Consider the following 44,395-nt stretch of genomic DNA (forward strand, 5'->3'; position numbering starts at 1 on the left):
CTCGCTGTTGAAGAACGAGAGATGGAAAACCGTCCAAACAACTTTATCGTTAGCGGTGGTTGGTTGAGCCAGCAGAATTTCCATAGGTGAATACAGCGCGCGAATCGGTTACTCGACAATCGTTCGGAGCGTCTCCTCGGTCAACAGCGTAGTAAATCCGAGCGCCTCAGTTGCCATCCAGCCGAGAAAACCGACGTACATTGCGAGGAGTATGTATCCCTCTTCGGTGCTGAGTTCGAAGTCCGTCGCAGCTAAAACCACAACGACGAGAGTGGTGTAGAACAAGAATAACAGCAACGGCACCGACGTGAGGAAATCGATGGATACACCGCCGGCGAGGATGACGCCGATGGGCAGCGCCGCAACGAGATTGAATGTGTTCGTCCCGAATACATTCGCGATCGCCGCCCGCTGGTCGCCGGCCTCGCCCATCTTCACGCCGACGAGCAGGTCGGGAAACGAACTCATCGCTGACAGCACAGTCACGGATATCAGGAACGGAGGCGCGCTGAGCGCGTCCGAGATCTGCAACGTCATGCTGACCATTGACTCGACACCAACGAGCACGATGACCAACCCGGCCACGAACAGCCCCACCTGCTTTGGAACATTTGTCGACTCCGTCTTCTTTTCCCCCGATGTGCCGCTCTTGCCACCGACCAATAAGACGACGTATACGCCGTACAACACTAGCAGGCCGATACCCATCTGTGGGGTGATCTGCGCGCGTTGCTGTCCGGCGGTTCCGAGGACGCCGAGCGCGATCACGCCGAAAAGGCCGAGAACGGCGACCGTGTAGAAGATGGCGTCGCGGTAGACGATTCCCTGTGTCGTCGTCGTGTCGCCGCTCGTGATCGCGACGGCACTCGGGATAACCAGGATATTGAACACCGCCGTCCCAATGAGTGCTCCGGCGCCGACGCCAAACTCGCCGAGTACAAGCACCGAGATAATGATGATCGCGAGTTCGGGAAAGGATGTCGCGGCCGCGACGATGAGTCCACCCTGGACGGCCTGGGAGACACCGAAGTGGTCGCTGATCTTTGATGTTGTCGACTCGACGATGTTCGCGCCTCTCCAAGTCAGCAGGAACCCAATCGTGCCCAATACGATCCAAACAGCTAGCGACTGATCTCCGATGAGCTCCTGAAATACTGTCACGTTATGCTTCTGTGTTTGTGGGTGATTATTGCTTTCGGAGGGCAAAAGTACATCGCCCCTGATTCAGGAGAACCTGTTTTTTCGCATCGGAAGTGTTCTGGTAAACTCATCCTCTGAATCTTGCACGCTGATCCTGTCGATTCTTAAGCACTTCAACAGAACCAAATCTGGATCTCGATCGCATATAATCCCGTATTTTTGTACCCGGAGACCGATCGATCGCGTATGAAAGACCGCGTTCGTGCGCACGTGTTCGTCTCAGGCACTGTCCAGGGAGTGTTCTACCGCGTGTCAACCCGCGATGCCGCTCGCGACCGCAAAGTCGATGGATGGGTAAAAAACCTTCCTGACGGCCGGGTTGAGGCTGTTTTTGAAGGTACTCGTGAGGCCGTCGAGTCGATGATCGAGTGGTGTCACACCGGCAGCGATCGGGCGATCGTCCAAGATGTCGAGGTATCGTTCGAAGAGCCCGAAAAGATCGACGGATTCGAAATTCGCCGGTGAAACCAGTCCTCGTCCACCACAGGCGAGACCGTCACCCGCCGAGGTACAGCTTCGAAACCTCGGGGTTGTCAAGCAACTCGTCGGCGACGTCCTCATAGCGGACGGTGCCCTGATCGAGCACGTAGCCGCGATCGGAGATTGACAATCCCTCCCGGGCATTCTGTTCGACCATCAGGATTGAGGTCCCGAGATCGTTGACCGTCCTGACGTTTTTAAACACGTCCTCGACGATCGACGGCGCAAGCCCCGCGCTTGGCTCGTCGATTAGAAGCACATCTGGCTCCATCATCAACGCTCGCGAGAACGCGAGTACCTGCCGTTGGCCCCCAGAGAGCGTCCGTGCCTTTGCGGCCTGCTTCTCTTCGAGAATCGGGAACCGATCATATAGTTCCGCGATTCGATCGTCGACGCCGTCCTCGCGAGCGACGCCGCCCATCTGGAGGTTCTCTTCGATCGACAGCGATGGAAACACGTTGTCCGTCTGGGGAACGTAGCCGACACCCATCCGCACGAGGTCTGCAGGTTCAGTCCCGCCAATCTCTTCGCCCCGAAGCGTGACCGAACCGGTCCACGGTTCGAGCAGCCCGAAGGCGGTCTTCAGCACCGTCGATTTGCCCGCGCCGTTCGGGCCGATCAAACAGACGATCTCACCCGCTTCGAGATGGAGGTTCAGATCGTCGAGGACCTGTATCTCTCCGTAGCCGCTGTCGACACCCGACAGCGACAACACCGGCTCTTTGGTCGGTTCTCGGTGAACGATCGTCGCGTCGTCTGCGCTCATGGGCTCCCTCCGAGATACGCCTCGATAACGCGTTCGTCTGATCTGACCGTCTCTGGCGTATCTTCCATCAATACTCGTCCCTGATCCAATACGATGATCGGATCGGCAATGCGCATGATGAAGCTCATGTCGTGTTCGATGATCAGGAAGGTCTGTCCCTCCTCGTTGAGCTCTTCGATGAACCCGGCGAGCTTCTTTGCGAGCGTCGGATTCACCCCTGCAACTGGCTCATCGAGCAGCAGAACGTCTGGCTCGGCCATCATCGCACGAGCCATCTCTACGAGTTTGAGCTGCCCGCCAGACAGCTCCGTCGAGGGTGCGTTTGCGAGATGATCGATCTCGAATCGTTCTAACATTCGCTGGGCATCCTCAAGGTTCGCGGTTTCCTCGGTTCTGACCTTCGAACCGCCGAAAAACAGCGGGAGAATTGACTCGCCTGATTGGCCCTGTGGACCGACCAACATCGCCTCCCGAACGGTCATGCCTTCGAGACGCCGCGGCGTCTGGAACGTCCGCATTAGCCCTGATCGGGCGATTTCATAGGGTTTCATCCCCGAGACCTCGGTGTCGTTGACGTACACCGATCCCGAATCTAGCTCGTAGAAGCCCGAAATGAGGTTGAACAGTGTCGATTTACCTGCACCGTTCGGGCCGATCATTCCGGTGATCGATCCGCGCTCGACGGCGATCGACACGTCATCGGTTGCGGTGAGCCCACCGAAAGACTTCTTGAGCGACTCCGTTCGTAACACAACATCGTCTTTGTCCAGATCTGCGCCGTCGTACGTCAATGAGAGTTCTGCGCTCATTCGTCAACACCTCGCTGTTCACGGGTCGCCTGCCGTTCGCGCGATTGAGTATCATCTGACGCTGCGCCCGGCCAAATCAGTTCCTCTTTCGGCGGCAAGAGCCCCTGCGGTCGGAACCGGATGACGAAGATGATTAATAGCCCGACTAACAGAAGCCTGACAGCCGAGACATTGAGCGTAATTCCCGGGATCGCTTCGAAGAGTGCAACGACGAGATCAATCTCGTTGAGGAACCGCGTCCCCTCCAAGATGGCAACGATCGTCACTGCACCGATAATCGATCCCCGATCGCTGCCGGTCCCGCCGAGGATGAGCGCGACCCAGACGTAGAACGTCTGCAGTGGTTCGAGTTCACCAGGATCGAGATACTGGAAGGCGTACATGTAGAACCAGCCCGCAACGGCCATCAGTACACAGCCGATCACGAACGCCTGCATCTTCATCATGTACGTGTTCTTTCCGAGCGCCTTCGCGAGGTCCTCGTCACCGCGGATCGTTCTGACGACCCGTCCCCACGGCGAGCGGTGAATCCGACGAACGAGCAGATACCCGACGAAGAGCATCCCCAAGATGACGATCGTGTTCCGCGCGGTTCCTATAGACGCCTCCGCTGAGAGCAGGCGGACGACTGGCTCAACCGGGAGCCACCCAAATAGCTCGGGCGCGCCGCTGATCCCTCTGCTGCCGGCGGTCCACTCTCGTTCGTTCAAGAACAACAGCCGGATAACTTCCGCAAATCCGAGACTGGCGATCGCGAGGTAGTCCGCCCGAAGTCGCAGTGTCGGGATACCGATGAGCACCGCGACGATCGCGGCAACGACGATTGCGACGACGAGCGCGATGACAGGCGACAAGAGGATATCGTGTGGCGATCCCGGTGAGGTGAGAAGCGCCGCAGCGTACGCGCCGATCCCCCAGAAGGCGATGACGCTGAAGTTGATGAGCCCGGCATATCCCCACTGGATATTGAGCCCGACGACCATGAAGCCGTACATGCCCACGAGTCCGAGGAGATACATCCCATAGTTGAGGCTCAATACGCCCACGCCCACCAGCAGCAAGAGGAACAAGACGAACACGCCGACTGCGGTGAGATCTAGCACGGAAACCCCGAGGTTGCCCGGTTCGATCCGGAGTCGATCGAGGCGATCTGTCAATCCAATATCGTCTGATTGCTGTTCGCTCATGTTGTATCATCCCCCAAGATACCGGTCGGTCTAACGAGCAAGATCGCGATCATGACAATAAACGCAACCGCAGCGTTGTACTGGGTTCCGACGAACGGGAGCGCAGCAGTCATTTCGAAGGCCATGCCGATCGTGAACCCGCCGAGCATCGCGCCGTAGACGCTGCCGATTCCGCCGAGAATGACCGCAGAGAAGATCAATAACAACAGTTCGAATCCCATTCGCGGACGAATCAGTGTATCCAGGCCGAGGAACACCCCGCCGGCGGCGGCCAGCACCGCACCAATCACCCACATCGCGAGGATAATCTCGCCGGTTCGGATGCCGCTCACCCGTGCAAGATCGGCGTTGTCTGCCGTCGCGCGCATCTTCCGTCCAAGCGTCGTGTACTGTAACAGAAGGTGCAAGCCAACGACGAGGATCGCGGTTATTGCCACTGTCACAACATCTCGCGGCGTGATCGCGACGCCCAGCGACTCGCTGACCCAGTCGATCCGCCCACTTCGCCCGATGTCGTACGTCTGTGGATCCGAGCCGAACCCGAGGATAAGCAGCGCCCGGTATGCGAGCGCGACTCCGATGCTCGTAATGAGGAGTTCGATCGACCCCGTGTCGAGCGGCCGATACACCAGATACTCCGTGATTACGACGAGAATCGCCGCTGCAGCCATACCGACGACTAGTGCGACAAAGAACCAGATCGGAAGGCTAAACAGGGTCGTCTCTAAGATCGCGGCGATCGATGGCGACACAGACACAGCTGTTTCGGGATTGAGCAGGTAGTCATTGACGCCGATCGCAACGACGAGCGCGCCGAATGCGCCCACGGCCATCGTATCACCGTGAGCGAAGTTTGCGAAGTTGCCGATGCTGTACACCAACGAGAGTCCGATCGATCCCAAAACGATCACGCTGCTGTAGACGATCCCGTTGACTACGAGTTGTAGTGTAGACACGTTTTAGCCTCCATATCCTGCATAAATGCCAGCCATCAGCGAATTAGGTCGTGAGGTAGTCACCGAAGACGTACTCGTGGTCCTCAACGGTGTAAATTTGGTAGAATCCCGGCGGATCGCCGTTCTCATCGAGGTCGACCGGTCCGCTGACGCCCTCGTAGTTCAGATCTGATGGGCTCCCACCGTCGTCAAGGATTGCTTTCGCTTCCTCGAATGTAAACACATCTTCGCCATCTGGACGAGTCACATCACGGACAACCTCCGTTAGCGCCTCGGCGGTGAACTCGTCTGCGGCTTCGATCGCGATCGCCGCGATGTGTAACGCATCGTAGGTGTATGCCGACCAGACCGTTGGCTCCTGGTCGAATTCCTCTTCGAATTGATCCTGGTACGACTGGTAGTTCTCCTGATCTTCGGGTGCGCTCTCGGTGATGCCCTTGAAACCGTCTTGGCTGCCGGGTTCGGTGTTTTCGAGGATCGAATCGGCGATCGTCGATTCCGCACCGTAGTATGCAACATCCTCGTTGTAGCCCGCATCGAAGGCCTGGTTGACCATCACCGAGACCTCGTCAGCGTACGTGAAAAACACCCACGCGTCCGCCTCGGTGTCGGCCATCTCTGAAAGCTCTCCGCGATACGAGGAGCCTTCCGGTTCGTGGGGTACGATGTATCGGAGATCGCCCTCGTACTCTTCTTCGAACACCGTCGACAGCGAGTCACGGTAGTCGTTGTTGATCCACGTGACCGCACAGGATTCGTGGCCGTCTTCGTACACCATCTCCGCGATGGCCGCACCTTTTGCCGCACCGCTTGGACTGGTCCGAAGGAGATCTGGCTCGGTACTCAACACCGCGCCGGTACTGTTTTGGCTGATGTGGACAACGCCAGCCTCCTTTGTGACACTGTTGTGAATTGCCATACTCGCTCCGGAGCCAACAGTGCCGATGAGCAGCGGTACCTCGTCTTGATTGACGAGTTTCTGTGCTGCGTTAACCCCGCCTTGATTCGACGTCTCATCGTCCTCGAGAAGCACTTCGAGTTCGTCTCCGTCGCCAGTACCAACCGCGTTGATGTCCGCCAAGGCGAGTGCCATCCCACGTTCGTTCCGTTCGCCGTACGGCGCGAGTGAGCCGGTGCGAGAGTCGATCATTCCGATTTCGTAGGTCGTATCGTCATCACCGTTGCCGTTTCCGCCATTGCCGTTCCCGCCATCATCGTCGCCATTACCGTCGTCACCGCCGTTGCCACCGTTGCCACCGTTTCCGTTGCCACACCTTCGAGACAGCCGGCGATCGACAGCGCAAACGTGGTTCCTGCTGCCGAGAGCATTCGACGGCGGTTCACTGACTTCGTGTCATCATTAGACATGTGTTACGAGCACTCATTATAAATTAGGGTCGATATATGTGCCCCCGTCCATGGGAGGGTTCCGCCGTCTGGTGGTCTCGAGCAACGTACGAGCGCACTAAGGGTCGAGAAGCTTTGCTTCGGCTTTTCGCAGGTGTTCGAGGAGCGTTGTCTTCGAGATATCGAGATCGGCAGCCAGTTCGCGCGTTGATGTCTCTCGGGGCCAGTTGTAATATCCCTCCTCGCGTGCGTGTTCAAATGCCTCCCGCTGGGCTGGCGTGAGCGAGTCGACCCGCTGTTTCCGACTTGACGACGTTGTGGTGTCGGCGGTCATGATCGAAGTGACAGTCACCTCAGCTGGAGCGTGTTCGCGCACCTGATCCAGAGACGGTTCGATCTCGCTGCGATCGCCCATGAAACACACTTGCCATTCTTCGGAGCCATCTTCAATCCGGACGGGTTCGCTGTGGACAAAGCCGTTTTCTAAAAGCGTTGGACACACCATATCGTCGGGATCGTACTGCAAAAAGAACTCCCGGACGATGTTACCCGGAGCGTTTCTCGCCCGACCGAAGCGTTCCTGGAGTTCGTGGACCTCACCAGATCGATCGGAATCACGGATAATATCCAACAGCTGCTCGACCTCCTCGGTCGTCTCACCAAACGCAGTAAACAATCCGTTCACCTTCGTCTCGTTCTTTGGGGCACTCTTTGGGGTATTGTACACCGCGTGGGCCAAAATGCCGCCGTCCACCTGTTCTGTCGCCTCGATCGCCCAGCAGTTTGGGTGCCATAGATCAAGCGTCAATCGTGTCTGGCCCTGTCCATGGAACGGTTCCTGCGCCTTGCTCATGTGTGGTGTGAAGTCGTCCCGCATACAAATCTGTTCCCGTCCATGGTAGGGAATGGGCATTTGTCTCTGACACGAAAACGAATGGGTATGGCAGAAACCTTCACACACTACATCGCAGGAGAATGGGACGACGGCGACGGCACAGAGACATTCGAGAGTGCGAACCCAGCGACGGGCGAGACGCTCGGGACGTTCGAACGTGGAACTGAATCTGACATCGATCGGGCAGTTGCTGCCGCCGAGGATGCGTTCGAGGAGTGGCGATCGCTCTCGTACATCGACCGCGCGGAATACCTGTGGGACATCTACCACGAACTTCGCGATCGGACCGACGAACTCGGTGAGATCGTCACCAAAGAGTGCGGTAAAGAGATCTCGGAGGGTCGGGCCGACGTGATCGAGGCATACCACATGGTCGAGTGGGCCGCCGGCGACGCCCGCCATCCACAGGGCGACGTCGTCCCCTCAGAGATCCCGAGCAAGGACGCATACATGCGCCGAAAGCCTCGCGGCGTCGTCGGCTGTATCACACCGTGGAACTTCCCGGTTGCGATCCCGTTTTGGCACATGGCGGTCACGCTCGTCCACGGCAACACCGTCGTCTGGAAGCCCGCTGAACAGACACCGTGGTGCGGACAGATCATCGCCGAAATGTTCGATGACGCCGGGATCCCTGAGGGCGTGTTCAATATGGTTCAGGGCTTCGGCGACGCGGGCGCGTCGATCGTCGATGATGAGCGCATCGAGACGGTGCTTTTCACCGGTTCCGCAGAAGTCGGCCACGAGGTCGCCGCAAAAGCTGCCCAGCAGGGCAACAAGCTCGCTGCCTGTGAGATGGGCGGCAAAAACGGGATCGTGATCACCGCAGAAGCCGATATGGACACCGCTGTCCACTCGGCGGTGATGTCCTCATTTAAAACGACCGGCCAGCGCTGTGTGTCCTCCGAACGACTCATCGTGCACACGGACGTCTACGACGAGTTCAAAGCGCGGTTCGTCGAGGTCGCCTCAAACGTCGCGGTCGGCGATCCACTCGATGAGAACACGTTCATGGGGCCGCTCATCGAGCCCGAACACAAAGAGAAGGTCCGCTCGTACAACGATCTCGCCCGCGAGGAGGATGTAAACGTCCTCGTCGATCGGACCGACCTCGATCCAGCAGAGATCCCTGACGGCCACGAGGATGGCAACTGGATTGGACCATTCGTTTACGAGGCCGATCCGTACGCAGACCTCCGTTGTACTCACGAGGAGGTATTCGGCCCCCACGTCGCGCTGTTGGAGTACGACGGCGACATCGAGGAGGCTGTCGAGATCCACAACGACACCGAATACGGACTCGCAGGCGCGATTATTTCTGAGGATTACCGAGAGATAAATTACTACCGCGATCGCGCCGAGATTGGTCTTGCCTACGGGAACTTACCGTGCATCGGTGCGGAGGTGCAGTTACCATTCGGCGGCGTCAAAAAGTCCGGCAATGGCTACCCATCCGCGCGTGAGGTGATCGAAGCCGTCACCGAACGAACCGCCTGGACGCTCAACAACTCCTACGAGATCGAGATGGCCCAGGGGCTGTCCGCAGACATCAAAACGAAAGACGAGTAGTACCGATAGCGGCCACTCCAGTCACCACATGACTGCGGAGTGTCGCCACATTATTTTTCTACGTACGGTGAAATCACGACGCGAAGCCCGTCGTCGTACGCCGTGTCGATCGATACGTCCCACCCCTGGGTCCGCGCCAGCGTACGGACGTTCGGCAGGATCATTCCCGCTTCGGCGTTCGGCACCGCGGCGTCGTAATCAAAGTAGCTCTCCGGATTGTTCTCCCCAATCGAGCCCCCGTCATACGTAATCAGTATCTCGTTGTCGTCGATTGTCAGATCTACTGACGAGGCGTTGTTGTACGGCGCGAACTCGAAGACGTACTCGAAGAGATCCTCAACGCGAGGTGGATTTACCGACACGGTTGCAGTGCCGTCGATCGAGAGCGAGACATCGGCGGCGGTTTTTTCGAATGTCGATCGAGCAATTGCTGCCAGATCAACCGGCTGGGTCGAATCGGCACTTTGCCCGTATCGGGCGACCGTCTCGAGATCCTCAACGGTGTGTTCCATCCGACCGGCCGCAGTTGAGACAGTGCCGAGTGCTGTCTGCGCCTGCGGAACGTCGCCGCTGTCGAGTGCGTCACCGGCGACTGACACCCAGCCCTCGATGACCTGCAGACTGTTGAGTAACTCGTGGCGTAACGCGCCGGCGAAGCCCTCCAATTGGTCGTTGTGCCGCTCGAGTTCCCGGCGGTAGCGTTCGGATTCGGTCACATCGCTGAGGACGATGAGTTGGCCGATCGTGCTCTGTCCAAGCGAAAATGTGGTATCGCTGGCAAGGTAGTATCGAGTCTCACTATCGACGGACTTCGAGAGGATCGATCGCTCGGACCGACAGGCAGCGTACACCGCTGGAAGCGCGTCTTCGAGCGGCTCACCGATCGACTCTACGAGCTCCGGAAACAACGACTCAGCCTGGCCATTGTACTCACGGATGCGATCGTCTCTGTCCAGGTAGATAACCGGCTCGTCAACGTCCTTCGTGAGCTGTGCGGCGAAGAACCGATCGCTAAAAAAGTAGACGGTGCCGATCGCGAAGATGGCGACGCCGATCGGTTCGTAGTTGATATCAATAACCATGGGGCTCGCAAAGCCCGAAATGTCGAAGACGACTGGTAGTGCTGTCACGCCGACGAGCGCAGCGAGCGGCCGCGTGTCGTAATCGGCTTCGAGGAACAGCTCGTAGATCATAAAAAACCCGACGCCGGCGAAGACGTACGAGATACCCGTGATGATCCAGTGGAGCAATCCGTGCTGGACCGTCAGGTGCGTGAACGGCATCGTCGTGACCTCGGTCGTAAAGTATAGCCCATGGATTGGGTTTGTCAGCTTGATAGCCACGATGCCAAGATACAGCCCAACAGCAAACCGACGGTACATTGGCGAGGTGTGGAATGATCGGCCCGTATACGCCGAACAGAAGTACAACCACGCGCCGATCGTTGTGAGTCCGACTATTAGACTCAGCGAATATAGTGCATAAGCAACTCCTGAGTCGGAAGCTAATAAGAATCCAGTGAGAAGGCCAGCCCATCCACCACTTCCGACGAGCAGTCCGACAAATCCAATACGCGTATCGCGGTCCTCAATACTGATCGCACGGCGCAGCGTAATCGCACAGGCTACAGTCGTCCCCGCAAATACACCGACATAGACCCAATATGAAATGACTCCTGATACGAGAGACATGTACGGACAGGGTGTCAACCAAATTATTTAGATGTTGTTTTTTCAGCAAATGCGATCGATTCGGCCGATCGATGTGGCGGGGTGTCGACCACATCGAGTTCTGCGAGTGCAAGCCCGATCACGATGGCTTCAACCATGTCTCTCGATTCTGTGTAGGGATCGTCCCGGTTTTCGATTACGCCCAGGCTCCGTTCGAGCAGCTCAGTTTCTTGTTTGGTTTGATCGGGTTCGTCTTTCGTCGCGCTCAAAAGCGCCTCGAAGTCCTCGCGCAGCGAGAACGACGCGTGGGCGACGTTACACCGCGACAACGGATGCATATCCATCTCCAAGGCGAGTTCAGTGACGAGTTCCCAGTCATCCGCACAAAACTGCAGGGTCACTGGGCCAACAATGTCGCGCCACGCGATCGGGCCGCTGTTTTTCATCAACGTGACCGCCCGGGGCGGCACCTCAAATCGGCTGACAGTGTCCTCATTTCCGCACAGACAACACGGCGTCTCAGTCCGCCCAGCGTACATACCAATAGTTGGGATTCGATGAATATGTGCCTTCGGTTTGCTGGACCGGATCGGTCCAAGCGACCCCTCCGTACTCGCTGTATCGGTTCACTCGTGCGCCCAAGCAGGTGCCTTGTCGGGGTGAACAATCTGCATCGGCAGTCCGGCGGCGTCGATCGGGGGATCGGCCGGAACCGATCGCTGCTCGTAGCTTCCAGCGGCAAGCAAACACAGTGAATCGACGATATCGTCGCGAGCGACATCCTTGCGATAGGTGCGGTCGATCGTGCGCTCGTAGGCGGTGTTCGCCTCCGAGAGGTGTGAGTCAACGACAAACAGCCGTGCGCGACGACCCCGATCGGTCGACTTCGAGAGCGCAATTGGAAACCAGCCGTTCAGCGCAGCAAATGCCAGTTCCGGGTGGCACTCGGCGATCGTTTCCCGAGCCCCCGCGATAGTGCGACATAGCGTATCGACCTCCGCGATCTTCGGCGCAATGTTCCACACCTGTTTCTGGAGTCCGGTGTCGGCTTCAGTCTGTGACAGTTCGTTGGCTTCCTCGTAGGAAATCGAGCCGTCAGCGGCTGCCTCGACGACTGGACGGATCGGCGCAGGAAACACCGAAACGCCGCGCGTTCCGAGCAACGATCGCGCCTGCACGTCACACTCTCGCTGGCCGTGCTCTGGGAGGCCAATCGGAATGTCCACGAGTATTCGATCGGCCGATGAATGGGTCTCCCACAGCGCGTCGATTGTTGGATAGACAGCCGTCTCGATCCGCTCTGAATGGGATGGGGAGGTCCAAGCGGCGATCCAGCCGCCAGCGCAGCCGTCGACCCCGACGACGTCGCTCACTGCTCAGGTTGTGGGGCTGCCAGCCACTCATCCGCCCAGCGTTCGATCTCGTCGAATACCGGACAGAGCGATCGGCCCTTTTTTGTGAGGCTGTAGTACGTCGCCACGGGCGCGTCTTCCTCGAGGCGGCGATTGACGAAGTCCATCTCCTGAAGATCATCGAGCACCCGCGAGAGTGTCCGCGAACTCGCATCGGTCGATCGTTTTAGTTCGTTGAATCTTTTTTCACCGTCCTGGAGGTCGTGGAGGACGACCAGTCGCCACTGCGAACCGATTTGTCCGATGGAGTCGACAACCGCACACGGCCCGTCAGATTCTGCCTGCAGTTCCTGTGAAGACATGGGTGTTACCTGGTTACGCTATTGTCCGCAAAGCGATATATAGGTTCTGGTCGTATACCAGATTACACGATGTTACCAGAAGTTGTGGTTACCGATGTATCGACCTCCGTTCACCTGCTCCAAAGCGGCTTCAATGCAGGACTCAGCGGAGAGGCGTTCCTCCTTGCGCGGTTGCTATTCGGTGGTGTCCTCGTGTTCACGGGACTGAACCATTTCATGAACACCGATGCCATGGCTGGCTACGCGGAAATGAAAGGCATTCCCGCGCCGACGCTTTCGGTGGTTTTCACCGGCGGAATGCTCGTCTTTGGCGGGATCGGGATCGCCGTAGGAGCCCTTCCAACGCTCGCAGCAGGGGCTGTTATTGTCTTCCTATTGGTGACGACGCCAGCCATGCACGCCTTTTGGGCAGTGCCCGAAGAACAACAACAAGATGAAATGACGGCATTCCTCAAGAACGTCGCCATGCTCGCGGCGGCGGTCAGCTTCCTCGCAGTCAGCGGGGCTGCGTGGCCGTACGCGATCGGACTCAGCCTGCTCTGAAACGGTATTGAGCCGACTACTGATTTTTACTATTATGACCGAAAGAACCTCCCGTGAAACCCAAACGGCGTAACGTGCGGCAGCCTCGCTCTAGCGAGTTCGGTGAGTGACTCTGCGTCAAACACGAGGAGGATCGATCGCTCTGTCCGGGTGTCGAGCGCTGGTGCAAGCACAACGCCGTCGTCTTCGGCGGTCCCTTCAGGGCGCGGTACCATCCGTGGTTCTTCCACGTAGACGCCCCGCTGCCACCACTCAGTTGCAGTTTCGGCGTTCGCATCGATTTTGACGAGACCATTAGCACCCCGGCGATCGGTGGCCTGTGCGTACGCGTACTGGTACGGTTGTGCTCGGACAGTTTGGGGGACTGTCGGCAGTTCGAGGCCGCCGTCGTAGCGCCGCGATCGGGAGACGCTCACATCGCCGAGGGTGATTCGGAAGCGATCGAACCGGCCCTCTGGTGCCCCGGCGAACGCGTCTTTGGCCAACGACTCGAACGACAACGCCGAGACGATCTCGTCATCTTCGAAGGCAACAAGATCAACGACCAGCTCTTCGCCGTCCTCAAAGGCGTTGATATGGTGGAACACAAAGAACGGGTCAGTCCGGGGCTCGGCGACGACTGACCCGCTGTCGCGATCGACCACGATGAACCGAGTCTGGCGATCCTCGTCATAGTCGAGAAGGTCAAATAGGCCTGCAGAAAACGGCGATAGCGCGCGCCAGATTGCAATCCGAAGCGGTGTCTCAACGAGGATGATATGGTTCTCTGTGACCGCACAGTCGTGGATGTATCCCGGCCCCTCCGCGCGAATCGACGCGATCGGTTCACGGACAGCAGTCCCGTCAGGAACTCCATAAAGGTGATACTGATGTGGACGGCCAAACGTTGTCGAGTAGCCGATCGTTTCCTCACGGAGGGGATTCCGTCGGAAGTGCGCGGTCGTCATGTGTTCGGCAATATCGTCGCGCCAGCGGAACTCCCCGATTGTCTCCAGCGTCTCCGGATCGAAGGCGATCCGCCGCGGCGCTTCCGTCAGCGCGACGTAGTGGTTGCCAAACTGCGCAACGTGGACGTTCGCGTTGTCGGTCGATTCGGGCGGTCCCAGCGATCGGATCCACCGCGCAATCGTCCGGAGAGACCCTCCACTAGTAGCGAACTCGCCCGGTCCATCGGCTCGATCGGCGTTTTTGTAGGCGTCTGTCCGGAGAAATCGGTTCGTGTAGCGGACCGTTCCGTCTTCAAAGCCGTAGCGACGGATCATTGCGAGGCCGTCGAACCAGTGGGTTGCGCGCTCGCCGCCGAACTCGAAGCGCCCGGGACCGTTTCGGATTAACGCACCCGAGAGCCACTCAGGGATCGTTCCCTCAACGGGGAGAGGGCAATCGGTGACCTCCGCGTCTTCGTCGATCGATCGAAACCCGAGTTCGTAGGCGCTGTCCGTCGACTGGTGCATGATGGTTGTTGCTGGCGCCGAGACATGAATACGTCGCCGCAAGAAGCGAATCAGCGGCCGGTCGCTCAAACGAGGGTACCCTTAGTAACATTCGTGTCACTACCAAACTGACAGGTTCCAAAGGGCTAACACCCGCAAGCGACAATATCGGATATGAGTGAGGCGCCACCCACGACCGGGCTGCACCACGTGACGAACATCACCCAGGACATGGACGAGGTCGTCTCGTTTTATGAGGACGTGCTCGGCTGGCACACCGTGAAACGAACTCAAAACTACGATGACCCCGGGACAAAACACTACTACTTCTCGCCAACTCCGGGCGGCGAGCCGGGAACAAACGTGACGTACTTCGAGTATCCAAACTCGCAGGGAACACCCGGCCCTGGTGCGAGTCATCACTTCGCCTTCGGTGTCGAAGACGAAGAGACGCTACAGGAGTGGCAAGACCACCTCCAAGCGCACGGCGTTCGGGTATCAGAAATCAAAGATCGGACCTACTTCAAGAGCATCTACTTCAGCGATCCAGACGGTCTCGTGTTCGAACTCGCGACGATGGGTCCCGGGTTTGGGTACGACGAGGACGAACCGGGCACCGCCGAGATTGACCCCGTTGAGAAAGGCTACGGGAACTAAATGGACGGTCCACCAACCGCGTTCGGCTCGCCGTACCGCCTCCTGTCGACGGCCGTTACACCGCGACCGATCGGCTGGATATCCACGCGGAGTACCGACGGCATCGATAACCTCGCGCCGTATAGCTTCTTCAACGTCGTCGCGGTCGATCCACCAGTCGTCATGTTCGCGCCGGTTGGCAGCGACAAACTGAAAGACACTCCCAGAAACGTCAAACAGACCGAAGAGTTTGCGGTCAATGTCGTAACCGAACGCGTCGTTGAGGCCATGAACGAGACGAGCGCGACGCTGTCGGCCGGCGAGAGCGAGTTCGATCGCACCGGGCTCGATCGCGGCGAGTCGGTCCGCATCGACGCCCCACACGTCGCCGATGCCGCTGTCGTATTCGAGTGCACCCTCTACGAGTGGCTTGAAGTCGGCAGCTCGGTGTTGATTCTCGGCGAGGTCGTACACGCCCACGTCGACGATGATCAGCTAACGGACGGAAAGATAGATATCGACAAACTAGATACGATCGGACGGCTCGCTGGGAGTCTCTACACGAAAACCGGCGATCGGTTTGCTATCGAACGACCACCCTGACTGTATCTCCAACGATCGAAAATATATAAGGGACCTTGGTCGATATCGGTAATTAATATACGATCGCTGAAAGGTTTAAATCCGAGGGATGTGCTACATCGTGACAAGATGGCTGATGATACCCGACCGACGATGAAAGAGGTTCGACACACAGCACCCGACGGCGTCTGCGCAGACAGCGTCTGGCAACGAGGCAAGAGACCGGCCGACGACTAAAACTGATCTTTGCCGCGTGTGTTTTGTTCGACCGCAGAGTGGTTGCTCTTGACCGGGCTAGAGTACGAGGATCTGTACCAAGACGAGCACTGTAAGCATAAGCGATAGGGCTGCAATCCCGTAGGCAAGCGGCCCATATGTGGCCGGATTGTCCGCTTCCAGCGCTGGATTGCGGAGCCGCAGTATCCCCGTCGCGACGATCGCGAGCCCAGTTCCCGCAAGCGCGATCGCTCCGATTGCAGAGCCATCACGGAATCCGATCGCGGCCTGGATGAGTAAGATTGTACCGCTGTACAAGAAACACGCGGTGACAAAGCGAGCGGGTGCTATCACAATGAGTATGTGATACTGGCAAAATACCCAGTAGTGCTTCCCAGATCTGATAGCTGGCACCGCAGGCTTATTTATCCCGACAGTGGATCGGCGTGTAATGATTGCAGTCGATGGACTTCAGAAGGTGTACGGCGATTTTGCTGCCGTCGTTGGGAGCACCTTCTCGGTCGAATCTGGCGAGATTCTGGGTATCGTCGGGCCGAACGGAGCGGGGAAAACCACGACGCTCAAGATGATCGCCGGGCTGATCGAGCCAACTGAAGGAACCGCCACCGTTGCCGGCTACGATGCGAGCGATCCGGAGATGCGCCAGACCCTCGGCTTTTTGCCCGAGGAATCGCCGCTGTACGAGGACATGACGCCGCGATCGTACCTCCGGTTCTTCGCAGATCTCTACGATGTCCCGCGAGAGGCGGCGATCAATCGGGCGATGGACACCCTCGACAGACTGGAACTCGAACACCGCGACCGGCGGATCGGCGATATGTCGAAGGGAATGAAACGAAAGGTGGCGATCGCTCGATCGCTCGTGAACGATCCCGATGTTGTTATTTACGACGAGCCTGCAAGCGGGCTCGATCCGTTGACGACAAACACGGTCCTCAAGTTCACCCGTGAGCTCAAGGCGTCCGGGAAGACGGTGATATTCAGCGCACACAACCTCTATCACGTTGAGAGTGTCTGCGATCGAGTCGTGATTATGAACGAAGGACAAATCATCGCCCGTGGAACCGTCCACGAACTCCGTGAGACCTATGGGAGCCGCGAGTACCAAATTCGAGCGGATGTCAGCCCGTCAGGCATCGAAGCGGCGGACACGACAATCCGTGGCGGCAGCCTCGAGCACCTATTTACTGCCGACACGATAGCCAAAGCAGACCAGATCCGTGAAACGATTGACGCCGCCAACGGAACAGTACTCGATTTCCGAACTGAGGAGTCCACGCTCGAAGCAATCTTCCTCGAACTGACCGGTGAGCCGATGGCCGGCTCCAGACAGATCCAAGACACTGCCGCCGACCTGGAACATCGGGGGGCAGCCGGTGAGGCATCGTGACGGACGTGCTCGATCGTCTCAAAAACGCAATTGGTAGTGCTCGTCGCCGCCTCGCGTCCGTGTGGCGGATCGCCCGCTGGGAGGCAAAACGAAGCGTTGGGACGATCGATCGCCGGACCGCTGCGTTCGGTGCAATTATCATCGTGCTTACCGCCGCAGTCGTCGGCTCAGTTGCAGTCGCCGGCTCAGCCGGACTCGCGATCGACCGAGACATCTACCGGGTCGGCGTCGACGCTGACAATCCCTACTATCCAGTTGTTGCAGAGAGTAGCCAACTGGCGCCCGCAGAGCCGAACCAGGAAGCGCTCGCGACTGGCGATCTTGACGTGCTCATTAATCACCCTGGCGAGGATGTCGTAACGTGGTACGTCGCAGAGACTGAGAAGGGTTCGGCCGCACACAGCACCCTGGTGACTTCGATCGATCGGTACAATGAGCGGCGAATGGCCGACGAGCCGAACGAATCCGCAGCGTATCCGGTTCGCGTCGATCTACAGTACGTCTCGCGACAAAGTGATGCCACGACACCGGGTGGATCAGACGACGGCACACAATCGGATCGCGCAGCCGAGGGCGGTTCTGCCGACACGGCTGAGGGGACGGACACGTCGGACTCGTCCGGTGATGGGACAGCAGGTGCCGCCAGCGACGAGGATCGCTCGACCGATGATTCGACCGGCGGATCGATTCCCTCGATCGGCGGGCAGGCATTCGGCGGCTCTCAAAGCGGGTCGCCTGCGACGATTCAGCCGCCGTTTCCGTTCGGCTCACTGTTATTAGCGTTCATATTTCTCGTTCCGATGAACTTCGTGATTCAGGCATACGGCGGAACGATGCTGAACGAGCGGATCAACCGACGCGGGGAGTTACTATTAGTCGCCCCCTTGGCACGGACGACGATTATTGCGGGCAAGACGCTGCCGTACCTCCTCGCTGCGATCGTCCTGACTGCGATCATTGCCGCAGTTGTCGGTGGCGGATTGTTGTCCGTTCTTGCGGTGATTCCGATCGCGCTTGGGTTTCTCTCGGCGACATTCGTCGCAGCGATGATCGCCCGCTCGTTCAAAGAACTCACATTCGTGACCGTGACGATCGCCGTGCTCGTGACAACGTACGCGTTCGTTCCGGCGATCTTCACGAACGTGACGCCGATCGCGTTGATTTCGCCGCTGTCGATCGTCGTAATGGATCTCCAAGGTGAGGCGGTGTCGATCGGCGAGTACCTCTTTTCGACTGGCCCATTCTACGCTGGCTCGGCTGTCCTGTTCGTACTCGGGTCGGGGATCTACCGCGAGGAGGATATGTTCACCCAAAAGCCGATCCCAGCGAAGGTCATCGATGCGCTCAACGCCCAGCTGTCAGGCTACGCCTCTGTCGGGCTGTGGACTGCGCTTTTCGTACCGTTCGTTTTCACAGCGGAATTGCTCGCAATTGCCATTCTCTACGTCGCGCCGATCGAGCTGTCGATTCCGGTGTTGTTGGTGACGATCGCACTCATCGAAGAACTCGCAAAGAGCGTTCACGTGTACGCCGGCTACGCTCGATCGCGGTTCGAACGCCGACTGCCTGTCACGGTTGGACTCGGAATCGTGTCCGGTGTTGGCTTCTTTTTGGCCGAGAAATTCACGGCGATCGCCCAGGTCGTTGGGCTGCCAGAGCTCGCGATCGGGCAGGCAGCATTTGCGCCAACTGGCCTCACGCCAACGCTCGCGGTTGGATTACTTGCCGCGCCATTGGTATTGCATACGGTTACCGCGACGATCACGGCGGTCGGTGCACGGGACGGTCGGCTCGTCTACGCCAGCGCACTCGTTATTGCGACGATTGTCCACGCGGCGTACAACTACGGCGTGGTGATGCTGTATGCGTAGCGACAGCAATCGCCGGCCGCCTCGACTGACGATTGCCCGCCGGGAGCTCCGGATGTTGACCGCAGAGAAAACGATCGTCCTCGCGCTTGCGATCCAACTGTTCGTCGCGGCATTTTCGTCGTTTCTCGTCGTCGGCCTGGTGTCGTTGTACGATCCAACCGGCGCAGACGGCTACCAGATCGAGGCTGCGGTAACCGGCGACGCCGCAGACGAATTACTTGCGGCCGCGAGCGAGCACGAACGGATTGAACCGACTGCGTACAACGATCTCGCTGCCGCGCAGTCAGCGTTCCGAACAGGGCAGGCAGACGTCTTGTTCGTCGCAACATGGGAGACAGACCCAGATGCGACTGCCGATCGGCTCCGAGTGACAACGTCGGTTCCCGAATCAAACGTCGAAACGACGATCATCGTCGCAGAAACCCGGACGCTGCTGCAGACGGTCGAGCGCGATCTCCGCGACGATCGGGCAGCGTCCCTCGAAAGCCAGCCGCTACAGCCGCTCGGCGAGCGTGAAGGTAACCCGTATTACGACTTTACGTATACGGTGTTGGTCCCGCTATTAGTGCTGTTACCGGCGTTCATTAGCGGCTCGATCACGGTCGACTCACTCACAGAGGAGGTCGAACGTGGGACTCTCGACGTGCTTCGAGTTGCCCCGATCACACTCACACAGATCGTCGATGGCAAGGCCGCGGCGGCGATCGTGATCGCACCGCTCCAGGCGATTACGTGGCTGGTGTTGATCACGCTCAATGGCACGCCGGTCGCAAACCTCGGCTGGCTGTTCGTCCTCGCGAGCGCGCTCGCGATCGGGATCGTCTCCATCGCCGTCGGGACAGCACTGCTGGCAGCCGATCGACGAAGCGCGCAGTTACTCTACGCGGTGAGCGCCATCGCGCTCTTTGCAGGGACGGCAGTACTCGCTGACGGGCCGACAAACGCCATCGCACGGCTGGCGATCGATAGCGCAGACACCACAATTTACGCCTCTGTTGCGGTGGTGGTGGCCGCGGCGATCGTCGCGTACGGTGGGGTTCGGGTGATTGTCTCCAGAGTCGATCCAAACGAACTATGAATTTGCACTGCTGACGCTGTCTGCCAGTTGTCGATGTGTGGGGATTGTCGTCAAATAGTAGCGTCTGACGATCGCTGCAAGCGCCAGTGTGTGAAGTTTGCTGCAAACCGCAGCGTGTTGAGACAGCGGTCAGTCGGCGATCTCGGGCGGCGCAGCCATCTCGACGTCCCCGCTGAGCGTGCGCTGTGGGAACGGAATCTCAATGTCTTCCTCGTCGAACCGCTTTTTCACCGAGGTGACGTACTCCGCACGGATCTTGACGAAATCCGATCGGTTCGGATTGTCAACCCAGATTCGCGACTGGAGGCCGACCGAAGAGTCTGCAAGCTCTGTGAGTCGGACCGAAGGTGCCGGATCTTCGAGGATCTCGGGGTGTGCTTCGGCCTCTTCGACGATAATTTCGCTCGCTTTGTCGATGTCGTCGCCGTAGCCGATGCCAAAGAGGAATTTCAGCCGGAGTGTCTCCTTTGCGACCGGGTTTTTGATGACGCCGTCGGTGAGATTCGAGTTTGGGACAGTGAGCAGTTCGTTGTCGAAGGTTCGAACGCGGCTGACGCGAAAGCTAATGTCCTCGACGATGCCAGAGTGGCCGTCCCATTCGATCCAGTCGCCGATCTTGAACGGCCGATCGGCGAAAATGAAGATACCCGCCACGAAGTTTTTGATCACGTCCTGCAGAGCAAAGCCGATCGCCAGTGTTGCCGCCGCGGCGATCGTCGCCACCGACTGCAAGAGGTTCCCGAAGCCGGCGGCGCCGAAGGCGATTCCGAGTCCAATGAAGACGACAATAACTGTCGTGATCTTCTGGAGCGGACGACGAGCGTGCGGCTCGAGACCGTAGCGGTTGAGGAATCGATCGACGATTGGAATGATAACGATTTTGCCGAAGAGGTAGATCGCAAACAGTACGACGAGGAACGTTACTCCAGCGCCGATAAGATCCCCAAACGGGACACCGAACTCGAGTAACACCTCGCCGAGTGGTGTGCTTGCCGTCGACGGATCGACTTCCGTCGGGTCAACCTGCATCGGACTCCCGGCCATTAGTGCAACACCGCCGTGTTGCCACGGGTTTCGATCAGTTCGGCACTGACTGCGTCGGCGAGCTCACTCGCCAGTTCATCAACAGTCGTTCCACCACGGGCTGCCCGGAGGAACTTGACTTTCACGAGTTTGCGATCGTTCAGCTGGTCTTTCAGTTCGTCTGTAACCGCGTCGATGCCTGCCTTCCCGACCCAAACGGTGACGTCGAGGTCGTGGGCCTCCTTGCGGAGTGCTTCCTTGGTCATACACCACGATACTAGGCCGACGTTGTTGTACTTTCGGGATTTGTCTCGATCGCGAGGTGTTAGCCCGTAGCGATCGACACAGTACAGTTCGGTTTACACTCGATACGGGTACCGCTTCGTCGCACCGCAGTCACAGCGGACAACAACGTGGCCGTCTTGAAGCCGGATACGGGCGTTGCGTCCAGGCCGCAAAAAGACGTCACAGTCATCGCAGGTGAACCGCTTGAACCGCCGAGGGAGTCCGCAGCGGTTCCGTTCGGCCACCCGCCGTGCGAGTCGCACGTACTCGCGCGATCGATCGTACTCGCCGTCAATCGACGCTTGGCGGGCCAATTCGGCAAGCCGGTCTATCCGCTCTTCGGCGATCGTCATGCGCCCACACAGTCTGTAATCCACATCGGTACGTCCGATCGGATCAGTCGTCTTCGAGTGCGTCGGCGATCCGGCGAAGCTCGCGGTTGGCGTCGCGGACCTCGTCGCGGAGCTGTCTGACCTCACGCACGAGCTCTTCGTTGTTAGAGCCGCCCTCCTCGGGGCCGCCTCTTCCGCCGGGACCGGCACCCATACCACCGGCTCCGCCTGGGCCACCGCCCATCATGCCGCTCATCATCTGTGCAAACGGATTGCCACCGCCACCCATGCCACCAGGACCACCTGGACCGCCGCCCATCATTTCCTCGGGACTTGGCGAGCCGCCTTCGCCACCCTCCTCGCGTTCTTTGGCGCGTCGTTCGCGGATCTCCTCAACCCGCTCGCGGAAGGATTTCTCTTCGCCGTCGTCGGACTCTCCGGCAGTCTCTTCGGGCTCTGTAGAAGTATCCTCAGCTTCGCCAGTTGATGCGTCACCCTCGCGATCGTCAGCTGGATCGTCTTCAGCCATACGAGCGGGTTCGGCCGGTAGCCGGAAAACCGTTGTTCATCCGATCGCGACAGGTGCGCTGAAAAGGGTTCGTCACCCGAAAACGCCAAGACTTGACTGAAGCTGTTTGTGTTGTCGATCCTCAGTCACCTCGTAGCCGACGAGATCGCGCATGTCCACAGCGTACGTCGAACCACCGCGTTCTAAGACCAACAGTCGACCCTGCGTGCCGACGACAGTTCCGGTTGCCATCGTCTCAGTCATCGGGCGTGTGTCGAGCACAAAGCCGTAATCGAAACTGTAAGTATTAATCGACGAAAAGCCCGCCAACAGCGCGTTCCACGCATCGGTGTCGACTGATCGGTGCAACCCTCGTCGCTTTGTGGGAACTCGAACCCGATCGGGAACGGGAACTGTTTGGGAGAGTTCCGCTTCGATTTCGCGGGCGATTCGACCGTTCTCGACTGTTCGGATGTGAGCGGCCCGATCGGCGCCCTGCTCGCGTAGCCTGGTGTCGAGGCGCCACAGCTTTGTGACGCCGATCTTGAACTCGTCTGGCGCAAACGCCGCAAGGTAGATCGCGTGGTCGTCGTAACAGTCCATCTCGTCTTTGAGACACGTGCCGGTACACAGCGCACACACCCACCGATCGCGGTGATCTGCACAGTACGGGGCGTCGGCGTTCGAACAGGAGATATGGCGATCGTCGTGGATCGTCCCAGCACAGTGGCGCTCGCCAAGCGCGTAGGAAAGTTCGTCGCCGGCGTCGAGTGAGATGTATTCGAGTCCCTCCGCGCTGCTCAGATAGAGGCCGCCATCGAAGGTGTCGTAGCCGACGATCTGCACAAAAGCGGATAGGCGATCGGTCGGCTATTAGCTTGCGATTTCCCGATAAAAATGAGCGAAACCGGCAACTTGGGCTTCAGAACCGACGGGACCGATCAGGTCTCGATTGGGATCTCGGTGCCGAGGGTCGTCGCCTCGGGTTCGAGCGGAAGCGTCACCTCAAGCACGCCGTTTCTGTAGGAGGCGGCCACCTCGTCTTCGGCGATCGCCTTCGGGAACCGGAACCGTCGATGGTAGGTTTTGCGGCGATCGCGCTCCTCATCAACGTGCTCGGCAGCGACGTTCAACATGCCGTCGTCCCAGGCAACGGTGATCTCCTCGGGGTCAAACCCTGGCATGTCGATCGAGAGGACGAACTCGCCGTCCTCTTCGTACAGTTCGTAGTCGTCAAGTGAGTCGAACGCGCCTTCGAACAGTCGGCTTGGGGTTCCTTGTCTGCCGATCCAACTGCTTGCTGGTGTTGTCGGGAGTGCCATTGCTGGTCACCTCCGAACTCATCTCATAATTGTTTGCGGTTCTTATTAAATTTTGTGTGTTTTTTGGTGGATTGTGACATTCTAGCAAATGCAATTAGCGAAAAACTCGGATACAATCGAAAACTATAGTAACGTTTGCAACTCTTTGCAACAGCCATCTCGAAATGTAGTCCGAGAGAGCGTGAACCAGCAGTTCCTGAATCGAAGTGGGAAAATAATTGCAAACGCTACTATAATGCCAAATGCGGGGCACTGCTCGATACACACAGTACGTAGTCTCTTCGAGCCGATTGGATACCTGTGCATTATTGTGGGTCCGATCGGGAGCGACTGCGCTTTTGTGGATCAGACCTGTCCTACGAACAAATAAACATCCACGGCTCTCAATAAAAACAGATCCAGTGAGCGATCGTGGGTGCGGATGCCACCAACTGTTATTCGAGCTGGCCGGGTAACATACTCGAATGCTCGAACCGACACTGTCGGTCAGACCGATCGAAACTGGCTATGAGTTCGTCCTCACGATCGAAAACGTCGGCGAGACGGCCGAAGAACTCTCGTTTTCGTCGGGGAAACGAGCAGAGTTCACCGCCCAGCAAGACGGAGATATCGTCTGGCAGTGGTCAGAGGGGCGGATGTTCACAATGGCACTTTCGACAGACCGAATCGATCCCGGTGAACGCCGATCGTACACCGGCACCTGGGAGGATCCAACGCCCGGCGAGTACGTGATTACGGGCCGTCTCGAAGCGACTACTCACGACGTCGAGGCCACGATCGAACTCACGATCGACGAATGACGCTCAATCCGTTCGGCTACACTCTCGACACCGCGTTAGGCGTCCACGCCGAGCGGCCACTCGATTTCGCACAACTCCTCGCTAATTTGCCACAGCCGATCGGCCGTCGCGTCGTCTCGAGCCTGCGGAGCTGGCGTCTCGATCGCACAGTCTTTGAAGTACTTCCCGGAAACCTCCTCGACCGCCGGCGACGCGGCAAGGTACACGGAGGTTTCTGCGCCTTCGACGACACTATCGACGCCTGGCACCGGGAGTTTAGCGGCGATCGAACCGAACGCAGACATGAGTCCGCGGAGCGGCGCAAGTGCGTGTCGACCGAAGCCGCTGCCTGGGATCACGCCCGGATGGAGGGCGTTTGCAGTGATCGATTCGCCGGCAGCGTCGAGTCGATCGGCCAGTTCACGGGCGAACAACACATTGGCGAGTTTCGATCGTGAGTACGCATTCCAGCTACGGTAGTTCGAGACACTTCGGAGTCCAGTGAAATCCAGCGATCCCTGCCGGTGCGCCTCCGAGGAGACGATGACGATCCGCGCAGTCGGTGCGAGGGCCTCGAACAGTTCGTAGGTGAGCCGAAACGACGCGAGATGATTGACGGCGAAGGTGTACTCAATTCTGTCGCCGGTGAGTTGTCCGTCGGTGAACCAGCCACCGGCGTTGTGAACGAGAATGTCGATCGTGCCTCCCTCCAGTTGCGCCCGTACATCTTCTGCCAGCCGCGTGACACCGGCTTGCGTGGCGAAGTCCGCAGGGATGAATGTGCCGTCGCCAGGGAGTTCATTGAGCACGGCCTCGCCGCGGTCCCGGTCTCGACCGTGAATAAACACCCGCGCACCAAGCCGTGACAGCGCGAGGGCTGTCTCGCGGCCGATTCCAGCGGTTGCGCCCGTCACGAGTGCAGTCTGTCCATCAAGCGCTACGTCGGCGACACCGGCCCCAACCTCAGCTTTCGACGCTGTCATTGCAATAGGTAGGTATCGGAGCCAAAAGAACCGACCGCCAAAACAGGCGAGGTGTACGGTGTGGCGGTGCCGTCCGGATCGAAAGCGCCAACCGATCGCCGTCTAACCCACAGGCATGCAGACAGAACACGAGATCGTCGTCCTCCGATATGGCCACAGACCCGGCCGAGACGACAGGATGACGACACACGTCGGCCTCACCGCTCGAGCGCTGGGTGCCGATCGGGTAATTCTCCCGGACAACGCTGGCCAAGCCAAAGCGACTGTCGAGGATATTACCGATCGCTTCGGCGGCCCGTTCGACGTCGAACTGCGCGAGGGGATAGGGTCGATCGTCCGTGGATTCGACGGAACTGTTGTCCACCTGACGATGTACGGCGAGCCGATACAGACGGTCGAGTCGGGGATTCGAAGCGACTGTCAAGAGGGGCCGCTACTGATTGTCGTTGGAGGCGAGAAGGTGCCCTTCGAGGTGTACGAGGCTGCCGACTGGAACGTTGCCGTGACGAATCAACCGCACTCGGAAGTCGCCGGGTTGGCTGTATTCTTAGATCGGCTCTTCGAGGGCGACGAACTCGATCGCGAGTGGGTCGACGCCGACCGTCGAGTGATTCCACAATCGACGGGAAAAAAGGTCGTTCCCACAGAGTCGACGAACCATACCGATCAGTAACCGGATTTCACAGCCGAGGATCAGCGCCGAGCAGTGGTGTATAGCCAGCGCCGATCTGTGGAGTAAAGCCAGCGCCGATCTGTGGAGTAAAGCCAGCGCCGATCTGTGGAGTAAAGCCAGCGCCGATCTGTGGAGTAAAGCCAGCGCCGATCGATCCTCCGAGTGGTGTCAAACTGCACTTTCGGTGGGTTTAAACGAAACGACGGCCGTGAATATAACAATGGCTTTTGAGGGTCTCTTGAACGATCCTGTCATCCAAAAGTACCTCCACGAACTTGTTGGACCGACAGGCATGCCGGTTGCGGCTGCGCCGCCTGACGGCGAAGTCACCGACGAGGAACTCGCCGAAAAGCTCGATCTCGAGCTCAACGCGGTGCGCCGGGCGCTTTTCATTCTGTATGAGAACGACCTGGCCTCCTACCGGCGGGTCCGAGATGAAGATTCGGGATGGCTCACGTATCTGTGGACGTTCCACTACGAGAATATCCCGGAAAACCTCGAATCCGAGATGTATCGCCTCCTAGACGCGCTCGAAGCTCGCCAAGACTACGAGGAGACGAACGAATTCTACCTCTGTGAGGTGTGTTCGATTCGCTTCGAATTCGGTGAGGCGATGGACTTCGGCTTCCAGTGTCCTGAGTGTGGCTCGCCGCTGGAGTCGATGGATAACAGCATGCTCGTTGAGGCAATGGAGACACGGATCGACGAGCTTCGTGAGGAACTCAACGTGGACGTGACCGGCTGATGGTCGTCCTCGCAACCAAGTGCTACGTCGAAGGGGACGCGCGCGATCGCGCGCTAAGAAGCCTCCAGTCGCTCGTAGACAACACTATCGGCGATCTCGATGTCGACTTCGATATCGGTGTTCGCCACGACGACTTTGTGTCGGTGACTCTTTCGGGGGAGGACGAAACGATCGCTCGCAATGCCCTCCGTGCAGAGTGGAGCGAAATCACCGACCACTTCGAGGCCGGCGAAACGTACGTTGGCACGCTCGAAGGGTGGTCTTCGGAGGGGTTTGTCCTCGACGCTGGCAGGGAAATTCTGATTCCAGCGAGTGAACTCGGTCTCGGAACAGGCAGTCCCGAGCAACTCAAAGAGCGGTTTGGACTCGTTCAGCACCTCCCAATGACGTTCGTCTACGGCGAGCCCTCGCGGCTGGCCGACGAAGAGCGCGATCGCCTCTTCGAGTGGACCCGCGGAACCGGCCGGGTGAACGTCAACAGCGCCACGCGCGGGGAAGTCCGCGCAACGGTCAACAAGGCTGGGCACGCACAGGACATCGTAACTGTCGAACGGCTAGGGCTCTTAGAACAGAGTATCGTGTGCACCGAAAGCACTGACCCGCCGGGGCTCTTAGCGTCGATCGGAGCGTACGTCCCTGCTGAACTGCGCTGTGTGATTGCCGACTGACACCCAGACAAAACCACCGAAACCGACACCGACACCGACACTGATATCCCGCGTTCACATGTCCCCAAATAGACGCCTCGTGCTTGCGACGCTCGTCGTCGCGTTACTCGCCGTTAGTGCCGGCTGTCTCGGGTGGGCAACCGGCGGCGGCGAGGTTTCTCGTGAAGCGATCGATCGCGAGCCCGCCGAACCGTACAACTGGGACACCGATCGAGACGCCCATATCACGGTTCAGGGCTCGTCGTTTCAGGCAGTGTATCAGGTCAACGCGAGCGATGAACTCCGGCTGTACCGTCCCGAAGAGTGGGGCACTGAGGGACCGCTCGATATCTCAGCCGTCCGGTACCGCTACGAAAACGGGACCGTACTCAATGGGACCGAGATCGAAGCCCACGGTGGTGAGTTCGAACAGACGACTGACGAGGTCTTTGTAACGGTTCCAGACAGTGACGGACAGCTTGGCATTACTGCCAGTGCGGTCCCTCGGCGGTTCAGTATCCCCGCATACGTCGAGGGATCCTACGAGGTCGTTCTCCCTGAAGGCCACAGCCTCGATTTCTTCCTCTTCAGCAACGTCGTCCCTCGAAACTACGAACAAGAAGAGATCGACGGGCAGTTGCACCTCTACTGGGAGGATGTCTCCGGCGGCTCGATCACGGTCCAATCCTACCGCGAGCGTGATCTGCTCATCTTTGGTGGGGCTGTGGTCTTGTTGACCGCGATCGCCATCGTCGGCCTGTCGTACTACCGTCGGAAGATTGACGAACTACACGACATACGGGTCTCTATGGGTCTGAAGGTCAACGAAGATGACGAGGAAGACGACGAGGACGACGAGCGCGATCCACCGTACCGCTGAGTCGTCCAGTCGTCGATTCGGCCTGAACCTTTTTGCTGTCTGACGATAACCGAACCATGTGCGCACCCTTCCGATCGACCTGAGTCGTGAATCGCTCCACGGGATCGAAACCCGGTCAGCGTTTGCTGTAGACGGCCCATTTACTGTTGAACTCATAAATCACGGCGAAGCGGTCCACGTGCACCTCCACCTCGATGACCCGCTTTCACAGGTCGCCTCGATCGGGACAAACAACCACTTTTTGCCGGCAGGCGCAGAAAAACAGCTGACGATCGACGTAACGCCGAAGGTCCACGAAGTGTCTGGTCAGCTCAAGGTTGTCTCCGGGCACGGTGCGGATGCGACGTATGTCAACCTCACAGTCGAGGCGAACGAGACCGCGGGCGATCGCATCCCGGTCGACGAGCGGCTCTCGAAGCCCAAACCAAAGCCAAAACAAACGGGGCGTTCGACCCCTGATGTAGGGATTTCCGAGCGCCTCGGTGGGATCTCTCCAGTTCTCCTTGGGTTCGCTGTTGTCGCCGTCGCGTTGGCGCTTTGGCTGGCACTCTCGATCGGCGGTGCGGTCGTGCTAGTCGGCGCAATCGTCGTGTTAGCTGGCGTTCTTGGAGCGATCGTACTGGCAACGACGTGGTGACCGATTGGCCGAAACAGGCGCTACTCTTCTGACTCCTCTGGGTGCGTTGGTGTCCCAGAGAGGTTGCCGTGTTCGTCGATCCGTTTCTCGCGAAGGTACCGGGCTCGATATCGGTTTGCACCCTCGTATACATCCGCCTCGCGGATATCGTCGGTCCGATCGTCCGCAACAGCATCAATCAGTGCTTCCAGCTGTTCTTTCTCGCTCGGCGTGAGTTCAAACTCGTAGGTTTGCGGCTCTTCGCGTTCGAGTGTCGTCCACTTGCGGGCCGCCGCGACAACGAGCGAACACGGCTCTCGGCACGGGAAAACACCGCTACCGCCGTCAGCAGCGAGCTCGGTCTCAGCGTCGTACTCCCATTCGCGTCGTTTCAGACACTGGCTATCCACACAACAGGAGGCCGCGATCCGGTTGACTGCGGCCTCGTCGAGCTCGTCGATAATGCCGTAAATCCCGGTCTGGCGCTCGGCGGTGTCGCGCCAGTGATCGATATCGAGAGTTCCGTCTGACTCGCGATACCAGTTTGCGATCGTTGCGGGATAGAATGTGTCGACGGTTTCGCACACCTCGATCGCAGAGAGATCTGAAAAGACCCAGCCGGTCGGCAACGATGGGGCCGTCCGAAGCGGCCGGTATCGATCCCGCTCGTCAAACGTCCCAATCTCACGGGCGTCGAGCGGATTGCTGTGTGCGTCAAGCGAATCGGCCGACACGTTTGTGTCGTCTTCGTGGCGAAGCTCATAGGATCGGTCACCGAATTCGTCGATCGTTGCTGTGATGTGCAGTTCGCCCCACGAGCGGCTCACGCCCGAAGCGAGCGCGTCGTACCGCGCTGGTACCGAATGCTCAGAGGCGGCCTCGAGCCAGCGAACAAAGCCAACCCGGTCCGGGGAGCGATCGTCGAGCACACTCGAGACGAACCACCAGTTGGTTATGTAAGAGGCGTACTCCTCGGCGGCCTCGTGGAGTCCGGCCTCCGAGAGCCCGGTTCGCGTGGTTTCTGTCGTTTCGAACTCGAAGCGCTCGGTTTCGTGGTCGTAACGGGCGTACAGATCGTCGAAGTCGATCGGGCCGTCGGCGATCGCCGTGCGGAACGCCTCAAAGACCTCAGCCGAAAGCACCACGTCGTCTGCAGTCATCATTCAGTCCCCCATCGCCGGCTCGTTCGAGCCAGCCGAATCGCTCGTTCCAGTCGATCGCGTCCGCTCGCGGACGGCTTCCAGCGCATTGCCGATCGACGCCCCAGCCTCCTCGGCACGCTCGAGGATCACGTCCGCCGTGAGGCCCTCCGTACCCACTGCACCCGCGTACCAGATTCGGTGGCCGTCAACCACCGCAGGGACGTCGTAGCCGGTTCGGTAATCATCGGTTAGCCCCATGTCCTCAGGAATATCTTCCTGTGTGTGGAAGCCGTCTGCAATAAAGAGCGGAACAACCACGACGTCTTCGCTCTCGAAGTAGTCGGTGACGTCGTCGACTTCGGGCTCTTCGTCCATGTACAGCGCCTGGACCTCGTCAAAGCGATCCATCTCGCGGATCCGATCGGCGTGGTACTCGATCGCCTTCGCGGAATTTTCGTTGCGCTCGGTCCCGTGGCCGACGACCGCAAAGCCGAATCCGTCGCCGACATCTGGATCACCGGTGACCGACTCTGCGCGACGAACCAGCACGTCGGTCATTGCCTCGTGGGTCCCAACAGGACCACAGTAGTGAACCTCGCGGTCGATATCTGTCGCGGTCAACACAGTGTGAGAAGCACTCAGCCCGTCAGAGTCCCACTCGGAAACGTCCCAACCGTCCAAGCGGAGTTCGCGGGGGATAACCTGTTCAGTGAAGTATCCCTCACTGATGAACAGCGGAACGACGTATATCTCATCGCCCTCGACCGTCCGCAACACCTCACGGAGGGAGGGCGCTTCCTTCCAGAAGCCGGTCCGTACCTCGTCAAACGCGCCGACTGCTCGAATTGTGTCTGCGTGGTTGTGTGTCGGTACGCTCGAATCTGGGTTCAAATGTGACCCATGTGCGACGATTACCAGCGATTGCATACGCGTGGTTAGTCCGGCAACTGTTTAGGAACTTCGGCGTTGTGGATACGCTTGTGAATACATCACAAAACAACACTGTGACAGAAATTGTCATATCTTGTGGTTTTGGAACACAACGTTGTGATTGTCTGTTAGATATTACGTATCAATGCACGTAGTATCCAAGATATTCACTGATTCGTAGAGAAGGCTTTATACAACTGATGCAGTATATATCATCTGTATGTCTACTGACGACACACTTACTAACGGACGGCGTCGTACCGTGCTCAAGTCGATCGGTGCGGCCGGACTCATTGGCCTTGCGGGCTGTACCGGCGACGGTAACGGTAACGGCGGCAACGGCAACGGTGACGACGGAAACGGCAATGGCGACGACGGAAATGGCAACGGAGACGACGGAAACGGCAACGGAGACGACGGAAACGGCAATGGTGACGACGGCAATGGCAACGGTGACGACGAAGGCGAGCGCATTGCGTGGCACGCCGGCGGCACCGGTGGGACGTACTACCCGCTCTCGAACGAGTTCAAGACGACCGTTGAAGAGAACACGCCACACACCCTGCAGGTCCAATCAACGGGTGCATCCGTCGAGAACGTCGGCAGTCTTGAGTCTGGCGACGCCGATTTCGCGATGATTCAAAACGACATCGCGTACTTCGCACGCAACGGAGAATCCCTTGACGTGTTCGAGGGTGCTCCCGTCGAGAATCTCCGCGGTGTCGCGACGCTGTACCCGGAGACGATTCACATCGTTATCAACCCAGACTCGGAGATCTCCTCACTGTCGGATCTTGAGGGGGCGACGGTCAACACAGGCGACCTCGGATCTGGAACCCAGGTCAACGCGCTGCAGATCCTCGAAACCGTCGGACTCACTACCGACGACTTCACCGAGCAGAACGACGGCTTCGACGGTGCGGCCGACCAACTTCGCGACGGCGATATCGATGCCGCGTTCGTCGTCGGTGGATGGCCAGTGGGCGCGATCGCCGATCTCGCCGAAACAGCCGAGATCGAGATACTCAACATCGACGAGGACACCCGAGGTGATCTCCTCGACAGCGCAGAGTGGTTTGCCGAGGACACGATCCCGGCGGGGACCTACGGTGACATCGACGAAGACGTGAACACAATCTCGGTGCAGGCGATGATTGCGACCCGCGAGGAGTACGACGCCGATATCGTCGAGGAGGTTACCGCAGCGATCTTCGACAACACCGATAGTCTGTCCATCAAGACCGACTTCATCAACGTCGACACCGCTCAGGACGGGATGTCGATCGAACTGCACGACGGTGCAGCGCGCTACTTCGAGTAAGAAATAGAGCGTCTGCGCATCTTATGAGTACCGCTTTTCGAGCCGGGGTTACTGTTGTCGTGGTACTTATTGTCTCGATCGGTGCTGTGACTGCCGGCCCGTTTGCGATCGCGAGCCAAGAGATCGTTGTCGAGACGACGGATGGAGAACAACTCATTGTGGAGCCGGTTTTTGATGATACAGAAATCGAACTTCGGTATACCCACAGCGTCGAGCGATCGCTCGTAGTCGAGCGCTACGTCGTTAACGAGAGCGAACTCGTCAATACCGAAATCGTGTTCTCTTCGTATGGTGCTGGACTTCCCGCACAGGCAGACGTTACCCAAACCGACGACGGACAGTTTCGAGCGGAACCGAACGTCCACCTCAAGGAGTTATACATCCAGCCGGGGTCATCAATCGCCGACCACGAACTCGAAATTAACGGCAATACCTACGAGCTCTCAGCGCACTCGGAAACAAAAACCGTACGCATATACGTTGTGGACCGAACAGTACCGATAGCGGTTACCATGATGGACGGAGCTTAATAGCATGTCAACCGGGGACACATACACTGATACCGACGAAGTCGACAGCGAACAACTGCTCGCAGAAATAGAAAAGAAACGGTCGCCTCGCGGCGTGCTCGCGGTTGCGATCGCGGTGATCGGCATCATCTTTTCGCTTTTTCAAGTAATTATCGCCGCGCGAAGCACGACATGGCGGATCAACGTGCCGTTTCTCGATGTGCAGTACCAGGTGTTCTCACTGCAACCGCTGCAGGTCAATGCGGTCCACGTCGCCTTCGCACTCGTATTGGCGTTTTTATTGTTTCCCCCAACGTGGGGCGACGGCCCGATCTTCCGGCGCGGGGGCGTACTCGCCGATCGGATCGCCGAACGCGGAGGGAGTTCCGTCGAGCGGATTCTTGCTCGCATCCGTGGGGCAATTCGGTGGCTCGTCGTCGACACAACCGGCTCGCGAATCACACCACTCGACTACGGATTCATTCTGCTAACGCTTTCGACGCCGCTGTACATGCTTCAGGAGTTCGATGAGATCCGTCGAATGCGCGCTCGCGGTATGCGGTTAGGTCGATCCATCGACGAGGTGTATCCGATCTTTGAACTCCCCGCAGCAGCAATTTCGGCGATCGGAATCCCGGTCACGGAGGTCCCCTACGCGATCATCATCGGGGCGATCGGTATCATCCTCGTGCTCGATGCGACCCGCCGTGCGCTTGGGGCGTTTCTCATGGCCATCGTGGCCGGATTCATCGCCTACGCGCGGTGGGGATATCTTGTTCCCCGGGGAACGCCATACCTCGGGATCTTCTCCATCCCCGAACTCACGTGGTTCGAGATCATCCGTGATCTGTGGTTTACCACCGTCGGAATTTTCGGAACACCAGTCTCAGTGAGCGTCCGATTCATCTATATTTTCATCCTCTTTGGGGCGTTCTTAGAGATGTCTGGTTCTGGGAAGTGGTTTATTGACTTTGCGTACTCACTAACAGGCTCACGCCGCGGCGGGCCCGCAAAGGCATCGGTCGTCTCCTCTGGCTTTATGGGAATGCTTTCTGGATCGTCGATCGCGAACACCGTCACCACCGGCGCATTTACGATTCCGCTTATGAAACGATCGGGCTACTCCCCTGAGTTCTCCGGGGCAGTCGAGTCCTCGGCGTCCTCGGGCGGGCAAATCCTCCCGCCAGTCATGGGTGCCGCAGCGTTCCTCATTGTCGAGTTCACCGGCACTGCGTACAATGATGTGGTCGTTGCTGCAGCCGTTCCGGCGATCGCATTCTTTTTCGGAATGTGGGTGATGGTGCACTTCGAGGCGGGCCGACACGGTATTGGCGGCCTTGATCGATCCGAACTCGATTCGCCAATAGCCCTCCTGAAAACCGGCTGGTTCTACTTGCTGCCGATCGCCCTCCTGTTGTATTACCTCGTTGGGCTTCGCTTATCTGTCGGTCGATCTGGGTGGTACACGATCGTCGCGGTCGTCGGCCTCATCGCGTTCATTACGGCATACAACGAGCGCACGAAAATTCCGTTGGTCGCATCGATTGCCGCTGTGACCGCACTACAGGCAGCCGCGTACGCGACCGTCGGCGTCGGCGTGCTTGCGGCGATTACCGGCGATACAGGAACCGCACTTCCCATCACAGAAGCTGCTCGATCAGCTATTGGGAGCCTCGATCTGATCGTCCTTGGGGTCAGCCTCATCGGAGTTGCGGCGACCGTTCGTCAGGATGCGCCGCTGTTACAGTTCGACGACGCAGTCACGGATGCGGCCAATTCGACGGCCGATCGGCTCGGTCGATCGTCGCTGGCGTCGAATAAAGTATACCAGTTCCTCCTGTTCAACCTCAAGTCGCTCGAATCGGGCGCGAAAACCGCTGTCACGGTCGTCATCGCGGTCGCTGCGGCTGGCGTGATCCCCGGCGTTATCAGCGTGAGCGGGCTCGGCCCGAACCTCACGTCGCTTATCCTCACAGTGAGTGGTCAGTCGCTCGTAGTGATGCTGCTCTTAGCTGGCGTCTCAGCGATCGTTATGGGCCTTGGTATGCCGACGACTGTGATGTACATCCTTCTCGTGTCGATGCTCGGCAGCGCCTTAGAGGAGTTCGGCGTGGCGATCCTCGCCGCACACCTGTTCATCCTCTACTTCGGGCTGATGGCCGACGTGACTCCGCCAGTCGCGGTTGCGGCCTACGCCGCCGCTGGCGTCGCAAAGGCCGACGAATTCCAGACAGGCGTGACTGCGTTCCTCCTGTCGTTGAACAAAATAATGGTGCCTTTTGCGTTCATTTTCGCCCCCGGCGTGCTTTTGTTACGATACGTCGACGGTGAGTGGACCGTCATCGGGCTCTCCGATATGCTGGATATCGGCTTCTTTATCCCCGAGGTACTGATTCCGATTATCGGCGTCTTTGCGGGGGTCTGGGCGCTCAGCATTACGATCATCGGCTACTACGACAGCGAAGTCTCAGGGATCGATCGGGCGCTGTTTTCTGTCGCGTCGATCTTGCTCATGGTACCGGCGCTCATCCTGTTGCCGACCCAGACCACACTCGGGGTCGCTGGGGTTGATGTTGCGTTGAACACGCTTACATCCGATCTTGTTCTCCGGGGGGTTGGCGGAGCTCTGTTGGTCGCACTGATCGTGCGGAACCGGGGCCAAACGGCGACCGCGGGGTCGACGACTGACGATCGAGCGGTCGGGACGGAGTAGTCGCCGACCATCGGTCTCAACGCTCCTCAGTTTGTTCCCGTAACGTTCATGCGATCGCCACCCAACCGCCACGCATGAATGTCGCAGCCGAAACACGATCGGCCGTCGAAAGCGCGCCGTTTCTGCACCGCGCGCTCAGGGCAGGAGTTGTGAACTACACCGCAGCCGCAGAGGTTCTCGATATCGACGGCGAATCAGAGGCGATCGCCGCTGCCCTCAGACGGTACGCAGCCGAACTCGATCCAATTGAACCGGACGAACGGTCCGTGACCGTTCGGATGCAGCGCGGAGTTTCGGTTGTTGATGCCGATCGTGACGAAGAATCCGAAGTCTCAGCGGACGCAACGCTTTGGGCGGTCGCTGGCACCGTCATCGATTCCTCTGGCGGAGACGCAACTGCGCTTGTGTGCACGGGTGCGATCGATTCAGCGCTCTTTGCAACGATCTTCTCGCGGCTCCACACAGCAGCGATCGAACCGATCGCGGCTGGCTTCGCGCATGCAGACACAACCGAAGCCACCGATGGGACCGCTGTCGTTGTGGTTGGGCGTCGGGAGGCGATCGATACGCTTCGACTCATCGAATCTGCGGCAGAAACCCACCAAACCTGACCGAACGCACCTGGCGGCTGTGGTTGATCGAATCGACGAGAGACCGACGATTTATTCGGGATGCGGGCAGTACCGCTGGCTGATGACGCAGTCCGTGACCAATACCCTGACGGGAGAACGCGAAGCCTTTGAGCCGGTAACTGACGACGCCGTATTGCTCTACGTCTGCGGACTGACGGTCTCGGATTACGCACACCTTGGTCACGCGCGGGTGTGGGTTCACGCGGACGTGATGCACCGCTGGCTGGAGCACGAAGGCTATGACGTGACCCACGTGGAGAATTTTACTGACGTAAACGAGAAGATCGCCGCCCGCGCCGGCGAGGACGGCCTCGGCGAGACCGAAGCCGAGGTGGCAACCCACTTCACTGGGGCGACGATCGATGACATGCGTGGGCTCAACCTCAAGCGTGCCTCAGTGTATCCGCGGGTCTCAGAACACATCCCCGAAATTATCGAACTGATCCAAACGCTCGTCGATCGCGGCTACGCCTACGAGTCCAACGGCTCAGTCTACTTCGATGTGACACAGTTCGATGCCTACGGGAATCTCTCGAATCAACAGGTCGAAGAACTCAAAGCCCAGGGAGAGCCAGACGAACGATCGGAAAAACGCAATCCAGCTGACTTCGCACTGTGGAAGGCTGGCGGCGTCTCACCCGATGCGATCCGCGAGCACGCGAAACATGACCACGGAGACGAACTTCCGACTGGAGAAATCTGGGACTCTCCCTGGAGTGAAGGCCGTCCAGGATGGCATATCGAGTGTTCGGCAATGTCGATGACGCACCTGGGCGAGACGATCGACATTCACGTCGGCGGTCACGACCTCGTCTTCCCGCATCACGAAAACGAGATCGCCCAGAGCGAGGCTGCGACCGGCAAGCAGTTCGCAAAGTATTGGTTGCACACCGGATTACTCGAAACGAAGGGCGAAAAGATGAGCTCCAGCCTCGGAAACTTCTTCACGGTCTCCGCGGCGCTCGAGGAGTTCGGTCCGAACGTCCTGCGAGCGTTTTATCTCTCAACGGAGTACGGCTCAAAACAAACGTTCTCGATCGATGCAATGACCGAGGCAGAGGCGCGGTGGAAACGCCTCGAACGGGGGTACGAGGCTGCCCGTGAGGCACTCGATTCGGTTGATGCCCGAACAAAGGCTACCGACGAGACGCTACGGACTGCTGTCGAAGAGACACAATCGGACTTCCAGACAGCAATGTCCGATGACTTCAATGTGCGCGAGGCGATCGCGTCGCTACTCGAATTGACGACAGCGATTAATCGTCACGTCGACGAGAGCGACGCATACGATTACCGTGGGCTCAAGCGCGCTGTTGAGACGATCGAAACGCTGGGTGGAGCTGTCTTTGGGTTTCAGTTTGATCGCGTCACGGATGGCGACGTCTCGATCGTCGATGATCTCGTTGAACTCGTTTTAACAGTCAGAGAACAAGAACGGGAGGCCGGTAATTACGATCGCGCCGATGAACTGCGCGACTCGCTGTCAGACCTTGGCGTCGAGGTTCAAGACAGCGCGGACGGCCCGACATACCGACTCCCGTGATCCGGCTGCAGCGTGGAATTCCTCGCTACGTTGTAAACAGTTCGGTGGTGGATGGAATTTCAAATAACCCAAACCGGACGCCGGCATCGAGCCAGCCGTAGCCATACGAAAACGACGCGAGCGCGTTTACCGGATCGCCGCTCGATCGAAAGTGTCTCCCATCTTCAAGATACGACTCGGCCATCTCTCGACAGTCTGCCGCCGCGTCTCCGAGTGGTGTTCCCGAGGGAGCGACTGCGCTCGCCTGCGTCAGTGCGTCCGCAAGCATTGTCTCGTAGCGATCGGTCTTCTCGTCAAGTTCAGCGGGCATACCTCACAGTAGCCACGGCGATCCAAAGGGAATATCGATTGGAAGACGCTCCATAGAGAGTTGGCTAAGCGTCTCTGAATTCACCCGCTGGACTTCAAGATAGAACAAAGAATACTCAAATAACTAAGAAAACGACATATCTCAAATAATTAAGAAAACGACATATGTGCACACAAGCATAATTGTAGCATGTTTTGTGCCAGAGCGAATACTCCCTTCTCCTAATTGCCCCGCGATGAGGCCCGAACAAATCGCCTGAATCGAGGAGACGTGATAGAATATTGTCAGGTACGACTCCGTATTCACATCCCCGAATGAGGGAGTGATCCCCACGCCAGTGGGCAGATCAGATCCACCACTTAACGAACTCGATGCGCTTTCGACTGCAGGGATGAACGAAAGTGATAGCGTCGCAATAATCCCCAAGAAGACTAAAAACGAAATGTAAATTACCAGTAGATACGTCAGCATCTCCTGACGGCGCTCAGCTTCAAGCCGTTCTTTGGCTCTCGCTTGATCGGCGGCGATAGATACAACTGGGCCGATATCACCGCTTGTCTCCATTGCGTTGCCAACGAGAGCCACAACCCGCGTCACCGCTGGCGAATTCGATCGGTGGTCGAGTCGATCAAGCGCAGATTTGATATCCAAGCCCCACTGGATGTCATTCCACGTTTTTTGTAGCGCCGATTGAAGCGTTCCCAGGTCGCTGTGAGCGACACGTCGAAAGCTCTTGAGAATAGTCATTCCGGCGTTGTTCGCGCTCGCGAGCCGATCGAGAAAATCAGGGATATCTGCCTCAAGCCGCTTGCGCTGCCGCTGTTTAATTTCGTATGTAATAGTGTATACTGCAAGGACCAGAATGCTCGCCTCAACGAGTGGCTGGTCAACCGCTGTAATGATCTCAAGCGATGACCACGTCAATGAATCTATATTTAACACCACCCATAGAATCCCGATTGGCACGGTGAAAATTGTGGTCGTTAATGGGTGTCGTACGATTGTCTCCCCTGGCTGTCGGGCCAATTGAATAATGCGGATAATCGAATCATATGCAGCCAGTTGTGCTCTCGCGTCAGCCCACCTTTCAGTACCGCTGCTAGTGTTTTGACTCCGTCTGTCAGCCGGGTTCTGTTCTCGTTTACGGGTAGAGTGAACCTCCATCGACTGGGTCACGCTGTCGACGTAGACCGCAAACGCGAGGGTGCCAAGCGGGATTCCGATGTATCCGATGGCGCGAACCAACGAGAGTGTATCCTCAAGGACAAGTCCAATCACTACAAGAATCGTAATAAGAAACAGCGGTCCAGCAACGAGCACAGTCACGTAGGCTTCCGCGAACGTCGAGAGTAAGTCCAAGTACTGTCGCTGCTGGGAGGCAGCCTCTTTTCGGTATGTTTCGTATTGCTGATAGAGAAATTCAGATAGGTTCCGACCACTGGCTAGCACACTCGCGAGGTTATCTGCAAATTCTTCCATGTTTTCGGAAGGCGTGTACTGGGCCATGTTTTCTAATGCAGTGATCACGTCCGTTCCAAAGAGATTCATATCCGCCACGACAATAGCCAGTTCGTTTGCAGCCTCCCCGTAGACATCACGATGTTCGGCCAGTATCTCTAGTACCTTCGGAATTGACATTCCACTTCTTGAGAGCGCATAAATAAACGCGACAGTTTGTGGGAGCGTCGCTTCGATCTCTGTGCTGCGAGCGTATGCCCGTTGGTCAAGCAGTTCCCACCGCAAGAAGTACGTTCCCGCAGCCAATACCGTTGCCCCCAGCGCACTCGCGAATACAAACAGGCCAAATAGCGATCGAGGCCGAAGCGAAGACAGTTGAAGATATGCAATCGCGGGTGCGAACAGATCAGGAACTGCCGCAGCGAGCGGTTCGCCACCAAACTCCAACACCCAGAACACGCCGGCAGCGGCGTATACTCCAATGATACTTCCTGCAACACCAAGAATTACAGAAAAAAATAGCGTCTTCACGATGTACACATCGTGAGCGGTATCCACATGTGCGGCTCTCATCCGAAGCTGTTTATTTTGCTTGTGTGACCCCGATCGAACCTGATCGCCAAATACTGCAAGTGAGAATCGAGTCAGGAGCAGGTTCGCTTGATCGTGCATCGCTGGAACAATTAACATACCGCATAACCCGAGTGCAAATACAAGTGGGATATATCGGATCATCGATCAGTCGGCCGTTGAAGAGGCTACCTCAACGTCAACGTCTGATTCAGTAATTTGGGCCTGGATTCCTTCGGGATCCGCATAGTATTCGTTAATTAAGGCGGTAAAACGCTTGTAATCTGTGATCCCTTGTTTGCGGAGGAATCGGAGAAACCGCTGTCGATTCCGGATCTCAGTGAGTAGTTTTGCCCGTGACCAGCCTCGTTCGTCTTGAATCTCATTTAAAATGAGACTATCGTTGCTCCGGAATTCGTCAGTTGCAGCGATCCACTGGTAGGCGGCCGAGTAGTCTAACTCGCCTGTCCGCTGGTCGATACCCCCAATTTCACCGATCGTCTTCGCCCGTCGAACACGCTTTTCACCCGATCGAGTAAGTGTCTGTACCGATAATAGATCGAGCGATTGCACCATCGGTCGGGGAACGTTGATTGGTTCGTTTTCGAGTCGGTTAATGACCGTTTCAATCGAGTCCGCGTGCATCGTCGAAAATGTCGTGTGCCCCGTGTTCATTGCCTGGAATAACGTCACTGCTTCTTCGCCACGAACCTCGCCAACGATGATGTACTCAGGACGATGTCGCAGCGCCGACCGTAAGAGATCGTACATATCGATGTCCGAACCCTCTTCACGGCGTTCGCGAGTCACACTCGAAAGCCAGTTGTCGTGATACAACGAGAGTTCGCGAGTGTCCTCGATGGTGAGAACTTTCGATCGCGGCGGAATGAACATCGATACCGCGTTCATCGACGTCGTCTTCCCAGACGCTGTACCACCGGCAAAAATGAGGCTCTTGTTGTGTTCAATACAGAGCCAAAAATACGCCATCTGTTCGACACTGAACGTACCATTTTCGATGAGATCGATCGGGGTGAGTGGTTTCTCGGCATACTGTCTGATGGTGAACGCTGATCCACGCGGCGTCACTTCGCGTCCGAGCGCAATTTCGGCCCGCGAACCGTCAGGCAGTGTTGCCTCAACCATTGGATCGCCGACACTGATGTGCTGGCCGGAACGTTGGGCCAACCGAATAACGTAGTTATCGAGTTCCGCCTCTTCGAACCTGATGTTCGTCTCAATGTCTGTGTACTCGTCGTGGTACACAAAGACCGGAAGATCGTAGCCGTCACACGAGATATCTTCGATGTGGCTATCTGACAACAGCGGATCAATCTTGCCGTAGCCGCGAAAGTCTCGCAAGAGGTAGTACAATAGCGAATAAAACGTCCGCATATCAATCTCGAGACCATACGTCTGCAGCAGTGACGCAAGTTCAGATTTTATTGTCGCTTCGGCAGTATCTGGATCAACGTCACGGAACAACAACGGGTCTCGGATATCTTTGCGAACCCGATCAAGCAGATCTGACTGGAACTGATCCAAGTCTGGCTCGACAGCATAGTAGTATCGTTCGTTCGCTTCGGAGTCATGAGTGACCACGACGTACACATATGGGGCGTTCACCCAGTAGCGATCGATTTCGGTTTCAGTGTCTGGAATCGGGATTGACGATACCGGGCCATCGCGGACTGGATCGAATGGTGACACAGTGATATCAGACTTAACAACCACGGTAACAAATCGTGAAATAGCTGTCGCCGCCTGTTGGACCCGCTCTGACAGCGCCGTTGACAACTCAGATGTCTCCTGTGACACAGTACAGTCCTCCCCCCTAGGGATTATATTATCTGTAACAAGTGAGCATATATAAATACCGCCGTCAGATAAGGTACCAATTACTGGCCGACCAACCGAGATGGTTCCGATAGTGGGCGTTACGTTCATACCAGAGAAACCCAAAGGTGTGATTGTCTAATGCGGCGAGAGGATTTCACCCTGACCGTCTCACATGTCAAATGGGTATCGACGGGCGGTGCCCCCGAACAGCCACACGTCCGGATCGATTGTCACGGCGCAGACACCCAACTCGTCAACCGGCTAACTGGTTCCGACAACGAGTTGCTCACAAACGAGGAGACAGACGTTGCCTTCCGGCTCCATGATCCGATCGATGATGAGAATCCAGCGGGCGTCGTCAGCGTTACCAACCGAATCACTGGGAGCTTCATACTCGAACTGAACGAATTTGTCGAAGACGTCCTCCAATTCATTCAGGCGACCCGCGAGTACGGCGCGAGTACTGAAAACGGCGATGGGACCTATCAAGTCGAAATCTTCGTCGATGACGAACCGCTCGTCACGTACGAGAAGTCGACGTTTTTGATCTACGATCCAGATGGTAATCTCCTCCGTTCCCAGAGCTTGATCCCGTCAGGAATTGAATTATAAAACAAGTGTCGATCGGGATCGGGTGATCGACAGAAATCGGACGACATTTTATGACTGATCGCTCATACCGTTGTGTGCAAAACGTAACGAATCGCATTCGGAATCCCTTTGGAATGGAACCGCCGTGTGAGCGGTACGTCCCCGGCTACGGCGACGCGAACGCGCACTTTCACGTGATCGGCGACCACCCGGGCATCCATGGCGGGATCGACTCCGGCGTTCCCTTCACCGAGACTGCACCGAGCGAGGCGCTTCAGGCGGCCCTCGTCGAGGCCGGATTGTTCAAATCAGCCGGCGACGAGCCGACCGTCGATCGGACCTTTCTCTCGTATCTGTATATGTGTTTTTCCGAGACCGAACCGACAGCAGCGGCATACGCAGATATGGAACGGTTCTTCGACGCCGAACTGCGGGCGATCGCCGCCCACGTGCTGTTGCCAGTTGGCGTCCGAGCGACCGAGCATGTGTTGTCCAACTACACCGCGCGGTCGGCCGACTCTCTCGACATGGCTCAACTGCACGGACAAGAAATCCGCGGAAGTGGCTTTCTTGTCGTCCCGATTGCCGATCCAGCCAAGTGGGCTAATGATGAAGCCGATCGATTGGTCGACGCGCTTCGAACCCTCCAAGCAACCGACTATCGGCGTGAGAGTGATCTTGGGCGATTTATTGCCGGATCGGAACCGTACTTTGTGCGGTGATCGGTGACAGATCTGTCGACTGTATCTTTCAGAATAACTGGTAGGTTCGATCTTTCAGAATAACTGGTAGGTTCGATCTTTCAGAATAACTGGTAGGTTCGATCTTTCAGAATAACTGGTAGGTTCGATCGCGCCGTTTTTGCCCGCGCCGCTCATTTCTCTCCCTATGGCGAGTGTACCCTTTCACTACATTGATTTGCGGACCTTCTGTTATGCAACAGAGGATCAAAAGCGGGTTGAAGCCGCCCTCCGAAACGTGTTGCCTGATGATTTTCCACTCGATCGCGTCGAAAACACCGGCCACCACGGCGATCGGATCGTAATCCTCTCTGCGCGCGTCGAGCGCGCCGACGAGATGCGGCATGTCCTGGACCGACTGAGCGAACTATCGAACATCGACACGATCATCGACGAACTCGACGAGCGGATCGACGACAACTGTTCGTTCTTTTTGCGGCTCGACAAACAACAGGCCTTTTCAGATTCGATCGAACTCGGTGAGGGAATTACGCTCCGCGCGAAAGTCGAAGCCTACCCAGCAAAACACGAAAAGGCAGTCGCGAACGCGACGACGGCGCTCGAACAAACGAGTGTGTAATGAGTGCGAATCGATCGTCAGTTAGGGCGTTTCTGTCCACTTGATCGAACACCCCTGCGAGGGTCGATCGGGGTGTTCGACCTGCGCACCGGCGAGGACAGCCTCGATCGCGTCGCGGACGTAGTACTCCGTGGCCTCCTCGTCAGGGCTGAGTGCGTCGTCAAGCTGACCGTGGTACGCAAGTGTCCACTCACTGCCGGACTGTTCGAAGAGGAATGGATCCGGCGTACACACCGCGCCGTACTCGGCAGCGACTGACTGTGTCTCGTCAGATCTATCCAAATGAAGTGTGATCGTGGAAGCTACACAGAGACTCCTCTCAGAACTCAATCAGGAATACCGCGTTCTGCTAAAGAAATAACGG

The 44,395-nt window shown here is 57.8% G+C and carries 47 protein-coding genes and 2 pseudogenes; 22 read left to right on the forward strand and 27 right to left on the reverse strand.

Annotation, left to right across the window (positions count from 1 at the left end; translation table 11 throughout):
- Positions 1 to 108: 108 nt before the first annotated feature.
- The gene (locus tag E5K03_RS14315; protein WP_138007479.1) at positions 109 to 1,161 is read right to left on the reverse strand and encodes a sodium:calcium antiporter; all 1,053 of its coding nucleotides are present in this window, start codon (positions 1,159 to 1,161) and stop codon (positions 109 to 111) included.
- A gap of 225 nt (positions 1,162 to 1,386) precedes the next feature.
- Between E5K03_RS14315 and E5K03_RS14320 the strand changes: the two genes are divergently transcribed.
- Entirely contained in the window at positions 1,387 to 1,665 is a 279-nt protein-coding gene (locus E5K03_RS14320; protein WP_138007480.1) for an acylphosphatase, read from the forward strand.
- Between the two features lie 31 nt (positions 1,666 to 1,696).
- On the opposite strand, the gene E5K03_RS14325 is transcribed toward E5K03_RS14320, so the two are convergent.
- From E5K03_RS14325 to E5K03_RS14355, 6 genes and pseudogenes are all read right to left on the reverse strand, one after another.
- A complete protein-coding gene (locus E5K03_RS14325) occupies positions 1,697 to 2,446 on the reverse strand; it encodes an ABC transporter ATP-binding protein (protein ID WP_138007481.1) in 750 nt (249 codons plus the stop codon).
- Positions 2,443 to 3,255 carry an ABC transporter ATP-binding protein gene (locus E5K03_RS14330; RefSeq protein WP_138007482.1) on the reverse strand — a complete coding sequence of 271 codons (813 nt, stop codon included), beginning with the start codon at positions 3,253 to 3,255 and terminating at the stop codon, positions 2,443 to 2,445. Before E5K03_RS14330 ends, E5K03_RS14325 begins: the two co-directional genes overlap by 4 nt.
- Positions 3,252 to 4,442 (reverse strand): branched-chain amino acid ABC transporter permease, encoded by a 1,191-nt coding sequence (locus E5K03_RS14335; RefSeq protein WP_138007483.1) that lies wholly within the window; start codon positions 4,440 to 4,442, stop codon positions 3,252 to 3,254. Before E5K03_RS14335 ends, E5K03_RS14330 begins: the two co-directional genes overlap by 4 nt.
- On the reverse strand, positions 4,439 to 5,398 hold the full coding sequence (locus E5K03_RS14340; protein WP_171006708.1) for a branched-chain amino acid ABC transporter permease: 960 nt from the start codon (positions 5,396 to 5,398) through the stop codon (positions 4,439 to 4,441). Before E5K03_RS14340 ends, E5K03_RS14335 begins: the two co-directional genes overlap by 4 nt.
- 43 nt (positions 5,399 to 5,441) lie before the next feature.
- Positions 5,442 to 6,742 (reverse strand): annotated as a pseudogene (locus E5K03_RS14345) (ABC transporter substrate-binding protein).
- A 121-nt stretch (positions 6,743 to 6,863) separates the two neighbouring features.
- Entirely contained in the window at positions 6,864 to 7,598 is a 735-nt protein-coding gene (locus tag E5K03_RS14355; RefSeq protein ID WP_138007486.1) for a helix-turn-helix domain-containing protein, read from the reverse strand.
- An 87-nt stretch (positions 7,599 to 7,685) separates the two neighbouring features.
- Here E5K03_RS14355 and E5K03_RS14360 point away from each other — a divergent pair, with 87 nt between their 5' ends.
- Positions 7,686 to 9,206 (forward strand): aldehyde dehydrogenase family protein, encoded by a 1,521-nt coding sequence (locus E5K03_RS14360; RefSeq protein ID WP_138007487.1) that lies wholly within the window; start codon positions 7,686 to 7,688, stop codon positions 9,204 to 9,206.
- 50 nt (positions 9,207 to 9,256) lie between these two features.
- Here the strand turns inward: E5K03_RS14360 and E5K03_RS14365 are convergent, their stop codons facing one another.
- From E5K03_RS14365 to E5K03_RS14380, 4 genes are all read right to left on the reverse strand, one after another.
- The gene (locus E5K03_RS14365; RefSeq protein WP_138007488.1) at positions 9,257 to 10,897 is read right to left on the reverse strand and encodes a histidine kinase N-terminal 7TM domain-containing protein; all 1,641 of its coding nucleotides are present in this window, start codon (positions 10,895 to 10,897) and stop codon (positions 9,257 to 9,259) included.
- A gap of 23 nt (positions 10,898 to 10,920) precedes the next feature.
- Complete coding sequence (locus tag E5K03_RS14370; protein WP_138007489.1) at positions 10,921 to 11,415, reverse strand: hypothetical protein; 495 nt, start codon at positions 11,413 to 11,415, stop codon at positions 10,921 to 10,923.
- A gap of 87 nt (positions 11,416 to 11,502) precedes the next feature.
- The gene (locus E5K03_RS14375; protein ID WP_138007490.1) at positions 11,503 to 12,249 is read right to left on the reverse strand and encodes a DUF429 domain-containing protein; all 747 of its coding nucleotides are present in this window, start codon (positions 12,247 to 12,249) and stop codon (positions 11,503 to 11,505) included.
- A complete protein-coding gene (locus tag E5K03_RS14380) occupies positions 12,246 to 12,590 on the reverse strand; it encodes a winged helix-turn-helix transcriptional regulator (protein WP_138007491.1) in 345 nt (114 codons plus the stop codon). Before E5K03_RS14380 ends, E5K03_RS14375 begins: the two co-directional genes overlap by 4 nt.
- Positions 12,591 to 12,659: 69 nt before the next feature.
- Here E5K03_RS14380 and E5K03_RS14385 point away from each other — a divergent pair, with 69 nt between their 5' ends.
- Positions 12,660 to 13,133 carry a DoxX family protein gene (locus E5K03_RS14385; RefSeq protein WP_138007492.1) on the forward strand — a complete coding sequence of 158 codons (474 nt, stop codon included), beginning with the start codon at positions 12,660 to 12,662 and terminating at the stop codon, positions 13,131 to 13,133.
- 32 nt (positions 13,134 to 13,165) lie between these two features.
- On the opposite strand, the gene E5K03_RS14390 is transcribed toward E5K03_RS14385, so the two are convergent.
- Positions 13,166 to 14,587 (reverse strand): carotenoid oxygenase family protein, encoded by a 1,422-nt coding sequence (locus E5K03_RS14390; RefSeq protein ID WP_138007493.1) that lies wholly within the window; start codon positions 14,585 to 14,587, stop codon positions 13,166 to 13,168.
- Positions 14,588 to 14,740: 153 nt separating this feature from the next.
- Here E5K03_RS14390 and E5K03_RS14395 point away from each other — a divergent pair, with 153 nt between their 5' ends.
- Positions 14,741 to 15,223 carry a VOC family protein gene (locus E5K03_RS14395; RefSeq protein ID WP_138007494.1) on the forward strand — a complete coding sequence of 161 codons (483 nt, stop codon included), beginning with the start codon at positions 14,741 to 14,743 and terminating at the stop codon, positions 15,221 to 15,223.
- The gene (locus E5K03_RS14400; RefSeq protein WP_138007495.1) at positions 15,224 to 15,805 is read left to right on the forward strand and encodes a flavin reductase family protein; all 582 of its coding nucleotides are present in this window, start codon (positions 15,224 to 15,226) and stop codon (positions 15,803 to 15,805) included.
- Between the two features lie 273 nt (positions 15,806 to 16,078).
- Here E5K03_RS14400 and E5K03_RS14405 read toward each other — a convergent pair whose 3' ends face one another.
- On the reverse strand, positions 16,079 to 16,354 hold the full coding sequence (locus tag E5K03_RS14405) for a hypothetical protein (RefSeq protein WP_205743011.1): 276 nt from the start codon (positions 16,352 to 16,354) through the stop codon (positions 16,079 to 16,081).
- A 97-nt stretch (positions 16,355 to 16,451) separates the two neighbouring features.
- Here E5K03_RS14405 and E5K03_RS14410 point away from each other — a divergent pair, with 97 nt between their 5' ends.
- From E5K03_RS14410 to E5K03_RS14420, 3 genes are read left to right on the forward strand one after another with little or no spacing between them, the layout of a single operon-like run.
- On the forward strand, positions 16,452 to 17,411 hold the full coding sequence (locus tag E5K03_RS14410; protein WP_138007496.1) for an ABC transporter ATP-binding protein: 960 nt from the start codon (positions 16,452 to 16,454) through the stop codon (positions 17,409 to 17,411).
- The gene (locus E5K03_RS14415) at positions 17,408 to 19,282 is read left to right on the forward strand and encodes an ABC transporter permease (protein WP_171006709.1); all 1,875 of its coding nucleotides are present in this window, start codon (positions 17,408 to 17,410) and stop codon (positions 19,280 to 19,282) included. Before E5K03_RS14410 ends, E5K03_RS14415 begins: the two co-directional genes overlap by 4 nt.
- The gene (locus tag E5K03_RS14420) at positions 19,275 to 20,360 is read left to right on the forward strand and encodes an ABC transporter permease (protein ID WP_138007497.1); all 1,086 of its coding nucleotides are present in this window, start codon (positions 19,275 to 19,277) and stop codon (positions 20,358 to 20,360) included. Before E5K03_RS14415 ends, E5K03_RS14420 begins: the two co-directional genes overlap by 8 nt.
- 129 nt (positions 20,361 to 20,489) lie before the next feature.
- Here the strand turns inward: E5K03_RS14420 and E5K03_RS14425 are convergent, their stop codons facing one another.
- The 6 genes from E5K03_RS14425 to E5K03_RS14450 form a co-directional block, all read right to left on the reverse strand.
- Positions 20,490 to 21,404 (reverse strand): mechanosensitive ion channel family protein, encoded by a 915-nt coding sequence (locus E5K03_RS14425; protein WP_240730041.1) that lies wholly within the window; start codon positions 21,402 to 21,404, stop codon positions 20,490 to 20,492.
- Positions 21,404 to 21,649 carry a YhbY family RNA-binding protein gene (locus E5K03_RS14430; RefSeq protein ID WP_137198805.1) on the reverse strand — a complete coding sequence of 82 codons (246 nt, stop codon included), beginning with the start codon at positions 21,647 to 21,649 and terminating at the stop codon, positions 21,404 to 21,406. The genes E5K03_RS14425 and E5K03_RS14430 overlap by 1 nt, the downstream gene beginning before the upstream one ends.
- Before the next feature lie 93 nt (positions 21,650 to 21,742).
- Positions 21,743 to 22,021, reverse strand: a complete 279-nt coding sequence (locus E5K03_RS14435; RefSeq protein ID WP_138007523.1) for a ribonuclease P protein component 4 — start codon at positions 22,019 to 22,021, stop codon at positions 21,743 to 21,745.
- A 43-nt stretch (positions 22,022 to 22,064) separates the two neighbouring features.
- Complete coding sequence (locus E5K03_RS14440; RefSeq protein ID WP_138007498.1) at positions 22,065 to 22,529, reverse strand: hypothetical protein; 465 nt, start codon at positions 22,527 to 22,529, stop codon at positions 22,065 to 22,067.
- 72 nt (positions 22,530 to 22,601) lie between these two features.
- On the reverse strand, positions 22,602 to 23,354 hold the full coding sequence (locus E5K03_RS14445; protein WP_138007499.1) for a DUF2797 domain-containing protein: 753 nt from the start codon (positions 23,352 to 23,354) through the stop codon (positions 22,602 to 22,604).
- A gap of 95 nt (positions 23,355 to 23,449) precedes the next feature.
- Positions 23,450 to 23,830: an Hsp20/alpha crystallin family protein gene (locus tag E5K03_RS14450; RefSeq protein ID WP_138007500.1), complete on the reverse strand. Its 381-nt coding sequence runs from the start codon at positions 23,828 to 23,830 to the stop codon at positions 23,450 to 23,452.
- Positions 23,831 to 24,294: 464 nt separating this feature from the next.
- Between E5K03_RS14450 and E5K03_RS14455 the strand changes: the two genes are divergently transcribed.
- A complete protein-coding gene (locus E5K03_RS14455) occupies positions 24,295 to 24,630 on the forward strand; it encodes a BsuPI-related putative proteinase inhibitor (RefSeq protein ID WP_138007501.1) in 336 nt (111 codons plus the stop codon).
- A 35-nt stretch (positions 24,631 to 24,665) separates the two neighbouring features.
- Here the strand turns inward: E5K03_RS14455 and E5K03_RS14460 are convergent, their stop codons facing one another.
- The gene (locus E5K03_RS14460; RefSeq protein WP_138007502.1) at positions 24,666 to 25,592 is read right to left on the reverse strand and encodes an SDR family NAD(P)-dependent oxidoreductase; all 927 of its coding nucleotides are present in this window, start codon (positions 25,590 to 25,592) and stop codon (positions 24,666 to 24,668) included.
- A 115-nt stretch (positions 25,593 to 25,707) separates the two neighbouring features.
- Here E5K03_RS14460 and E5K03_RS14465 point away from each other — a divergent pair, with 115 nt between their 5' ends.
- On the forward strand, positions 25,708 to 26,265 hold the full coding sequence (locus E5K03_RS14465; protein ID WP_138007503.1) for a tRNA (cytidine(56)-2'-O)-methyltransferase: 558 nt from the start codon (positions 25,708 to 25,710) through the stop codon (positions 26,263 to 26,265).
- 7 nt (positions 26,266 to 26,272) lie between these two features.
- Here the strand turns inward: E5K03_RS14465 and E5K03_RS17325 are convergent, their stop codons facing one another.
- Positions 26,273 to 26,437, reverse strand: coding sequence for a hypothetical protein (locus tag E5K03_RS17325; RefSeq protein WP_171006710.1), 165 nt, complete (start codon positions 26,435 to 26,437; stop codon positions 26,273 to 26,275).
- A gap of 48 nt (positions 26,438 to 26,485) precedes the next feature.
- Between E5K03_RS17325 and E5K03_RS14470 the strand changes: the two genes are divergently transcribed.
- The 4 genes from E5K03_RS14470 to E5K03_RS14485 are packed head-to-tail and all read left to right on the forward strand — an operon-like array spanning position 26,486 to position 29,174.
- Complete coding sequence (locus E5K03_RS14470) at positions 26,486 to 27,010, forward strand: transcription factor (protein ID WP_138007504.1); 525 nt, start codon at positions 26,486 to 26,488, stop codon at positions 27,008 to 27,010.
- The gene (locus tag E5K03_RS14475; protein WP_138007505.1) at positions 27,010 to 27,678 is read left to right on the forward strand and encodes a DUF2110 family protein; all 669 of its coding nucleotides are present in this window, start codon (positions 27,010 to 27,012) and stop codon (positions 27,676 to 27,678) included. Before E5K03_RS14470 ends, E5K03_RS14475 begins: the two co-directional genes overlap by 1 nt.
- Before the next feature lie 58 nt (positions 27,679 to 27,736).
- Positions 27,737 to 28,537 carry a DUF5803 family protein gene (locus E5K03_RS14480; protein ID WP_137198814.1) on the forward strand — a complete coding sequence of 267 codons (801 nt, stop codon included), beginning with the start codon at positions 27,737 to 27,739 and terminating at the stop codon, positions 28,535 to 28,537.
- A gap of 58 nt (positions 28,538 to 28,595) precedes the next feature.
- Complete coding sequence (locus tag E5K03_RS14485; protein ID WP_138007506.1) at positions 28,596 to 29,174, forward strand: DUF7524 family protein; 579 nt, start codon at positions 28,596 to 28,598, stop codon at positions 29,172 to 29,174.
- A 20-nt stretch (positions 29,175 to 29,194) separates the two neighbouring features.
- On the opposite strand, the gene E5K03_RS14490 is transcribed toward E5K03_RS14485, so the two are convergent.
- Complete coding sequence (locus E5K03_RS14490) at positions 29,195 to 30,313, reverse strand: DR2241 family protein (protein ID WP_138007507.1); 1,119 nt, start codon at positions 30,311 to 30,313, stop codon at positions 29,195 to 29,197.
- Between the two features lie 3 nt (positions 30,314 to 30,316).
- On the reverse strand, positions 30,317 to 31,222 hold the full coding sequence (locus E5K03_RS14495; protein WP_138007508.1) for a CbiX/SirB N-terminal domain-containing protein: 906 nt from the start codon (positions 31,220 to 31,222) through the stop codon (positions 30,317 to 30,319).
- Between the two features lie 223 nt (positions 31,223 to 31,445).
- On the opposite strand from E5K03_RS14495, the gene E5K03_RS14500 reads away from it, so the two are divergent.
- The 5 genes from E5K03_RS14500 to cysS all read left to right on the forward strand — a co-directional run bounded on the left by E5K03_RS14500 (position 31,446) and on the right by cysS (position 37,943).
- Entirely contained in the window at positions 31,446 to 32,546 is a 1,101-nt protein-coding gene (locus E5K03_RS14500; protein ID WP_138007509.1) for a TAXI family TRAP transporter solute-binding subunit, read from the forward strand.
- 23 nt (positions 32,547 to 32,569) lie between these two features.
- Positions 32,570 to 33,076 (forward strand): DUF1850 domain-containing protein, encoded by a 507-nt coding sequence (locus E5K03_RS14505; RefSeq protein ID WP_138007510.1) that lies wholly within the window; start codon positions 32,570 to 32,572, stop codon positions 33,074 to 33,076.
- 4 nt (positions 33,077 to 33,080) lie between these two features.
- Entirely contained in the window at positions 33,081 to 35,768 is a 2,688-nt protein-coding gene (locus E5K03_RS14510) for a TRAP transporter permease (RefSeq protein WP_138007511.1), read from the forward strand.
- A 74-nt stretch (positions 35,769 to 35,842) separates the two neighbouring features.
- Entirely contained in the window at positions 35,843 to 36,379 is a 537-nt protein-coding gene (locus tag E5K03_RS14515; RefSeq protein WP_138007512.1) for a DUF7523 family protein, read from the forward strand.
- Positions 36,380 to 36,461: 82 nt separating this feature from the next.
- Positions 36,462 to 37,943 carry a cysteine--tRNA ligase gene (gene cysS, locus E5K03_RS14520; RefSeq protein WP_138007513.1) on the forward strand — a complete coding sequence of 494 codons (1,482 nt, stop codon included), beginning with the start codon at positions 36,462 to 36,464 and terminating at the stop codon, positions 37,941 to 37,943.
- A 25-nt stretch (positions 37,944 to 37,968) separates the two neighbouring features.
- On the opposite strand, the gene E5K03_RS14525 is transcribed toward cysS, so the two are convergent.
- From E5K03_RS14525 to E5K03_RS14535, 3 genes are all read right to left on the reverse strand, one after another.
- Complete coding sequence (locus tag E5K03_RS14525; protein WP_138007514.1) at positions 37,969 to 38,253, reverse strand: DUF357 domain-containing protein; 285 nt, start codon at positions 38,251 to 38,253, stop codon at positions 37,969 to 37,971.
- Positions 38,254 to 38,394: 141 nt separating this feature from the next.
- Entirely contained in the window at positions 38,395 to 40,401 is a 2,007-nt protein-coding gene (locus E5K03_RS14530) for a type II secretion system F family protein (RefSeq protein WP_321167634.1), read from the reverse strand.
- A gap of 48 nt (positions 40,402 to 40,449) precedes the next feature.
- Positions 40,450 to 42,033, reverse strand: coding sequence for a type II/IV secretion system ATPase subunit (locus E5K03_RS14535; RefSeq protein ID WP_394343989.1), 1,584 nt, complete (start codon positions 42,031 to 42,033; stop codon positions 40,450 to 40,452).
- 225 nt (positions 42,034 to 42,258) lie between these two features.
- Between E5K03_RS14535 and E5K03_RS14540 the strand changes: the two genes are divergently transcribed.
- The 3 genes from E5K03_RS14540 (at position 42,259) to E5K03_RS14550 (ending at position 44,031) form a co-directional block, all read left to right on the forward strand.
- Positions 42,259 to 42,732, forward strand: coding sequence for a DUF5793 family protein (locus tag E5K03_RS14540; protein ID WP_138007517.1), 474 nt, complete (start codon positions 42,259 to 42,261; stop codon positions 42,730 to 42,732).
- A 74-nt stretch (positions 42,733 to 42,806) separates the two neighbouring features.
- Complete coding sequence (locus tag E5K03_RS14545) at positions 42,807 to 43,433, forward strand: uracil-DNA glycosylase family protein (protein ID WP_138007524.1); 627 nt, start codon at positions 42,807 to 42,809, stop codon at positions 43,431 to 43,433.
- Positions 43,434 to 43,599: 166 nt separating this feature from the next.
- Positions 43,600 to 44,031 (forward strand): RNA-binding protein, encoded by a 432-nt coding sequence (locus E5K03_RS14550; protein WP_138007518.1) that lies wholly within the window; start codon positions 43,600 to 43,602, stop codon positions 44,029 to 44,031.
- A 21-nt stretch (positions 44,032 to 44,052) separates the two neighbouring features.
- Here E5K03_RS14550 and E5K03_RS14555 read toward each other — a convergent pair.
- Positions 44,053 to 44,301: pseudogene (locus tag E5K03_RS14555) on the reverse strand (thioredoxin family protein); the annotation flags it as partial.
- Positions 44,302 to 44,395 lie beyond the last annotated feature (94 nt).

Source organism: Halalkalirubrum salinum (genome assembly GCF_005543295.1).
Lineage (GTDB): Archaea > Halobacteriota > Halobacteria > Halobacteriales > Haloferacaceae > Halalkalirubrum > Halalkalirubrum salinum.

Excerpts from the sequence above, each read along its gene's own strand:
- E5K03_RS14320 (WP_138007480.1), top strand. The coding sequence starts at position 1,387 with ATGAAAGACCGCGTTCGTGCGCACGTGTTCGTCTCAGGCACTGTCCAG.
- E5K03_RS14325 (WP_138007481.1), bottom strand. The coding sequence starts at position 2,446 with ATGAGCGCAGACGACGCGACGATCGTTCACCGAGAACCGACCAAAGAG.
- E5K03_RS14330 (WP_138007482.1), bottom strand. The coding sequence starts at position 3,255 with ATGAGCGCAGAACTCTCATTGACGTACGACGGCGCAGATCTGGACAAA.
- E5K03_RS14335 (WP_138007483.1), bottom strand. The coding sequence starts at position 4,442 with ATGAGCGAACAGCAATCAGACGATATTGGATTGACAGATCGCCTCGAT.
- E5K03_RS14355 (WP_138007486.1), bottom strand. The coding sequence starts at position 7,598 with ATGAGCAAGGCGCAGGAACCGTTCCATGGACAGGGCCAGACACGATTG.
- E5K03_RS14360 (WP_138007487.1), top strand. The coding sequence starts at position 7,686 with ATGGCAGAAACCTTCACACACTACATCGCAGGAGAATGGGACGACGGC.
- E5K03_RS14365 (WP_138007488.1), bottom strand. The coding sequence starts at position 10,897 with ATGTCTCTCGTATCAGGAGTCATTTCATATTGGGTCTATGTCGGTGTA.
- E5K03_RS14370 (WP_138007489.1), bottom strand. The coding sequence starts at position 11,415 with ATGTACGCTGGGCGGACTGAGACGCCGTGTTGTCTGTGCGGAAATGAG.
- E5K03_RS14380 (WP_138007491.1), bottom strand. The coding sequence starts at position 12,590 with ATGTCTTCACAGGAACTGCAGGCAGAATCTGACGGGCCGTGTGCGGTT.
- E5K03_RS14385 (WP_138007492.1), top strand. The coding sequence starts at position 12,660 with ATGTTACCAGAAGTTGTGGTTACCGATGTATCGACCTCCGTTCACCTG.
- E5K03_RS14390 (WP_138007493.1), bottom strand. The coding sequence starts at position 14,587 with ATGCACCAGTCGACGGACAGCGCCTACGAACTCGGGTTTCGATCGATC.
- E5K03_RS14395 (WP_138007494.1), top strand. The coding sequence starts at position 14,741 with ATGAGTGAGGCGCCACCCACGACCGGGCTGCACCACGTGACGAACATC.
- E5K03_RS14400 (WP_138007495.1), top strand. The coding sequence starts at position 15,224 with ATGGACGGTCCACCAACCGCGTTCGGCTCGCCGTACCGCCTCCTGTCG.
- E5K03_RS14410 (WP_138007496.1), top strand. The coding sequence starts at position 16,452 with ATGATTGCAGTCGATGGACTTCAGAAGGTGTACGGCGATTTTGCTGCC.
- E5K03_RS14420 (WP_138007497.1), top strand. The coding sequence starts at position 19,275 with ATGCGTAGCGACAGCAATCGCCGGCCGCCTCGACTGACGATTGCCCGC.
- E5K03_RS14425 (WP_240730041.1), bottom strand. The coding sequence starts at position 21,404 with ATGGCCGGGAGTCCGATGCAGGTTGACCCGACGGAAGTCGATCCGTCG.
- E5K03_RS14430 (WP_137198805.1), bottom strand. The coding sequence starts at position 21,649 with ATGACCAAGGAAGCACTCCGCAAGGAGGCCCACGACCTCGACGTCACC.
- E5K03_RS14435 (WP_138007523.1), bottom strand. The coding sequence starts at position 22,021 with ATGACGATCGCCGAAGAGCGGATAGACCGGCTTGCCGAATTGGCCCGC.
- E5K03_RS14440 (WP_138007498.1), bottom strand. The coding sequence starts at position 22,529 with ATGGCTGAAGACGATCCAGCTGACGATCGCGAGGGTGACGCATCAACT.
- E5K03_RS14450 (WP_138007500.1), bottom strand. The coding sequence starts at position 23,830 with ATGGCACTCCCGACAACACCAGCAAGCAGTTGGATCGGCAGACAAGGA.
- E5K03_RS14455 (WP_138007501.1), top strand. The coding sequence starts at position 24,295 with ATGCTCGAACCGACACTGTCGGTCAGACCGATCGAAACTGGCTATGAG.
- E5K03_RS14460 (WP_138007502.1), bottom strand. The coding sequence starts at position 25,592 with ATGACAGCGTCGAAAGCTGAGGTTGGGGCCGGTGTCGCCGACGTAGCG.
- E5K03_RS14465 (WP_138007503.1), top strand. The coding sequence starts at position 25,708 with ATGCAGACAGAACACGAGATCGTCGTCCTCCGATATGGCCACAGACCC.
- E5K03_RS14470 (WP_138007504.1), top strand. The coding sequence starts at position 26,486 with ATGGCTTTTGAGGGTCTCTTGAACGATCCTGTCATCCAAAAGTACCTC.
- E5K03_RS14475 (WP_138007505.1), top strand. The coding sequence starts at position 27,010 with ATGGTCGTCCTCGCAACCAAGTGCTACGTCGAAGGGGACGCGCGCGAT.
- E5K03_RS14480 (WP_137198814.1), top strand. The coding sequence starts at position 27,737 with ATGTCCCCAAATAGACGCCTCGTGCTTGCGACGCTCGTCGTCGCGTTA.
- E5K03_RS14490 (WP_138007507.1), bottom strand. The coding sequence starts at position 30,313 with ATGACTGCAGACGACGTGGTGCTTTCGGCTGAGGTCTTTGAGGCGTTC.
- E5K03_RS14495 (WP_138007508.1), bottom strand. The coding sequence starts at position 31,222 with ATGCAATCGCTGGTAATCGTCGCACATGGGTCACATTTGAACCCAGAT.
- E5K03_RS14500 (WP_138007509.1), top strand. The coding sequence starts at position 31,446 with ATGTCTACTGACGACACACTTACTAACGGACGGCGTCGTACCGTGCTC.
- E5K03_RS14505 (WP_138007510.1), top strand. The coding sequence starts at position 32,570 with ATGAGTACCGCTTTTCGAGCCGGGGTTACTGTTGTCGTGGTACTTATT.
- E5K03_RS14510 (WP_138007511.1), top strand. The coding sequence starts at position 33,081 with ATGTCAACCGGGGACACATACACTGATACCGACGAAGTCGACAGCGAA.
- E5K03_RS14515 (WP_138007512.1), top strand. The coding sequence starts at position 35,843 with ATGAATGTCGCAGCCGAAACACGATCGGCCGTCGAAAGCGCGCCGTTT.
- cysS (WP_138007513.1), top strand. The coding sequence starts at position 36,462 with ATGACGCAGTCCGTGACCAATACCCTGACGGGAGAACGCGAAGCCTTT.
- E5K03_RS14525 (WP_138007514.1), bottom strand. The coding sequence starts at position 38,253 with ATGCCCGCTGAACTTGACGAGAAGACCGATCGCTACGAGACAATGCTT.
- E5K03_RS14530 (WP_321167634.1), bottom strand. The coding sequence starts at position 40,401 with ATGTTAATTGTTCCAGCGATGCACGATCAAGCGAACCTGCTCCTGACT.
- E5K03_RS14540 (WP_138007517.1), top strand. The coding sequence starts at position 42,259 with ATGCGGCGAGAGGATTTCACCCTGACCGTCTCACATGTCAAATGGGTA.
- E5K03_RS14550 (WP_138007518.1), top strand. The coding sequence starts at position 43,600 with ATGGCGAGTGTACCCTTTCACTACATTGATTTGCGGACCTTCTGTTAT.